Origin of the sequence: Terribacillus saccharophilus, assembly GCF_046592595.1 — a bacterium.
In the GTDB taxonomy this organism is placed as follows: domain Bacteria; phylum Bacillota; class Bacilli; order Bacillales; family Amphibacillaceae; genus Terribacillus; species Terribacillus saccharophilus_C.
In genome coordinates this window covers 1-44322 of sequence record NZ_JAWVPF010000014.1, presented here as the reverse complement: position 1 = coordinate 44322, position 44322 = coordinate 1, and the positions used below count along the sequence as shown (strand labels likewise).

Sequence of the window (44322 nt, the reverse complement as noted above, 5' to 3'; positions counted from 1 at the left end):
ATGCTCTCACGTTTTTTTTATCTGCTGCGACTGCCTTTTTTAAGGACTGTGTCCACCTCAGCGGCTGCTTTATCTAATGCAGCTTTTGGATCTTCACCTTGGTATAGACTCTCCATACCAGTCACTATCTGCTGTCGTGCCTCCGGGAAGATAGAAATCAAAGAACCTTGTGTTGCTGAACTTGGCACTGTATCGTGCAGCTGGTCGACTGTTACTTTTAATTGTGGGTACTTTTCCCATTCCTGTTTTACGATATCCTCATCATAAGCAGCTGGGTTTGTCGCAAAATAACCAGATTCTACATGCCATTTTGCCTGAACTTCTGCTGTTGACAAGTATTTCATGAAGTCCCAGGCAGCTTGCTGCTGATCCTCATCGATATCCTTCGCCATCCAGAGGGATGCACCGCCGATGATGACGCCTTGCGGATCAACATCATCCGGATGCGGCAGATAAGCGACGCCAACCTCGAAATCGGCATTATCGACGAGCCCTTTGATACCGGCTGAGGAATCAAGCATCATTGCCATTGTGCCAGTCTGGAAGGATGCCCGCATATCATCCCAGTTTTGACCGCTGTTATAGAAAGTACCAGCTTCATGCATGTCACTGATCAGCTCGAATACTTTATGACCTTTTTCATCGTTGAATGTAGCTTTTGTTGCTTCACCAGCACGACCATTTTCATTATCGACAAACATGCCGCCCTGTGTTGCAAGCAATTCCTCAAAGAACCAGCCATAGTTCAAGATGGAAAGACCATATTGTGACGTCTTATCTCCTTCTTTGATTGTCAGTTTCTCGGCAGCTTCCTTCAGCTCGCTGTATGTGCGCGGTGCTTGCTCAGGATCAAGGCCAGCTTCTTTGAATGCATCTTTGTTATAAACAAGCACAGGAGTGGAGGAGTTGAATGGCATGGAATACTGCTCGCCATCCACTTGATAATAGGAGGAAATATTCTCTTCCCATTGCGAAGTATCGTAGTTTTCCTCATCAATGAATTTCTGTACAGGCTGGATATTTCCGCTATCTATCATTTGCTTTGTGCCCGCCTCAAAGATTTGTGTAACCGCCGGGGCATCTGCGGTACCTGCAACAGTATTCAATTTTGTCAAAGACTCCTCATATGAACCTTGAAATACGGGGTTTACAGTATATTTGTCTTGTGAGCTGTTGTATTCATCCACGATTTCATTGACACTTGCTTCTAATTCTCCGCCCATGGCATGCCAGAAGATGATTTCAGTCTTGCCATCCTCGGTTGTACCGCTCGCAGAATCCGTACTGGAACAAGCAGTAAGGAACAGTGCAAATAAAACAGATAAACCAGCTAATAGTCTTTTCATCATATAACCTCTTTCGATTTTATTTGATTGCACCTTGCGTGAGACCTTTTTGCAGTTTTTTCTGTCCGGCGAATAACAGCAGCAGCGTAGGCAGGATGACAATGACAACACCGGCCATGACGATACCCCAATCGGACGCGATTTCTTGTGTTTGCAGCTGTTTAAGCCCTATTTGGACGGTTCTTGCTGATTCTGTGTTTGTGATTAACAATGGCCAGAGATACATATTCCAATTGGTCAGGAAGCTGTAAATACCTAAGGTAATTAAACTCGATCTGCTCACAGGCAGGATGACATTCCAGAAGAATCGGAACCTGGAGATACCAGCTACCTGGGATGCTTCATAGAGTTCCTGAGGTATTGTCTTGAAGTGCTGGCGTAATAGGAAAGTTCCGAATGCTAAAGCAAAAAACGGGATTGTCAGCCCGAGATAGCTGTTAGTCCAGCCTAGGCTTTGTATGGTCATGAAATTAGGTACCATCGTTGCTTCCCAAGGTATCATCATGGTGGAAATAAATAGGAAGAAGACGAAGTCCCTGCCTTTGAATTTCATAAAGACGAAAGCAAAGGCAGCCAAACTGCTGACCAGCAGCTGTCCTATCATGACGATGGCTGATGTGACAAAACTGTTGAGCAAATAGGTGAGCAGCGGCACCTTTTGAAATACTTCTAAGTAGTTATTCAATGATAGGCTGCTAGGAAGAAGCTGGCCGCCCATCACTTCCCCGCCATCCATAAAAGAGATACTGAAAGCATAAAAAATTGGAAACATCATGATAATGGCACAGAGGATCAGGACCGCATAAAGGCTGATGCGCTTTGCAAGTATCACTGATAATGCACCTTCCTTTCGCCAAGCTTAAACTGCAAAGCTGTCAGCAGCAAGACACAAAAGAACAGGATGACTGCCTGTGCACTCGCAGATCCAACATCATTATTGATAAAGGCATCCTTATAAATGGAATAAACGATCACATTTGTTGATTCTACCGGTCCGCCCTTGGTCAGGATGTCGATTTGTCCGAATGTCTGGAAGGCATTGATGAAAGATACGGTTACGATAAAGAACAATGTGGGCGACAGCATAGGCAGTGTGATGCGGCGAAGCTGATAAAAGTAGCTTACACCCGCTACTTTTGCATTCTCGTATAGGTGTGTATCGATGTTTTGTAATCCGCCTAGTATGATCAGATAAGCAAAGCCTGCATTCATCCACACTGTGGATAAAGAGACTGCAAGCAAGGCGTAATCGGGATCCTGCAGCCATTGGATTGCTGGAAATCCCAGCCACTCCGCAATCCTGCTGAATACACCGATTGAAGGATTATACATAAACATCCAAATGACACTCGATGCTGCAACGCTCATCCCCATTGTGGAAGAAAACAATGTCCGGAAAATACCGATTCCCTTGATTTTTTCATTTGTCAGCAACGCCAGGAAAAGAGCAAGCAGAATGCCGGCAGGTACTGTGAACAGTACAAAAAGGATGGTAGCTTTGACGCTGCTCTGAAAACTGTCAGAGCTTAGGATATACTGATAGTTTTCCACTCCGACAAATTCGAATGGACCCATTTGGTCAGCTAGAAAAAAACTCAAGTATATGGTTCGGAACATAGGGTAAAAAACGAACACGCCGAACAGGATGATAGAAGGCAGTAAATAGAGCCAGCCCTCCAGGAAAGAAAATAAATTCCGCTTTGGGCGGCGGCTTTCCTGGGATGGAACAGGCTGCATGTCCCGGGCGGCATTCATCTGAGCACCTCTCTGGCTGTCTGGTTTGGCTGTCCGTCATTGGCTGCCCATAAAATCCGTCCATTGTCTTTTGAAAATAGATGAATAGCTTCCAAGTCGAAACGGATCGGTATCCGGTCTCCAACAGAGAATTGCCATTGTCCGTTCCATCGTGCAATCCATTGCTCATTGCCATTATCCAGGATAAAACTGATGAGCGTCTCTGTACCTAGTATCTCTGTATTTACGACCTCCACCACAGCATCTGCTTGCTCCGGAGCGGAGAACAAGATATGCTCTGGCCTTATACCGACCTGCACATGTTTGCTTGCTGCTTTTGCATTGCCCTTCATAGGGTTAGGCAATGTGCAGTTAGGTGAGAGAACGATACCGCTCGGCGAAACGTCAGCTTCCATTACATTCATGGCGGGTGATCCGATAAATGACGCCACGAATGTATTGGCGGGGTTATTATAAATATCAAGCGGTTTGCCGATTTGCATCGCTTCGCCTTCATGAAGGATCATCATCCTGTCTGCCATCGTCATCGCTTCAGTCTGATCATGTGTCACATAGATCATCGTAATTCCGAGCTTGCGCTGTATCTGCCGGATTTCCGAACGCATCCGGGTCCGCAGTTTCGCATCCAGATTGGATAATGGCTCGTCCATCAAGCAAAGAGGAGCTTGTGTCACAATGGCGCGGGCCAGGGCGACCCGCTGTCTCTGACCGCCGGATAACTCACGTGGTTTGCGTTTTAAATAATCAGCTAAGCCGAGCATGTCGGCTGCTTCCAGAGCACGGCGTCTTTGTTCCTCACGTGAAATTTTCTTTGTATGTAAGCCGAAGGTGATATTTTGTTCCACATTCAAATGCGGATACAATGCATAATTCTGAAACACCATGGATAAATCCCGTTTATTCGGTGGTACATCATTCATCTTCTTGCCATTCACAAACAATTCCCCGTCCGTTATCGGTTCCAGACCAGCTATCATGCGGAGAATAGTGCTTTTCCCACAACCTGATGGACCGACAAGCACGAAGAACTCGCCTTGCTGCAGCTGCAGGTCCACTTGCTCAATCACGTTTTTCTTGCTATCGTAAGACTTTTTCAAACCAGCCAAGATTACATGTGTCATAATCTGCTCCTTTCTGCGAATTCATCTATACTATAACGAGTGAAAATTGAGTTAACGTGAAGAGTGGGTGAAAAAGCGTTTACAGAGAAAAGGGGAATGGCTGTTTATTTTACAAAGCTCATACAATCCCGGCACAAAAAAAGGACTTGCAGGCAATATTGCCTGCAAGTCCTTTTATGCTCTATTACTTTCTGCGCATTTTGCGTAAGATTAGGCTTATTACAAATACGAAGATGATGGCACCGATCAAAGCAGGGATGATTGCTATACCTGCAAGGTCAGGGCCGAAGTCTCCGAAGATAAGTCCGCCAAGCCATGCACCGATAATACCTGCAATGATATTACCAATGATACCACCTGGAACATCACGTCCAAGGATCAAGCCTGCCAGCCAGCCGATAATACCACCAACAATTAGATATAAGATGAAACTCATAATACCTACCTCCAAACAAATGATGTAATTTAATGTGTTGTGATAATAGCATTCCCCAACTTACAAGATTGCAAACGTCTAACGTTCTGCTGTATGTTTACACGTTCTTAAGATAAGCTGCATCATTCTACACAGCAGCTCAACATCCCCTTAATAAAAGGTCGTTATATTGAAAGTACAAGAACAAAGATCACCGTCCAATTCTTGTACTTTTCTTAGTACAAAAATACATTCCAGATAACTACAGGGAGATGATCCGAATGATGAATCAGATTAATCCATCGTACGAGTCCGTTACTACAAGGTCGCTTGATAGTCAGTACGTGCAAAATGGTATCCTGCCTGTCGTCGCTCATCGCGGTGCTTCCGGTTTTGCACCTGAAAACACAATCGCTGCTTTTGATTTAGCTGTGGAGATGCAGGCCGATTTCATCGAGCTTGATGTGCAAATGACAAAGGATGGTCAGCTTGTCGTCATACATGATACGTCAATCAACCGTACAGCAGCCGATGCACCAGAAGAAACCGTGTATGTGAAGGATCTCGCTTTTGCCGCCTTGCAGTCTTATGATGTGGGTGCTGGATATGATTCTGTATATGAAGGTCAGCGTGTCCCGTTGTTAGAGGATGTAATGAAAAGATATAAAGGTAAAACAAAGTTCCTTATCGAATTAAAGTCGCCAGAACTTTATGATGGGATAGAAGAAGCAGTAGCTGAGCTGTTGGAAAAGTATGAACTGGCCAATGTTCTGTATGAGGAAGTGATTCTGCAATCCTTCAATTTTGGATCCATTGCGTATCTTTCCCAGCTGTTGCCGCATGTTCCTCTTGGTGTATTGACGTCAAGAACCTCAGACCTCACGAATCGTAAACTTGATAAATTATCTACTTATGCAGATTATGTAAATGCACATTTTACCAACGTTACACAGGATGAGACACTGGTTGGCAGAATCCACACACGCGGAATGCGAATAATGCCGTGGACAATTCGTGCACCGGGCGAAGTCCAGCCGCTAATCCGTGCTGGTGTGGATGGAATCATTACTGATTATCCGAATTATGTGAAATAAAAAGGAGACCTTTTTACAGGTCTCCTTTTTCACGTTATCTATTCTGAACGAGTCGAAGCAGTTCGAATGCCCGATCTCCTGCAAGTGCTGCAAGATCCTCCCAGCATTCATCGCGCTTCAGATCGAGTTCCACAATCTGTTTGGCTAAATCAAGGGCTTCCTGATCAAATGCCACGTGCTTGACGCTCCTTTCTGTTTTCCCTTTTTGCTGTTACGCTCAGTATACTTATAGCCGAATAACTTTGCATCAAACATGTCAACGATGCTGACGAACAATTTTGTTGTTTGTTAGGTTTCCTAACACAACACTAGGATGAATGGATAAATACGGTATAATGTGGAGTAACAGCACATGGTGATGAGGTGAACAGATGAGTAACGAGCCTTCTTACAAGAACAGAAAGGTGATCACAATAGGCATTGTGAGCGAACTGACTGGTCTGACCGAACGCAAAATTCGTTATTACGAGGAACGCAAGCTCATTTTTCCTGAACGTTCTGCGAAGGGAAATCGCAAGTACTCTTTTTCGGATGTAGAGCAATTGATCGAGATCGCCAACAAAAGGGAAGAGGGTGTGCAAACCTTCGAAATTCGTCAGCAGATGCTTAGAGACAAGAGGAAAGAAGCGGAACGAGAAAGCCGCCAGCAGATGCTGCGTGGGCAGATCAACGCCCGCTTTGGTATACAGAGAGAGTAAGAATGTGTACGTATGTGTTGGGAGGCCTTGTACACAGGAAAGCCGGATGGTCCATCATCCGGCTTTTTATTATGTCAAAAATTAAATTACGTGTTTAATTTCTATTGCGTATTTTGGGTCGTAGACTGAGGTTTGAAGAGTTTTGCATGATTTTATTAAGAATCAGTAGACCCGAAGAAAGATGTCCAGATTACATACAGATTAACTGTAAACTCGTCATAGTACACTTATGAAGAAACATTATTGAAGTGATTTTAAAAGGCATGGTGCGGAATTCTGTCGGCTATTGCAGCTTGGTCAATCGCTTGATTTAAAATGTATGTACATATGTTCCGCATATTTTTAAATGATTCATTCTGCGCCCTGTTGAATAAAGAAAATCAGATTGATTTTTCTATAAATTTTAAAATTATATTGACAATAACTAGATTGGAAGGTAAAGTAACAAACAGATCAACAACAAAAGTATAATGAAATTCTTATCAAGAGCGGCGGAGGAACAGGTCCTATGAAGCCCGGCAACCAGATCGATGATCTAGGTGCTAATTCCTGCAGACGGCGAACGCCGTACTGAGAGATAAGAGAATGAGTGCATACGTATACCATGCGCCTCTCTTAATCTAGAGAGGCGCTTTTTTATTGTAGTTGATAACAGCGAAGAAAAAAGGGGAGAGCAACATGAAAAAAATCTTAAGCTTTGGACTTATCGGATTATTAGCATTATTTTTAGCGGCATGCGGCAATGATAAATCTGCTGCACTAGCAAATGACAAAATATTGGTCGGTGTCAGCGGCGGACCGCATGAGCAAGTGATGGAGAAAGTAAAAGAACTCGCAGCTGATGAAGGTATCGATGTCGAAATCAAAACATTCAATGATTACAATACACCAAACAGTGCATTGGATGATGGAAGCCTGGATGCAAACAGCTATCAGACACTTCCTTTCCTGGAAGATCAAGTAAAGAACCAGGGTTATGAATTGAAAGAAGTATTTAAGACTCTAACGTTCCCAATGGGTATTTATACAGATAAGATCTCTGATATTTCCGAATTGAAGGAAGGCGACAAAATCGCTGTACCAAATGATCCTGCCAATGAGTATCGCGCATTGAAACTTTTTGAGACCGCAGGAGTATTGAAAGTAGATCCAGAAGCAGAGAACTCCGCAACAGCTAAAGATGTTGTGGAAAATCCACTAAATCTTGAAATCGTTGAATTGGATGCTTCCCAGCTGCCAGCTCAGCTTCCGGAAGTAGCAGCAGCAGCAATCAACACGAACTTCGCGATGGGTGCTGATTTGAATATCAATGATGATGCTATCTTTGCAGAGGAATCAGAGAACAATCCATGGTCCAACTACTTTGTTGTAAGATCAGCAAACACGGATGATGAAGTTGTGAAGAAGCTTCAGGAAATCTATCAATCTGATGAAGTAAAACAATTTGTGGAAGATGAATTCCAAGGATCCGTTGTTCCAAGCTGGTAAGGGGGAAGCAGTATGATTGAACTGAAAAATGTATCGAAGACCTTTACCACTGGAAAGAAAAAAGTGGAGGCGTTGAAAGACGTTTCCTTGAAAATCAATAAAGGTGAAATCTATGGCGTAATCGGATTCAGCGGAGCAGGGAAAAGTACCCTGATCCGCTGTGCCAATTTACTGGAACGTCCTACTGAAGGGGAAGTATTCATCGACGGTGTAGATCTTACGAAGCTTAAGAAATGGCAGCTTCGTAAAGCAAGAGGGAAAATCGGCATGATATTCCAGCATTTTAATCTGCTGACGACAGCAACTGTGTATGAGAACATTGCAAGACCGCTGAAGCTGAGTAAAGTGCCGAAGCAGGAAATCAAGGAACGCGTTGATAAATATCTGAAGATTGTAGGCCTGGAAGAAAAGAAAAACGTCTATCCAGCTCAATTATCAGGTGGTCAGAAGCAGCGCGTCGCTATCGCAAGGGCGCTTGCTCAAGAACCAGAAGTACTGTTAAGTGATGAAGCAACAAGCGCATTGGACCCCAATACGACGTCTTCCATTCTCGAACTGCTGCTTCGAGTGAACAAGGAGCTTGGCATTACTATCTTTTTGATTACCCATGAATTGGATGTTATCCAGCGTATATGTGACCGTGTAGGTGTTATGCACCATGGAGAGCTGGTAGAAGAAGGATCGGTTATCGACGTATTCACCAAACCGCAGCATCCGCAAACGCGGAAATTTGTCTTTGATGACGCGAATTTCCAGGTTCCGGACAGCGTCAAAAAAGGACTTTCTGCTACAGGGCGTCTTGTTTCACTGACGTTCATCGGCGAAGCTTCGAATGAGCCATTCCTTGCAGCGATTACAAAGAAATTCGATGTTGTTCCAAGCATTCTGGCAGGTGGAATCGATCAGCTGAAAGAGAGCTCCGTCGGCAAATTGCTTATCCACTTGCAAGGTGATCCAGCTGAAGTTGAGAAGGCAATTTCATATTTGGAGTCTCAGCAAGTAACGGTTGAGGAGGTGGCGTCATGATTGAGTTCTGGACAGAATGGGGTACAGACATCACCGAGGCGTTTTGGCAGACGCTTCTGATGACAGGCATTTCGTTAGCTATTTCAATCGTGATCGGACTGCCGTTAGGTATTTTACTGGTCATGACAAGAAAAGGCGGCCAAGCAGAGAATAGAGTATTTTATTCCATTGTGAATACAATCATTAACGTTATCCGTTCTATTCCTTTCATCATTCTGTTATTCTTGCTGCTGCCTCTGACAAGAGCCTTGGTCGGAACGACAATTGGTGTTGAAGGGGTTATCCTTCCACTCGTTGTTTATACAGCACCTTATATTGCTCGGTTAATGGAATCAGCATTATTGGAAGTAAATAAAGGAGTCATCGAGGCTTATGAATCAATGGGAATTTCCACAACTAAGATCATTTGGAGCGTCATCATCAGGGAAGCACGTTCTACAATGATTTTAGGTTTAACGATTGCAACGATTGGTTTGATTGGGGCTACAGCTATGGCTGGTCTTGTCGGCGCTGGTGGTCTTGGGGATTTGGCATATCAATATGGACACTTGCGTTTCGAGCCAGTTGTTATGTATGTCGTTATCGTCATCTTGATCATACTTGTACAAGCAATGCAGACATTAGGAAATGTATTGGCAAGACGCCTTCGAAAAGATTAAAAAAGCACGCTTGGTTCATTCCAAGCGTGCTTTTCCTTATATTTAGAAGAAAATATTTAAGATGTAATAGATCAAGCCGCCTAGAGTGGCTGTGATCGGCAGGGTAATGAACCATGTGATGACCATGCGTTTTGCAGTACCCCAGTTAACACCTTTGCGTCGGTGAGCTGCACCAACCCCCATGATAGAGGAAGAAATAACGTGCGTTGTACTTACCGGTAAGTGAATATAAGTAGCACCGAAAATGATGAACGCTCCAGTCAAATCGGCTGCAACACCGTTCACTGGACGAATCTTCATGATCTTACCACCAACAGTTTTGATGATTTTCCAACCGCCAATTGACGTACCAAGACCCATCGCAGTCGCACAGGCTGCTTGTACCCAGAATGGAATGTCAGATGTTGTATGCAGACCAGCTGTGATCAATGCCATAGTAATAATCCCCATTGCTTTTTGGGCATCATTTGTACCATGGGTGAAGGATTGCAGTGCTGCAGTCAAGATCTGTACGCGGCGGAAATTCTTGTTCGTCTTCGGCAAGTTCTTTTCCCGGAATATTAACTTGATGATGTTATATAAAATAAAACCTACAACAAAAGCCAAAATCGGAGAAATGATTAATGCTTGCAGTATTTTCAGGAATCCGTCTACATTGAGGATAGCAAATCCGCTTGATGCAATGACTGCACCTGCAAGAGATCCGATGATCGCATGGGAAGAACTGCTTGGGATACCGTAGTACCACGTAATCAAGTTCCATGCAATCCCTGCAATCAGTGCCGCTAGGATAACGACAGATCCGTTGACGATGTCATTCGGATTAGCGATATCGCTTGTAATTGTCTTTGCCACTCCAGTAAAAGTCATGGCACCAACAAAGTTCATGACTGCTGCCAAAATGATAGCGTGTCTTGGTTTCAATGCTTTTGTTGATACAGATGTTGCAATAGCATTGGCAGTATCATGGAATCCATTGATAAAGTCGAATGCAAGGGCGAAAATGACTGTTAAAATGGTTAGTACTAATAATACATCCATTGTTTACGCCTCACGAATTCTTCATGATGATTGTTTCAAGATTGTTCGCAACAGATTGGCAGCTGTCAGCAATTTCTTCCAGGATGTAGTACAACTCTTTGTACTGAATGACCTTGATCGGGTCTTTCTCGTTCTGGAAGAGCTGTTTCAAGGATTTACGGAAGATCGTGTCGCAGTTTTGCTCGTGCTCCTTGATTTTGATTGCATGTTCTTGAATTTCTTTTAGCTTGTTGTGAGAAAGTAAATCAATTGTAATCTTAATTTCTTTTGCACAAGAGCGGATTTCTTCTGTAAATTGATCGATAAAGCTATCGGAAGAATAGATGCCGTATGTATCCATCATCCCGGAGAATTCTTCTATTCCATCTAATACATCGTCCAAGCTGTTTGTCAGCTGAAGAATGTCTTCGCGTTCGATCGGTGTGATGAAGGCATGGTTCAATTCCTTGATGATCGTATGTACAAGCTGATCACCTTTTGTTTCAAATTCCTTCAATTTATTGGAGAACTCGGATAAAGTCGCTGCATCTTTCACTTTATAGGTAACAAAAAAGTCAGCAGTCTCATCAATATTCTTTGCTATATCGGCTAAAAGCAAAGAGAATTTGTCTTGTTTCTTCTTGAACATTACAAAACCTCCGAATGGTGTTTGAATAGGCTTGTTCCTGGGAACATATAATGATAATTTTTTGTAAACTATCCTCTAGAGATTGTAAACTTTTTATTAATAATTATCAATGTTTTCGTTTGATTTTTGTCGAATGAGGTACACTTTGTCACTATTTGTTATAGTTGTATAGAAGGGGTGAAATTATGCAGATCTCCATTACAAAGCCGGCATCAAACTGGTTTGTCCAAGAAATGGACCTTGAACCGGGCAGTGCTGTGCGTTTTTATGTCCGTTATGGCGGAATGGGCGGCATTAAAGAAGGATTTTCACTTGGTATTTCCGCGGAACAGCCAAATGATCCCATTGTGAGCGAGGAAGTACAAGGAATCACATTCTTCGTCGAACGTTCAGATGCATGGTATTTTGAAGGGGTAGACTTGAGCGTGAAATATTCTCGTAAATGGGACGATATCCAATACGAATATCCTCCGCATAATTGAAAAAAGTGAGCAAGAGCCGTCAAAGGCTCTTGCTCATTTTTTAATTTTGGACAGGAAGCAGCGGAGCGACAGCATCCTTTATACCGACCATTCCAAGCAGGGCAAGCAGAATTCGCTGCGGTCCGTAAAATGCATCAGTCGGATCGAAGAATTCCTCCAGTGTATGGTGTCCGCCGCTGTTCCCGCCACCGCCGAGTGTGAGGGCAGGTATACCAAGGCTGATTGGAACGTTTGCATCCGTACTAAGCGGTTCTTCCCGTTCGACCTCAATTCCAAGAACTTCAGCCGCCTTCAATGCAATATGACGAATCGGAGCATCTTTTGGCTGGCTGCCTGCAGGTCTGTCTCCAACCAATTCTGTCGTAACTGAGATGCTGCCCGGCTGCTGCCGTGCCTCACCTTCAGCCTGTGCCGCTTCTTCGATCAATGCAAGTGCATTGGACTCCAGCTCTGCCAGGGCCTCACTGGATACAGAGCGTAAATCCAGCTGGAAGCCTGCGTGTTGGGCAATCGTATTGATGGATGTTCCGCCATGGATCGTGCCGACATTATATGTTGTCTTCGGATCCTTAGGAACGGTCAAGTCCGCTAACGAAGCGATAGCGCGTCCAGCTGCATGGATGGCACTGGAAGTACCGAAGTCCCCAAAGCTGTGACCGCCTTTTCCTTTGAAAGTTACATTATAACGCTTGCTGCCGACGCCACAGTAAATCAAATCACCAGGTGAACCTGGCTCCACAGAGATAAAGCCATCAACATATGTATTGTCACGGAAATATGCTTTCATACCGCGCAAGTCACCGAGACCCTCTTCGCCGACATCAGCCAGGAAGACAATATCACCTTCTGTTTCAATCTTATTAGCTTCCAAAGTACGTAACAAAGTCAGTAATACGGCTAAGCCGCGCCCGTCATCTCCGATTCCTGGTGCATAAACGATCCCATCTTCAATTTTTGCTTTTACATTTGTACCAGCAGGGAAGACGGTATCCAAATGGGCTGCAATAACAACCGTAGGCCCGCTGCCGCTGCCTTTTCGTATGCCGTATACATTTCCTTCGTCATCAGTTTTCAAGTCATCCAAGCCGAATGCCGCCAGTTTCTCTTTGAAATAGGCTGCACGGGTTTCTTCTTTGAATGGAGGTGCTTCCACTTCTGTTACTTCTATCTGGTCCTTTGTTGTCTGTTCATTATCCTGCTTGAGAAAATAGAGTGCATCACGTACTTGCTGCAGATCCAAAAGCTGCTCGAATTCTTTTGCGAATACTTTACTGGTGGATGTCATATATTCCCCTGCTTTCCTATGGTATACGTGTACTGTAACACAAAATCGCAATATACTGACAATTTAAAATGCGTAAATAGTCGAAAAGTAACGATTTGTTCTATTTTTATATTTACAAGGCATAGGATGTTATGTAAAATAAATGCACCGGAATGAATAATTATAGATTTTATTGCAAGTTTACAATAAAGATAGAAAAGGGAGATTGACTATGAAAACGGTAAAAAAGCTCATGGCAGCAGCTGGACTTGTTAGTGTTTTATTTTTAAGTGCTTGTATATCCAATAACGAATCGAGCGGTTCCGGCGAGGAAAAACTCACTATTGGAACAGAAGCGACCTTTGCTCCTTTCGAGTCTATGGAAGGTGATAAAATTGTTGGGTTCGATGCAGATTTGTTAGATGCGATCATGAAAGAAGCAGGTATTGATTATGAATACCAAAATACTGGCTGGGACCCAATGCTTGTCGGGGTAGAAGATGAAACGCTTCAAGCCGGGATGGCTGGTATCACAATAACGGATGAAAGAAAAGAAACATATGATTTCTCTGTGCCTTACTTCGAGGCTACACAAGTTATCGCTGTACCGGAGGGAACCGATATCCAATCTGCTGAAGATATCAAAGGGATGAAGGTCGGCGTGCAGAACGGTACGACTGGTGACGAAGCCGCTCAGAAACTTGTTGGAGAAAATAGCAGTGATCTTTCCAAGTATGATTCATCTGCAGCAACGATGATGGCTTTGCAAAATGGTGACGTAGAGGCTGTAGTGACTGATATCGCAGTAGCGCAGCATTACGTAAAAAATAATCCTGATGCAAACCTTACTTTAGTGGAAGATGATGAGAACTTTGAAGCGGAATACTATGGTATGCTGCTTCCGAAGGACAGTGAGTATAAGGAACAAATAGATGAAGCTCTTCAAACGATCATGGAAAATGGAACATATGAAGAAATTTATCAGGAATGGTTTGAAGGCACACCGGATATCGAAGCACTGGAAAGCGCACAGCCATAAGGAGAATCATATAGCGTAACGATACTTACCGTTACGCTATATTTACGTTTTGATTTATCAGCTATACTGAGGTGAGAGATATGGATTTTAGATGGGAAATTATTAGTGAATATTTGCCTTTCTTTATGAGAGGTTTAGGTTATACAATCCTGGCATCTTTGATAGGATTCCTCATTGGCGCTTTGATTGGATTGGTTATCGGAATGGGGAAAAGTCTCTCCAATCCGATATTACGGCTGCCGTTCATTTGGTATGTGAATATTTTCAGAGGTACCCCGCTGTTAGTACAGATCTTTTTGATTCACTTTGCAGTAATGCCGATTTTCATTAAACCGCCGGAACCGCTTATATCATTGATTGTTGCATTGGCGTTGAATTCTGCAGCTTACATTGCGGAAATCTTTCGTGCAGGTATCAACTCAATCGATAAGGGGCAGCGGGAGGCTGCGTACAGTCTTGGAATGAATCATGCACAAGTGCTGCGGCATGTCGTTCTGCCGCAGGCATTCAAGCGGATGATTCCGCCGCTTGGCAATGAATTCATTGTGCTGGTGAAGGATTCCTCACTAGGAGCTGTCATTGCCGCACCAGAACTGTTTTACTGGGGAAGGGTAGCTGTTGGAGCATATTCCAGAGTCTGGGAGCCATATTTGGCAGTTGCCGTTTTATATTTTGTCGTTTGTTTAGTATTATCATATGTACAGAGCTTTTTAGAAAGGAAGTATGCGACAGATGATCAGCGTAAAAAACCTAAAAAAGTCGTTCGGCGATCTCGAGGTGCTGCGGGACATTAACGTCGAAATAGAGGAAAAGGAAGTGGTCGTCGTCATCGGCCCTTCAGGTTCCGGCAAGTCCACTTTCATTCGGTGCCTTAACCGGATCGAGGATATTACGGGTGGTCATGTTTATATAGAAGGAACAGATATCTCACAGAGAAAAGTGAACATCAATAAAGTGCGCACAGATGTGGGTATGGTTTTCCAGCAGTTCAACCTGTTCCCTCATAAGACAGTATTGGAAAATATCATGCTTTCTCCGATGGTCGTTCGCAAGTGGAAGAAGAAGGACGCGGAAGACAAGGCGCTTTCCCTGCTTCGAAAAGTCGGCTTGGAGGACAAAGCGGGTGTATATCCGGAATCGCTTTCCGGCGGGCAGAAGCAGCGTGTAGCTATTGCGCGTGCTTTATGCATGGAGCCGAAGGTGATGCTGTTTGATGAACCAACATCTGCACTTGATCCGGAAATGGTCGGAGAGGTGCTTGAGGTCATGAAGCAGCTTGCGAATGAAGGCATGACAATGATTGTGGTGACACATGAAATGGGCTTTGCACGTGAAGTAGGTGATCGAGTGCTGTTCATGGATGGCGGTTATATCGTAGAGGAAGCGAAACCGGAGGAGATTTTCGGTAATCCGAAGGAAGAACGGACAAAGGCTTTCTTAAGTAAAGTATTATGACAGTACAGCCAGTGCATCTATGCACTGGCTGTTTCTTTGTAAAAAAGGGCGTCATATTTTCTGACAAGATTGCTGTCATCCTATATTCCCTATGCTAAAGTAAGGGTAAGATTTTCGGGTAACAAACGAACTGTAACCAATAGGCAACATTCGTCATGTTCTCGGTTAATCCCTCTCATTTGCAAGCAGAATGCATTGTTCGGCTTGTCTTTACAGCTTGTACAGGTGATATGTTGCGTGGCATATCCGACTGTGCAGGCTGTTTTTTTGTGCTTTTTGCTGAAATAAGGAAAATTGTGCTGGACATGCTATGAATTTGTAATCATTTAGCACGCTCCTGCGTATGATGGGTCTATAGAAATGACAGGAGTGGCGCAATGTATAAATTAAAAGTCGTAGATGCTAGCAAGATATTCAGACGCGACGGACAGGAAGTTGTTGCATTGCAGGAGACAACAATGCAAATACCTGCTGGACGCTTTGTCAGTATTATTGGCCCCAGTGGCTGCGGCAAGTCGACACTCTTTAATATGATTGCCGGGCTTATCAAACCGACTACTGGAAAGATCCTTTTGGATGGGCAGAATATTGTCGGTAAGAGTGGTTATGTCGGTTATATGCTTCAAAAGGATTTGCTGCTGCCATGGAGGACAATCTTGGATAATGTGATTCTCGGCTTGGAGATCAAAGGTGTTTCGAAGCAGGAGGCTAGGAAGAGGGCGCAGCCATTACTGGAGAGATATGGGTTGCAAGGCTTTGAAAACAATTATCCGCCAGAGCTATCAGGCGGTATGAGACAGCGGGCAGCATTGTTGCGGACATTGCTGTATGACCAGGATGTGATCCTGCTTGATGAGCCATTTGGGGCACTGGATGCACAGACCAGACTGCAAATGCAAGGGTGGCTGCTGCGCATATGGGAGGATTTTCAGAAGACGATTCTTTTTGTCACACACGATATTGATGAAGCAATTTACTTATCGGATGATATTTATGTCCTATCCCATCGCCCTGGCAAGCTGAAGGCAAAGATCCACGTGGAATTGGAGCGTCCACGCGGGGAAGATACCTTACTGTCGGAAAATTTCTTATCACTAAAGCAAACATTGCTGGATTTGCTTAGAGAGGAACCGAAAGACAATGGCACAACCTGAAAAAAAACGCTATATCGAAGATGAGAAAAAACGCCAGCAGCGAATGAAGCGGATTGTATTTGGCGGTCAGATAGGCCTTGGTATTTTGGTGATTGTATTATGGGAGGTACTGACACGATACGAAGTGATGGATCCTTATTATTGGAGCAGTCCGAGCACAATCTATGAAACTGCAAAAGTCGCCTTTTTGGAGGGTGCACTTTGGGATGATTTGGTCTATACATCACTTGCGACGCTTGCTGGTTTTGCAGCTGGAACTTTATTTGGGTCCTTAATCGGTCTGTCTTTTTGGTGGTCTGCTTACTACTCGAGAATATCTGAGCCATATTTGATTGCATTCAATGCCATTCCAAAGCTTGCGCTTGGTCCGGTCATTGTTATTCTATTCGGCATTGGATTCTTTTCCAAGGTGATGTTGGCATTCCTGATGACAGTGATTGTCACAGCACTTGCAGCCCATAGCGGCATCAAAGCAATCGATAAGGATTTGGAAAAGCTGCTTTATTCCCTGGGAGCGAAACGCAGACATGTATTTACGAAAGTAGTTGTCCCGACAACGATGCCTTGGATTGTCAGCAGCTTGCGAATCAATATCGCTTTGGCACTTGCGGGGACAATCGTTGGTGAATTTATCAGTTCCCGTCAAGGTATCGGCAGGATGATTCTTTATGCGGGACAGATTTTAGATATTGATCTCGTTTGGGTAGGGGTTGTTGTACTGTCATTATTGTCTTTGCTCATGTACGCAGGGACAGTCAGCTTGGAGAAGTTATTGCTTCGCGGTCAAGAGCCGAAACAATAGGAGGTGTCCAATGACTAAAGCACGGTTGTTTGGTGTGATTTGTTTGGCGGTTTTGCTTGGTATCCTGGCTGGATGTACAGGAGGCAGTGAGGAAGAGAAATTGAAGAAAATTACGATTGCAGAACCAGTGCATTTGACAGGCTACCTGCCGCTCTATGCAGCAATTCATGAAGGCTATTTTGAGGAAGAAGAACTGGATGTGGAAGTAGTAACCGCAACTGGCGGAGCGCATGTGACCACCGTTGTAAGCGGAGATGCCTGGGGTAATATTGCCGGTCCGGATTCAAATGCGCTTGCCAATATTGATTCCAATGATCCAATTGTTTCTGTCGTGAACGTTGTGAACCGTGCGAATGTTTACTTGATGGCGGGCGGGGATACACCTCCGGCAGGAGCATCAGAGGAAGAATTAGCAGCGTACCTGGAAGGAAAGACAATTGCAGCAGGACGTTTTGGCGGCAGCCCGAACTTGCTGACACGTTATTTGATCATGGAGCTAGGTTTGGAGCCAGGCAAGGATGTGCTGCTTGAGGAGCCTGCTGATGCAAGTGCAGTTGTGTCATTAGTGGAGAATGGTCAGGCGGATATTGCCAATGGAGCCGAACCACAGATCTTTGATGGTATCGAAAAAGGAGTATGGAATGAACCTTTCTACGGATTTCCCAGTTTGGGAGATTATCCGTATAGCGTTATCAGTGTGAAGCAATCCACTATCGATGAAGATCCTGAAACGGTACAAAAATTCGTTAATGCTATTGCCAAAGCATTAAAAGCAGTAGATGAGGATGAAGAACTGGCAATGCGGGTATTAAAGAAGGAGTTCCCGACAACTGATGAAGCGAGTTTGCAAGCATCATTGGATCGGGCGTATGCAGATGAACTATGGAGCATAGACGGCTATATAACGGAGGAAGCAACGGATAAGACGATGGATGTCGTGACGAAGACAGGTGTATATAAGGGAGATTACAAATACGAAGAGCTGGTAAACATGGAATTCGTCGAGGCATTGGAATAAGTAGAGGCTGGCGATCATTGCCGGCCTTTTTCTTGGAAACATAGGCGGGTGATTCACATATAGTAAGAGAAGATAGGTTTCTGCTGTTTAAAAGTTGCCAATGGGAAACTTTATTGTTATAGTGCATCATAAGAGAAAATAAATTGTTAAAAATGAGGAGGGCAATAAATGGACGGAAATGTATTACTAGCTTTAGGGTTAACTTTAATGGCGGGCCTTGCAACAGGTATAGGAAGTTTAATGGCGTTTTTCACTTCTACAACAAATACAAAATTCCTATCACTTAGCCTGGGTTTTTCTGCTGGAGTGATGATATATGTTTCAATGGTGGAAATCTTCGTCAAGGCAAAGGATTCTTTGACAGGTGCCATGGGTATCCAGGCTGGTAACTGGGCAACTGTAGGTGGATTTTTCGGCGGTATGCTTCTTATTGCACTAATTGATAAAGTGATACCAAAACAATCCAACCCGCATGAAGGCAAGAAGCTGGAAGAGATGGATAATCCAGCTCAGAATCAAGCCTTGCTCAAAATGGGTACGTTTACTGCACTAGCTATTGCTATCCACAACTTTCCGGAAGGTATTGCCACCTTTACGTCTGCCTTGCAGGATCCTTCTCTGGGAATAGCAATAGCCGTAGCCATTGCGATCCATAATATACCGGAGGGTATCGCTGTGGCGGTGCCAGTGTACTTTGCGACGGGAAATAAGAGAAAAGCTTTTCGTCTTTCGTTCTTATCCGGTTTATCCGAACCAGTAGGTGCGATTCTTGCTTTTCTAGTTCTGATGCCATTTTTAAACGATATCATGTTCGGAATTATCTTTGCTGCTGTAGCAGGTATCATGGTCTTTATCTCACTTGACGGGCTCTTGCCAGCTGCTAAGAAATACGATGAAGGTCATACCTCTATTTACGGATTGATCAGCGGTATGATGGTGATGGCTCTAAGTTTGCTTCTATTCATCTAAATGGAGAACCGTCTGCTTAAGCAGATGGTTTCTTTGTGTATAATAGGAAGAAACAGGAGGGATATCCCATGGGAAGCAAATTAGTGGAGAATAGCAGGAATGTATTGAGCAGCAGTTTGGCGCTGAAAAAAGAAGAAACGTTGCTTATTGTGACAGATGACAGTAAGAAAGAGCTTGCGGAAGCCCTCTATGCAGCTGGCAGATTAATCGGATCGGAAACACTGCTGCTGGTTATGCAAGACAGGGAGAAATCCGGTCAGGAACCACCGAGCAGCGTGGCAGAAGCAATGAAGCATTGTGATGTGGCAGTTTGTATTACTGAACATTCCTTGACGCATACACAAGCCAAAAAAGAAGCTGTGGCTGCTGGAGTTCGTGTTGCGACGATGCCTGGCATTACATATGATATGTTTTTGGAAGGTGCAATAAGTGCAGATTACGATACAGTTGAAAAAATGACATTTGAAGTAACGGAAAAATTGAGCCAATCGAAGCAAGTCCTGGTCAGAAAAGATGGTGAAGAGTTAAGCTTCTCCATCCAAGGACGCAGCGGTGTACCAAGTACCGGTATTTACCGGGAAAAAGGACAATCCGGAAACCTGCCTTCTGGCGAGGCATTCATCGCTCCTTTGGAAGGTACAGCTTCGGGACGCATATGGATCGATGGCTCGATTTCCGGTTTAGGCAAGCTGGAAGAACCGATTCTATTAACAATTGAAGAAGGGCGTCTAACAGCAGCCACCGGTCGGCAGGGAGAAATGCTTTTACAAATGCTTGGGAGCGGTGATGGCCGTAATGTAGCAGAATTTGGTGTTGGTACGAATGACAAAGCCAGAATAACCGGGAATGTCCTGGAGGATGAGAAAGTATATGGGACGATTCATGTTGCTTTCGGCAGCAACAACACATTCGGAGGTACAGTTGCTGCTGGTGTCCACATAGATTGCGTCGTGAAAGCACCGACAGTCCTTTTGGATGAAGCGATTCTCTTGGAAGAAGGAAACATGAAGCGCAGCTAAAACTGCGCTTCTTAGCATATCGCACAATAAAAGCGCTTACATTTTGTGCAAGTGACAAATGGAAATTACATCCGAAACAAGGTAAAGTAAAGGTATACAAAAGGAGGCGCTTACATGGCTAAGATACAGTTGAAGAATATCCAGAAAGTCTATGATAAGAACGTTACGGCAGTTGAAGATTTCAACTTAGAGATAGATGACAAAGAATTCATCGTTTTCGTTGGTCCCTCCGGCTGCGGGAAATCAACAACTTTACGTATGATTGCTGGTCTGGAGGAAATTTCAGGCGGCGACTTCTATATGGACGGAGAACGAATGAACGATATCCCTCCAAAGGACCGGGACATTGCAATGGTATTCCAAAACTATGCGCTTTATCCGCATATGAACGTATACAATAATATGGCATTTGGTTTGAAGCTTCGTAAATTCAAAAAGGATGAGATCGACAAGCGTGTCCAGGAAGCCAGTCGTATTCTTGGTTTGACAGATTACTTAAACCGGAAGCCAAAAGCCCTTTCCGGCGGTCAGCGACAGCGTGTGGCGCTTGGTCGTGCGATTGTCCGTGATGCGAAAGTATTCCTCATGGATGAGCCGCTTTCCAACTTGGATGCAAAACTGCGTGTGCAGATGCGTGCGGAAATCCAAAAGCTTCACCAGCGTTTGCAGACGACTACAATTTATGTAACACATGACCAAACAGAAGCAATGACGATGGCTAGCCGACTTGTTGTCATGAAAGACGGTATCATCCAGCAAGTAGGTGCGCCGAAGGATGTGTATGATAATCCGAATAACATGTTCGTAGGCGGCTTTATCGGATCCCCATCAATGAACTTCCTTAACGTAACTATCCAGGATGGCAAAGCAAAGCTTGGCAACGTTACATTCCAGCTTCCGCCAGCAAAACGGAAAATGCTGCAGGAGGCAGGCTACGGCAGCGGTGAGGTCGTAATGGGAATCAGACCGGAGCATATCCACGATGCCGATTATGAAGAAAGCTTGGCGCACGCTCATGAAGTAGAAGCGACAATTGATGTTGTTGAATTGATGGGTGCTGAAAGCTTCCTTTATGCGGATATGGCTGGCCAGGAATTCGTTGCCCGTGTTGATGCTCGTTCGGATATCAAGGGCAAGGATAAACGCACGCTATTGTTCGATATGGATCAAGTTCATTTCTTCGATAAAGAAACAGAAGCGCGGATTACAGAAGCAAACGCTGCTTCACAAGTATCCTAAAATAAGAGACTGTACCCAATGGGTGCAGTCTTTTTTGTGGTAATATTATCTAAATTAAGTGAAGGAGGGTTTTGATGGACAGTAAATATCCAATTGGCCAGTTTCAGCAAGAAGGTCCTATAGCGGAAGAGCAAATAAAGCAATGGATAGAAGAGATAGATTTGCTGCCAGAGCAAGTGTCGTCTCTAGTCGAGGAACTGTCAGAGTCGGAACTTCTGCATACATATCGGGAGGGTGGCTGGAATATCAAACAGCTTGTGCATCATATGGCTGACAGCCACCTCAATTCCTTTATCCGGTTCAAATTAGCGCTGACAGAAGACAATCCAACTATTAAGCCATACGAAGAAGCGGAATGGGCTAAGCTGCCAGACTATGACATGCCACCTCAATCTGCTTTGAATTTGCTTACATCGATTCACCGTAAATGGGTCGTTCTGCTCCGTTCACTAAGTGCTGAACAGCTGGAGCGGACATTCCAGCATCCGGAGTCTGGGGAAGTAAGCTTAAAGGAAAATATCGGAATTTATGCTTGGCATGGTAAACATCATTTGGCTCATATTCGCTTGGCACTGAAAAAACAAGAATAACAGTAATGCAGTATTGGAGTATCCGCAGCGGATGCTCTTTTTTAATTGTACGGGTTTTACTTCGCGCTTAGTAAGGAAATAACTAGTAGACAGATAAGGAGTGGATGACTGGATGGACGCATCATTGAATGGAAAAGTAGCAGTTGTGACAGGAGCTGGATCTGGTATCGGAAAGGCAGCTGCTATTATGCTAGCTGAAAAGGGTGTCCGGGTCGGGCTCTTTGATATGGACACTTCAGCACTAGAGAAGACTGCCGCTGAAATCGAGACTGCTGGAGGTACGACGGTAACCGCTAAAGTCGACGTTGCCGATAGCAGTCAGCTGCAGCAGGCATATAAGCAAGTACTGGAAAAGTTCGGACAGCTGGACATCGTCTTTGCTAATGCAGGTATCAATGGCACACTTTCTCCTATTGAACATTTGCCTGAAGAGGATTGGGATAAGACACTCGGAACGAATGCGAAGGGGACTTTTCTGACGGTCAAGTTTGCCATTCCTTACATGAAAAGCAATGGCGGGAGTGTCATCATCACCAGTTCAATAAATGGCAATCGTACGTTTTCTGGCTTTGGAATGAGCGCGTATAGTGCTTCTAAAGCAGCAGAAACTGCTTTCGGTAAAATGGCTGCATTGGAGTTATCAGCATACCGTATCCGGGTGAATGTCATTTGCCCAGGAGGAATCGAAACGAATATTGAAAAACGGACGAAAAAGGATGAAGAGCATTTGGCAGAAGTGACGATTCCTAAAGTCTTTCCGAAAGGGCAGCACCCATTAAAAGGGAAGCCTGGAAAGCCGGAAGATGTAGCTTCTATTGTTTGCTTTCTAGCATCCGATGCTTCCGGTCATATGTCGGGGAGCGTACTCTATGCAGATGGGGCTGAAACTTTGCTATAGATCGTGCAATATAGATTATAGGAGGCAAGTAAATGTATGATGTAATTATTATTGGCGGCGGAATTGCGGGTGTTCAGGCTGCTATCCAGTTTGGCAGATATAAGCGGGACGTACTGGTTCTGGATAAAAGGAACGACGGCAGATCACATTGGTGCAAAAGCTATCATAATTTGATTGGCTGGCCAGATGGTGTTTCAGGAAATCACTTGCTGGAGCTTGGACGTAAACAGATGGATTCGTATGGCTGCATCACAGTCGAACAGCAGGAAGCAGTGGAAGTGGAGAAGTGGAAGGAAGGTTTCACTGTTAAGACAGCTGACGGTAACACTCATGATGCAACGCTGCTGCTTTTCTCCACAGGAATAACGGATCGAATTCCAATCAAGGAGCTGTATCCACTGCTTGGTACAGATGTGTATGTGTGTCCTGATTGTGATGGATATGAGATCAGCGGCAAGCGTACTGTTGTTGCAGGTACAGGAGAAGCAGGAGCTCATTTAGCCATTATGCTTGCCTATTGGTCGGATGATATCGTCTTTGTCAATCACGAGCAGGAACCGTTATCCGAGGAGACCTTCGAGAAATTGAAAAAGCTCTCGATTGAATACTATGACCAGCCGATTCAGGAAGTCGTACTGGACGAAGAGGATCATTTGGAAGGCTTCATAGTGGAAGGTGAAAAGCTGTGGGCAGAGAAAGCTTTTGTCGCCTTCGGTAAAAATCGAGTAAACAGCATGCTGGCGGAATCATTAGGTGTGGAGCTCCATAAGAACAAGCATATCGAAAATAACCCCCGTACGAAGGAAACAAGCGTAGAAGGTGTCTGGGCCGCTGGGGATGTTACAGTGCATTCTGAGCAGGTCAGCATCGCAATGGGGGATGGGATGCAAGCAGCTATCTGGATGCAAAAGCGTCTGCTGAAAACCTAATGAAAAAGACAGAGCAGCTTTATGCTCTGTCTTTTTGTTGGTCATATTTTTCAATTGCTTTTGTAACCAGCTCGCTGTCTTTAGGCTGTCCGCAAATATGTGACAATGCGGAAGCAGCTCCTTCAGACTTGATGCGCTCCTGTAATTCTTTCGCTTCATCATCGCCTTCTGGATCGAATTCCAATGCATATGCGATCGTCGTAAGCAGCGCATCAGCCGATTTGCCTTGCTCCAGCAATGCTTGTGCTGGATAGACCAATCTATCCTTCGGACCAAGCTTACGGATTGGACCGCGGCCTACGCGTGTGACCATATCAGAAATGTACGGATTCTGGTAACGCTGAAGGATTTTTGCGATATAGTGGGACAGATCATCTTCCTCAAAGCCCCATTTTTCCTGCAATAAGGAGCTGGTTTCTTCCAATGCCTGCTTAGCCAGATTCAGAATCTCTTCATCTTCAATAGCATCAATGATGGTGTCGTAGCCTTTGGCATATCCGGCATAAGCAATAGCGGCATGACCAGTATTGACTGTCAGAAGCTTTCTTTCAATATAAGGCTCCAGATTATCAACAAACGTAATCGCTTTGATATCTGGAAGATCGCCCTGCCAGTTTTTCTTTTCCACAACCCATTCGAAATAAGGCTCTACCTGGACAGTCAGCAAATCTTGTTGTTCCTGAATTGGAACAATCCTATCGACTGCTGCATCGCAGAATGCTGTATAGCTCTCTACATTCTCCATATCCTGCTCATCGATATGAGAGATGACGAACTCACGCAGCTGGCTTGATCCTCGAATCATATTTTCGCATGCAATGACATGGACTGGTTTAGGGTGTTTGGCACGCTGGACAAGTCCTTTGGCGATGACAGGTGCAACATGCGGCAGGATAGATGGACCTACTGCAGTCGTGACCAGATCAGCTTCTGCAATTGCTTTTATTACAGCTTCTGCTTCTGTGGCGCTATTCAAACCTGTAACACCGGTTATCGTTTCAGAGTGTGCTTCTTCCTGTGCATAAACAACCTCATATTGCTGCTTATCCTTTAAAGCAGAAATGATATCGCTGTTCACATCAGCAAAAGTAACATGTACATCGGCGTGAGAGAGAAGGGCGCCGATAAATCCTCTGCCGATATTGCCGGCACCAATGTGTACGCTTTTCATTACGCATCCACCTCAGAGAACATATCGATGATCTCTTGCTTGCTTGTTGCATTCACAAGCTTTTCAATGTTTTCCTCCTCTGAGCAAACGATAGCAATTTGAGAAAGGATATCCAAATGTTCGTTGTTTTTTCCGGCAATACCGAACACGAGCTTCACTTCATTGCCATCGAATGTAACGCCTTCAGGTGCCTGGATGATGGAGATACCGGAAGCGATGACCTCACCCTTTGCATCTTCTGTACCGTGCGGGATAGCTACGAAATTGCCCATATAAGTTGACGTCAATGCTTCCCGTTCGATCATTTTATCCACATAACTTGCGTTAACATAGCCATTATCCACAAGAATTTGGCCGGCTTTCCGGATAGCATCTTCCTGATTGTCCAATGCCGTGTTCATTAAAATATTTGCTTCTTGTAATACTTCCATGATTACCCTCCTAGATGGTCTGTGAATTGTTGGATGTGGGCAGTGAGCAGCTGCGCCAATTCCTTGCTGAGTGCTTCTTGATCCCCAGAGCGGATCAAAGACTGAATATGCTCTTCTAAAATAAGGATACTGATCTTGCTGAACAGCTCGTAACAGCTCAAAGGCAAATTGTCCGGTGCAGCAAGGATGAAGAGGCGGTCAGCCTCCATCACTTGATTGTCCATCCCCTTGATCATGATAGGGGAGGATAGCGCCATCATCCAAAATGCAGGCTGTTCGATTTCTGTGCTGCGGCTGTGATACAATGCCATTTTTGTATCCGGTATACCCATTCCTCCGAGCTCATCCCTTTGCCGGAGGAGGGAAGCAAGCGTTCCGTGTTCCGTGATGACCGCGTGTTCTGCGGCATGTTGATCAATATGGGAGAACAGATCTGTCCGCAATTGATATGTCCAATCGATCATAAAGTTATTCCATACAGTTCGGCTTACTGCTGATAATGTCTGTAATTCTTCTAACTTTGAATCGAATGCCGAGACTGTTGAAAATGCTGCCGGTGTTTCTTTTGCAGGAGCAACCTGCTTTCTTTTCTTATAGATAGTCGGGAGTTCTTGCTGGATAAAAGCATCTACTCGTTTGACATCCGGTCCAGGCAGCAGTGGATTTACAAGGAGATAGTGCCGATGGAACTGATCAAGGCTTATAGTTGAGATAAGCAAATCAAAGCTTTCCAATTCCATATCCTTGAGTTCAAGGAAGGATGACAATGATACCTGTGTGATTTCGGGAAATTCATTCTGCAGCCTGCTCGCTAGCATTTTGGAAGTACCGATGCCGCTTGCGCAAACGACTAAGGCATGTAGTCGCTGTCTGCTGCGCTGTCTTTCTCTTGCGGAAGCAAAATGCAGAGCCAGGAAAGCAACCTCACCTTGCCCGAATCGAAAAGTGGGAAACACCGTTTCGAGTGCTTCTCGGACTGCCGCGACAACTTCCTGATAATCTTGTTCAATCTTCTCTGTCAGCGGATTGTACGTTTGAATTCCTTCCCTCGCTCGGCTGATTGCAGGTTCGATATGTGCAAGCAATCCTGCGGTAAATGTCTCATCCTTTTCCAGCTGCGGCAGCTGTATAGCAGCAGCAACCAACTGGATGAAAGCTTGTACCTGCAGCTCGAATAGCGGATCGGAGCGATGTATCGTTTCATTACGCTTCGCCCCTTGGATCTGAACGGCAATATAACCGATCTCAGAGGCAGAAAACGTAATAGAGAAGGTATTTTCCAATTCCCTGCTGAGAGCTGCGGCAATCGTATATTCTTCCGTTTTTTGTAAAGATTCCAAAAGCGGCGGTGAAAGAATGACAAACCTAGCCTGCCGTATCCTTTGGATCGTAATACTTATATACGTTATAAGTGCAACATAGGCATTATCCGCAATGGAATAAGATAGCTTGGCCAAATGATCCATCACATATTTTTCGACCATTGTCATACGCTGGTCCTTAATGATGTTTTGAAGGAACTGATGCAAATTCTGTTCTTCGTGATCATTGGTAAACGTATAAATAGATGCTTGGTCCAGCTGCTCCATCATGAGCTGGACGAGTACTTTTCTTTTTTCGTTCTCGTCTCCATCCAGCTCAACTCCAACACCGCGGCGCCTTATGATGGACAGCGAATAATCGGATAGCCTGGCTTCCAAAGCATCCAAATAAACGGATAAGGCCGTCTTCGATAATTGCACTTCATTTGCCAGATAAGCCACTTTAACAGGTTCGGGGGCTTCAACCAGTAAATAAAGCAAATGAAGCAGCCGCTCTTCCTGGGTCGTATCCACCTCGACCGCATCACGCAGCTGCTCTTGCAATGCTTCCATCTGTTCCCTTTCTCCTTCAATCCGAATACCGGATCCAGTAACACGCAGCAGGGACAGCTTATTCTCAGCAAGTGTCCGTTCCACTTGCTTCAATTCCCGGTGAATAGTTCGAGAGCTGACATGTAATAGCTCTGCCAGCTCTCGAATGGAGATGAATTGGTTTCTGGAACGCAGCAATTGTAAGATTATTCTTCTTTCTCTGCTGCTGACCATTTCCAAATCAATCACTCCTTACTTATTGGTGCTTCTTAAGGTTCTCGATCAGTTCTGCGTACTTCGGACTGTTCAAGAAGTTTTCTACTGAGATATGCTCAGCGTCCGGACGTTTGTTCCGGGCGCGGTCCGTCAGATTTTTCTGTGTGATGACGATGTCGGCGTCATTCTGGATGTTGGAGATGGCTGCATTATCAACCTTGATTTCAGTCAAGCCAGCATCCTTCATCTTCTTGCGCAGAAGGGAGGCGCCCATCGCGCTGGATCCCATACCTGCATCACATGCGAACGTAATTTTGTTTACATTGCTGTAGTCGAAGGAAGTGCTGCTATTTTCTGTGTGCTGTGCGTTTGTATCAAGAGTGTCTACCGCTTCATCTGTTGCACCAGCGGATTGGTTGATACCGACTGCAGCTGCAGGTTTTGTACCTTTCATTTCTTTAGACTTCGCAGTTGCTTCCTCAATATTCGTGTCTGCTGCAACAGGACTGCGCTTCAATACGACAGCTGAGATGACGAAGGAAACTGCTGTTGCACCGATGATACCGATAGCCAAGCCAAGGTAATCGCTAGGGTTGCCCATTGCGAAGATAGCGATGACACTACCTGGTGAAGCTGGTGAGCGTAGACCAACATCCAATAGAGAGAATAAAAGTGTTCCTGTTACACCGCCGCCAATTGCAGCAACGATAAGGAAAGGCTTCATCAAGATATACGGGAAGTAGATTTCGTGAATACCCCCGAAGAAATGGATGATAGCCGCACCTGGTGAAGATGCTTTTGCGCTTCCTGTACCAAAGAACATGAAGGCAAGCAGGATTCCAAGACCAGGACCTGGGTTTGCTTCCAAAAGGAACAGGATAGATTTACCTGCTTCTGCAGCTTGATCCAGACCAAGCGGTGTGAAGATACTATGGTTGATTGCGTTGTTCAGGAATAATACTTTGGCTGGTTCGATCAAGATGTTGACAAGCGGCAGAAGACCAAGTCCCACAAGCCAGTCAACACCAGAGGCCAATACGTTTGTCAATCCTTCAAGAAGCGGACCTACGAAATAGATGGCACCGATAGCAAGTGCACCGCCGATGATACCAGCGGAGAAGTTATTAACAAGCATTTCGAAACCGGAACGTACTTTAGATCCGATATACTGGTCAAACAATTTAATGGCATATCCGCCGAGCGGCCCCATTGCCATTGCTCCTAAGAACATTGGAGTGTCCGGAGAACCGACAATGGCCCCCATGGTGACGATCGCACCTACGACACCGCCTCGGATATCGTGAACGAGACGTCCCCCAGTGAAACCAATCAATAATGGCAGTAAATAAGTGATGGATGGACTAACGATAGCTGCGATCGTTTCATTTGGAAAGTAACCATCTGGAATGAATAAAGCGGTAATAAGACCCCAAGCAATAAATGCACCGATGTTTGGCATAACCATGCTGCTTAAATAAGAGCCGAACTTTTGAACACGAGCGCGGACACTGGCTTTTTCCTGTGCCATGCTTTTTCCCCCTTTTATATGTGAAAAAATAATGAATTAAAGTAGTGCTTGCTTCTATCTTACGTGCCATGTATGCGATTTCACAACAGAAACAAACACCACCTTTGTCACGTGTCTTCCTGCCAACTGTGTCTAATGTATTGTTTTTAGCTTAGGTAAAAGGCCGCAGACTATACTGTCGAATATAATTATGACACTTTTGTTACTGATAACCTTCTCTGTAGGAAAAGAAACGTAAAGTTTATTAAAAAGCTTACAGATTTTAAAATTGCAACCGATATTAAAGGTAATCAAACTTTTTTAGGAGACTGGAAAATATGGATAAATCATCAATCATTGGTGTTATATTGGGCTTAGTCGCCGTCGGAGTCGGTATGGTACTGAAGGGTGTAAGTCCTGCAGCACTTATTAACCCTGCTGCCATTCTGATCATCATTGTAGGTACAGCAGCTTCTGTTGTACTAGCGTTCCCGGGAAATGAATTGAAACGATTTCCTAAGCTGCTTGGTGTGGTATTTAAGAATAAACAGGAATTCGATACAAAGGAGCTTGTTCGTATGTTCTCGGAATGGTCGCAGATCAGCCGGAAAGAAGGACTGCTGGCATTGGAGAACAGTGCTCGTGATGTAGAAGATGATTTTCTTCGCAACGGATTAAGCATGGCTGTTGATGGAGAATCACCTGAATATATCCGCAATGTCTTGAATGAAGAAGTTGATGCGTTGGAAGATCGGCATGCGATTGGTGCTTCCATTTTCACGCAGGCAGGAACTTATGCACCGTCGCTCGGGGTTTTGGGAGCTGTTATCGGTCTTATTGCAGCGCTTGGTGACATTTCCGATATCGATAAATTAAGTCACGCGATTGCTGCAGCCTTTGTTGCTACATTGATGGGGATTTTCACAGGCTATGTTATCTGCCACCCGATTGCCAACAAATTAAAACGGAAAACACAGCAGGAAGTACAGCACAAGCTTTTAATGGTGGAAGGTATTCTTTCCATATTAGAAGGTGAGACTCCGCGTATGCTTGAACAGAAGCTGCTTGCTTACTTGCCAAGTAAGGAGAAAGCTGAGTTTGCTGAGGCTGAGGAAGAGGAAGTGGCAGTATGAGTCGGAAGCGCAAGCACAAAAAGCATGAAGAACACGTGGACGAATCCTGGCTGCTTCCGTATGCCGATCTTCTGACCCTGCTGCTGGCGCTTTTCATTGTCTTGTTCGCCACCAGCTCTATCGATGCGCAGAAGTTCGCTAAAATATCTGACTCTTTCAGCAGTATATTGCATGGCGGAGAAGGATTATTGGAATCCAATACAAGCATGACACCAGGAAACGATACTAGTTCAACTGTTATTGATCAGAATAATGAGGAAGAAAAGAAAGAAGAGTCAGTTGCAACCGAAGAGGCTGATAAAGAGAAAGCCAATGATGCTGATTTGGAAGCGGCAGAACAGGAAGAGCTTAAGAAAATCCAAGAGAAAATTGAGACATATATCAAGGATGAAGATCTTAGTGATAAATTTTCTACCGACCTGACTGATGAAGGCTTGCTGCTGACAATCAATGATAATGTCTTATTCCATTCAGGAAGCAGTGAGGTCAGTGTCAGTGATGAGGAGATTGCAAGGGAGATCTCGGACTTGCTTGTAATGGACCCGCCGAGGGAAGTAATCATCAGTGGTCATACCGATGATGTGCCGATCAGTACATCAACATACAATTCCAACTGGGAGCTCAGTGTAATGCGTTCCGTCAATTTCATGAAGGTTGTATTGGAAAACGATAAGCTTGATCCGCGCTGGTTCAGTGCAAAAGGGTACGGAGAATACAAGCCTATCGCTTCAAACGATACAGCAGAAGGCAGGGAAAAGAACCGCCGAGTGGAAGTATTGATTTTGCCTCGAGAAGCTGAAACAGAATAACAGTCCTTTAGGGGCTGTTATTTTTCGTATGAAATGAAAATGCTTACATAATAATAGGGAAATAAGGTAGGATTGAGTTAGGTAAATTTGTGAAATACTAGATATAGTCAGGACAGAACGGAGGAATTCGGATGATTACGAAAGAGTCGTTACCGCAGCAGGTGAGTGAAGCGGCCGAGCGCAATCGGAAGCAGGATGATGAACGTATGGATGTATGTCCTGCTGTCTGCAAGGATAATAACATACCAGTGCACTATTATTTTACATTTATGCCAAGCAATGAACGGCTTCTCATTGCAGAGGACGGCAGGGTACCTGCACAGCATGAAGTGGAGGATCTGGCTGCCCGTTATTATAGTTATATGACCAGTGTGCAGATGATTCGGAGGTTGACCTCAGATGATGGAGTAAAACTGACCGACACGCGCTATCATTCTTTTCGTCAGCTGCTTGAGGCTGTGGAGAAGAATGTTATGCGTCTTGCTACCGACATCATCCAGCAGGCATTTTCCAGATTTTTTGATCTGTTGGATACAATTCGGCAGGAGCAGCAGGCCATATTGAACCATACAGCAGAAGCCGAGAAACTGATGAACGATACAATCAGCAAGGGAACATTCACACTTGCTGAACAGGAAGTGATGGAAGAGCACCTGAATAAGATCGTACAGGCACAATATACGATCGCACAGAAGAAAGAGGAGACAACAGCAAGTCAGGCCGAAGTATTTGAGTTCTTCAAAGAAGAAATGTGGCTTGATCTGAAGCTGATGACGTATTATGTAAGACTGCGGGTGCTCAGGAAAGAATTATGGAGTGAAGAAGAATCCTATATGCAAAATCCTGACAACCCAGCATTGGTGCCGGACCGTCAGGATGAGCAATTTAAAGCTTTCATCAAGCAGAAGCTACGTAATGAAAAGAAAGTATTAGCTTAAAGGTAAAGGCACAGCTCGGGGTTCGCGTTTATCAAATTGGCAGATATGAGTGAATCCGCATTGTCTGGCAATTTGTGCTGCCTCTTTTATACCTGCTCCGACAGTATCCGCTTTATGGGAATCAGAGCCAAGCGTCAAGACCTTACCGCCAAGATCATGGTAAAGAGAAACAATCTGCGGTGTGGGCAAAGCCTCATTCAAAGAGCTCCGCAATCCGGATGTGTTTATTTCGATACCGATTCCACGCTGTATAGCTTTCTCTAAAATCGCGGCAATTTGATCTTTATGTTGTTCAAATGGATAAACGTCATGTCCTTCTTGGACTGCATATCGCTTCATCAAATCGATGTGAGCAAGTACGTCGATATCGGCATCCGATACGAGCTTGTACATTTCTGCGAAATAGTCATTGTAAAAAGTGTCTTCATTCTCACGAAGATGAAGACGGAGCTTCTGGTTGCCGATATTATGAACAGATCCCATGATGAAATCAAATGGAATGGAGCTGAGCTCTGATTGATACACATCCATCATAAGATGCGGTTCGCAGAGCTCAATTCCCATTTTGATCGTCAGCTGGTTACCATAAGAATCCTGAGAGTCTTTGATATCCTGCTGATATTTGGCGAAATCCATATGACCATATGTTGGCGCAGATGGATTTACGGAAAAATGCTCGGTGAAACAGATTTCTTTGATTCCTTTGCTGATCGCTTCTTCGCACACGTCCTGCATAACAGCTTTGGAATCGATTGAGTTATTCGTGTGATGATGGTAATCCATATACATAATCTCTAATCTGCCTTCTTTCCGTTCGTACGTATTAGGTTATCCACATGTGGATAACAACCCCGGAATAGTATAACAAATTTATTGTATATATGCGATACCAATTATATGAAACTACGGTGTATTATGCTTTCATCAAAGACAGGATGTAGGAGAAGAAAGCATCATGATCCACATCATGAACCAATTGAATTTCTTTCCCGTTTTTATCCTCGTATGTACGGCCTTGTGATGGTCCATCAGCTTCTACACTGACATGAACAGACTGTTTTTTTACTAAGGAACTATTGCCCACAGAAGCTGTTGTAAGTACATCCCACAGATAATAAGTCGAATTCGTTTCGAAGTGTACGAGCGGCGGTACTGCAGCATAGCTCTGACCTACAAAATCCACACCTTCATACTTACGGTTGCGTGCCCATTCCTCGCGGATATCCACAGTCAAAGGAACTTGATTTGTACTTTCCAACGCTACCATATCAATTAGTATGTCACTTTTCCATACAGTGTCCATCGCTTCTGGATCCCAGAAGGCATTCCATTCAGCTGTACCATCGTGTTCTGGTTCTTCCACATTCCCTGTTGGAAGCAATGTGCCGCCCATCCATACAAGCTTCTCGATATGCTGTTCAATAGACGGATCCATTTCCAATGCTCGTGCCAAATCAGTCAGTGGTCCGATGAAAATGAGAGTCGTTTTCTCTTCCTGAGCTTTCAATTTATCAATGATATCCAAGTGGGCAGGTTTTTCGGCAACCTTTGTGCGCACAGGGAGATGTTCATTCAAAATTGGCAAAGCATCAACAAAAAAGGCATGCATGCGCCAGTCTTTCGGGAACGGATTTTTACCTCGGGAAGTGGAAGCAGCAATTTCGAGTACGTCCGGATTGCCGAAGCGATCATTGATTTTCCGGCTTGCTGACAGTGCAGGTTCCAAATAGCAATCTGCTGGAATGACGGAACAGCCGATAAGGCGCACATTCTCCATTTTCAGTAAAAGATATAGCGAAATCAGATCATCGACACCGCCATCATGATTCAAATAAACGTTTTTCATTTTATGACTCCCTTTCTTCTATGCTGTCTGACTTTCTTACTATATCATAGAAAGAGAGAGTCAATTTTGAGTATTCGCAAAAAGGAGAGGGTTTGGATGAAGCTAGTAGCTTATAAAGTTGGCAGAGACCTTAATCCGTATCGAATCGGAAGCAGAGTGGAAGGGCGTATCATCGATTTGCAAGAAGCGTACCGGCATTACTTGCTGTCAGAAAGCGAGATAGATTTGGCGATGACAGTCGAAAGTTTGCTCCCTGCCGATCCGAATGCTTTCTACAGTATGGGGCCGCAAGCAATGAAGCGTGCATTCCGAGCGGAGGCATTTGCGCTTGCAGAAGGGCTGGAGGAGGTTCAGTTTAGAGCAGAAGAGATCATACTTGGAGCCCCTGTGCCGAAACCCGGTAAAATAATTTGTGTTGGATTGAACTATAAAGACCATATTGAAGAAATGGGACGGGACCTGCCGGATTATCCGGTTCTTTTCGGTAAATTTGCCAATGCTGTATGTGCGCATGACCAAGGTGTATATCATTCCAAGCTGACGGAGAAGTTGGACTATGAAGGAGAATTGGCTGTTGTAATCGGGAGAAGGGCGCAAGAGGTAACAGAAAGCGAGGCAATGGACTACATAGCTGGGTATACTATTGCCAATGATGTGTCTGCACGCGATTTGCAGCGCCGGACTCCGCAATTCCTTCAAGGAAAGACACTAGATCGCAGTGCCCCGATGGGTCCGCATCTTGTCACCACGGAAGAAATCGAGGACGTATCCAATCTTTCGATCCGAACGTTTGTGAATGGAGAAAAACGACAGGATTCCAGTACAAAACATCTGATTTTCTCAGTACCACATTTGGTTTCTTTCATCTCAGGCATCATGACATTGGAACCAGGGGATGTCATCATGACAGGAACGCCAAATGGTGTTGGATTCGCGATGGATCCGCCGCAGTTCCTAAAAAATGGAGATGTTGTTGAGATTGAGATTGAAGGTATTGGTCAACTTCGGAACAAAATCATTCCGAAGCCATCACGAATCCAATAGAAAAGACAGCTTCGGATTCCGAAGCTGTCTTTTTATTTGTTGCTGATTTCAACGGGCAAGCCATTACTTAGGAATACATCCCGCATTGCTTTCTTCGCCTCTTCAGCGTCCTCACCATATATCTCCAAGCGGAAGAAATCAGATGTCAGTACACTGTTGGAAAGTCCAAGCATACTTTTAGCATCTACCACTTTGTTATCCATTACTAATACGATACTTGATTTGTACTGGTTTGCAGTCTGATTGATATCTACTGCAGCATGGATGAGTGTTTTCTTTGATCGCATAATCATTCTCCTTTGTCTGGAAGTTTGCCACACCAAATTTTACAGCAGTAGCAGAAAAGTGCAAGATTAACTTATTGGTAGCGCTTACAACATTACTTGATTGCAGTATAACATATTGTACAGCTAGTGCAATGATTTTGATAAAAGAGTATCACCGCGAATACAGCTGTCTTTTCGTATCCTTAATACCAGATCACTGTAAATAGTCTGGTATTAAGACTTTTATATTCACATGTTCCCATCCTGTGAATAAATAATATAAGCACACAAAGGTAAGGAATATAATCCTGAAAAGTCATTGTATATATACTTATGAGCGTGGGGAGGAGAGAGAGTGCAGCAAGTTTATAATTTTCAGCTTACCTATTGAATAAAAATACACAATGAAGTATAATTACTAACTAATTCGTACTTGTTTATAGGAGGTTACTTTTGTGAAAGTCGCAATAATAGGCGGTACAGGTTATGGAGCGGTAGAATTACTAAGACTTTTGCATATACATCCATATGCAGAAGTGAAAGCAATTATCTCTCATTCAAATGCAGGGAATTCATTGACTGCATTATATCCGCATACAGATGGGTTTGTGGAAGGAACAATGGAGACTTTTGATATTGAAGTATTGAGGGAAAAAGTGGACTTCGCATTTTTTGCTGCTCCGCCCGGGGTGAGCAGGGATTTTCTTCCTGAGCTTGTGGAAGCAGGGATCCGCTGTGTCGATTTAGCAGGTGATTTCCGTTTGAAGGATCCAGCAGTATATAAGGAATGGTATAAGCTGGACGCGGCTTCAGCTGACCAGTTGGAAAAAGCGGTCTACGGACTGCCTGAGCTGAATGGGGAAGAGATTGCAGGAGCAGCTTTTGTGGCTAATCCTGGCTGTTATCCGACTGCCTCTTTGCTTGGTTTGCTGCCGGCGGTACATAATGGTCTGATTGATCCATCTTCCATCATCATTGATGCCAAATCAGGACTATCCGGAGCGGGTAAGTCACTGAGCTCTGTTACGCATTATAGTGAGATAAATGAAAACATGAAAGCCTATAAATTAGGTGCACACAAGCACATCCCAGAGATAGAGCAGGTTTTGGCAGGAGTCGGCGGTGCGCAGCAGCCGGTCACCTTTTCCACACAGCTCGTGCCGATGACAAGGGGAATCCTTGCTACCATTTATACAGATGTTAAAACAGACTTATCAGAAGCTGAATTATTGCAATCATATGAAAATTATTATAAATCCCACCCATTTGTACGAATCAGACCGCAAGGAGAATGGCCGGCAACAAAAGAAGTAGCCACAAGCAATTTCTGTGATATCGGGTTGCATCTGGATAAGCGGACAAACAGGCTGACGATTGTATCGGTTATCGACAATCTGGTAAAAGGAGCGGCAGGCCAAGCCATCCAGAATATGAATATCATGCAAGGCTGGGAGCAGACTGCAGGTCTGTGGATGCTGCCGGTTTATCCATAAAGGAGAGGGAACAAATGATAAAGACAGAACAGGCGATATATACAGTTATTGAAAATGGCAATATCACCAGTCCGAGTGGATTCCAGGCCGGTGGAGCTCCTATCGGTATCCGCAAGCATAACAAACTTGATCTGGGATGGGTCTATTCAGAAGTTCCTGCCTCTGCTGCAGGCGTTTATACGTTGAATGCCTTCCGAGCTGCACCGCTTCTTGTAACAGAAGAGAGCATCCTGGAAGACGGAAAGCTGCAAGGGCTCCTTGTGAATAGCGGTATCGCGAATGCTTGCACAGGCAAGGAAGGTTTGGTAAATGCATATACGATGCGCCAAGCGTTTGCGGAACAAGTCGGTATTTCAGTCAAGCATGCAGCAATAGCATCAACTGGGCTGATTGGCGTGCAGCTTCCGATGGATAAAGTGATGACAGGTATTCAAGCAATCGAAACAGATGGCGAAGCGGATGATTTCGCTCAAGCTATCCTCACGACAGATACATGTACAAAGCAGCTTGCCGTCAGTGTAGAAATTGATGGTATACCGATCACGATTGGCGGGGCTGCCAAAGGATCTGGCATGATTCATCCGAATATGGCTACAATGCTTGCCTTCGTGACAACAGACGCAGTCATTCCGGCTGATGTTTTGCAGCAGCAGCTGAAGACAACGACGGATCAGTCTTATAATATGATCACAGTAGATGGAGACACGAGCACAAATGATATGGTGCTTGTTCTGGCAAACGGAAAAGCAGGCAATAAGGAACTGAATCCAAAGCATCCGGAATGGAAGAAATTCTGCGCGGCATTCCAATATGTATCACAGGAGCTGGCCAAGAAAATCGCACGTGACGGAGAAGGTGCGACAAAGCTTGTTGAAATCCGTGTCCAGCAAGCGCAATCAGCAGAAGAGGCAAGGAAAATCGGAAAGTCGGTAGTCGCTTCCAGTCTGGTAAAAGCAGCAGTTTATGGAGCGGATCCAAACTGGGGCCGAATCATTACAGCAGCCGGTTATAGCGGTGCAACCTTCTCTCCTGATAAAATCTCCGTTTGGCTAGGGGATGTATTGGTCGTACAGGAAGGAACGCCCGTATCATTCGATGAGGTGGAAGCTAGCGAAAACTTGAAGCAGGACACTGTCGTGATCACGATCGATCTGCAGGAAGGTAACGCGGAAGCGACTGCCTGGGGCTGTGATTTGTCTTACGATTACGTCAAAATCAACGCTTCTTACCGGACATAAAGGGGGCGGCGAAATGAATTTTCTAATTATAAAATGCGGCGGCAGTATCATCGACCAACTGCCGGATAACTTCTATGATAATATTGCTGCCATTCAAAAGCAGGGTGATTGGAAGCCTGTCATCGTCCATGGTGGAGGCAAGCTGATCAATGAGCTGCTGGAGCAGACAGGGGTGAAGACGGAATTCGTCGATGGATTGCGCGTGACGACCGAAGAGGTGCTTGATGTTGTCGAGATGGCGCTTAGCGGGGCTGTGAATAAGTTTCTCGTACGGAAGCTGATGAGCAGAACGGATGCATATGGTGTCAGCGGTCTGGACGGTAAGCTGCTTTATGCGGAGCCAGTTGCAAATGCGGATAAACTCGGACTTGTTGGTAATGTAACAGAAGTAAATACTGCGCTCATCGAGCAGATTGTCTTACAGGATAATATTCCCGTTATTTCTCCGCTTGCTGGCGGGGAGGGCAATTCACGCTTCAATATAAATGCTGACCTGGCTGCCTCGGCCATTGCTAGAGCTTTGAATGCAGAGCTGTGTTTTATAAGTGACATCCCTGGCATTTATCGACAAGTGAATGGGCAGAAGCAGATGCTCACGAATGTAACCGACAGTGAATTGAAGCAAATGATGGCTGAAGGGCTGATTAAGGACGGGATGATCCCGAAAGTACGGGCAGCACTCGAAGCATTGGAGCATGGTGCCGGAAAAGTCACGATTGTCAACGGACTGTCTGATGACAGCTTGCTGCAATTAGTCGAAGGCAAAGTTACAGGCACTACCATAACATTATCGGAGGAGGCCCATCATGTCTGAAACAAATACAGCAATATCTTCTGTCATGCCTACTTACAGCAGATTCCCAGTCTCTATCGCAAAAGGAGAAGGAAGCTATGTCTGGGATACTGACGGCAAGCAATACCTCGATTATACTGCGGGAATCGCTACATGCAATTTAGGTCATGCCCCCGGAACAGTCAAAGAAGCTGTCAAAGAACAGCTGGATACCATTTGGCATTGTTCCAACCTATATCGGATACCGGTTCAAGAGCAATTAGCGGAACTTTTGACCGCCCACACATTTGCAGATCAAGTATTCTTCGCCAACAGTGGTGCGGAAGCAAATGAAGCGGCAATCAAACTGGCACGAAGCTATGCCCAGAAGGTAAAAGGAACTTCAGCTTATGAGGTGGTCACCTTCAGTCAGTCGTTCCACGGCCGGACATTGGCGACATTGGCTGCAACTGGTCAGGAGAAGATCCAAAAGTATTTTGCCCCGCTGGCAAAAGGATTCCGTCATCTTCCTTATAATGATATGGAAGCACTTGATGAGCTGATTGGTCCGGATACATGCGGCGTATTATTGGAGCTTGTCCAAGGAGAAGGCGGCGTCATCCCGGCTGAGCCTGCTTGGGTAAAGGAAGTGGAGCGACTTTGTAAGGAGAACGATGTACTGTTTATGCTGGATGAAGTACAAACTGGAGTTGGTCGTACCGGTACGCTTTATGCTTATGAGCAGTACGAGCTGGAGCCAGATGTGCTGACTACGGCAAAAGGACTTGCTTCCGGTATTCCAATCGGGGCTATGCTGGCAACGGGCAAAGCAGCAGCGGCATTTGAAGCCGGCAGTCATGGCAGCACATTCGGAGGCAACCCGGTTGCAGCAGCAGCCGGCAAGTCGACTTTGGAAGTAATTACAGATCCTCAATTTCTTATTGAAGTACAAGAGACTGCTGACTACTTCCGCAGTGAACTGGAGAAAATCGCAGCTGGTTCACGTGCATTTACAGATGTACGCGGAAAAGGGCTGCTGCTAGGTCTTGGTACGACAGGGAAAGCAATTGAACTAGTCAATCAGGCTAGGGATCTCGGTTTGCTCGTGATGGTAGCTGGAGAGCATGTACTTCGGATATTGCCGCCGCTCAATACAAATAAAGCGGAAGTTGATTTCTGTATTGAAACACTGAAACAGATTGCAGGTGAATAAAGCTTCTCTCTGCTCATACAATACATACGATTCCAATCATTTGGAATCGTATTTTTTTGTCGGAATTCCTGTTGTAGAAACAAGATACAATCGTTAAGATAGAAGAATATTAGGAGGTTAGTCATGGCCGTACATTATGAAAAAATCAAAGCTTTCCAGCAGCAGAATGAAAACAGATATCGGATCGTCATTTCCTGTCCTGATCAGCCGGGGATTGTGGCTGCAGTCTCCGAGTTTCTGTATAAACAGCAAGCAAATATCATGGAATCAAACCAATATACAACAGATCCTGATGGAGGGAGCTTCTTCCTTAGGATTGAATTCGAGTGCCAGCAAGATGGTGACACACAGCATCAGCTGGAGCATGGATTCCAGCAAATAGCGAACTATTTTCAAATGGAATGGCAGCTTGTGCGCGTTCGTGATCTGAAGAAACTAGCACTCTTTGTCTCAAAAGAGCTGCATTGCCTGCAGGAGATTCTTTGGGAATATCAAAGCGGAAATCTCATGGCTGATCTTGCGGTTATTGTCAGCAATCATGAAGACGCGAAGGAACTGGCAGAAGCGCACAATATTCCTTTCCATCACATTCCGGCTAACAAAGATATCCGCCAGCAAGCCGAGAACCAGCAGCTTGAGCTATTGGCACAATATAATATCGATACCGTCATCCTCGCGAGGTACATGCAGATCCTGACGCCTCGATTCCTGGAGAATTATAAGAATAAAATCATTAATATTCATCATAGCTTCCTGCCAGCCTTCATTGGTGCAAAACCGTATGAGCGTGCCTTTGATCGCGGCGTGAAGCTGATCGGTGCAACAAGCCATTATGTAACTTCTGATTTGGATGAAGGTCCGATCATCGAACAAGACATCCATCGGGTCAATCACAAGGATAAAGCAGAAGATCTGAAACGTGTCGGACGTCTAGTTGAGCGCAGCGTGCTTATGCGTGCGATTAAATGGCATATAGATGATCGGGTAATTGTCTTCGGCAATAAAACAATCGTATTTTAAAGGGGGACTAGCTATGTCGCAGCAGCCGAGAATAACGATAATCGGCAGTCTCAATATGGATTTGACAGCTACTTCAGCTAAACGCCCGGCAGCAGGGGAAACGGTACTTGGGGAGCGTTTCGAGACCTTTCCTGGCGGCAAGGGAGCTAATCAAGCCGTAGCTGCAGCACGGCTTGGAGCAGATGTTGCGATGATCGGCATGGTCGGCCAGGATCCTTTTGGAGATGAATTGACGCAGGTTCTCCGGCGGGAAGGTGTAGACACCGAGCATATTGGAAGAGCCGACACATCAACTGGTGTGGCTGTCATTCAAGTAGTGGATGGAGATAACAGTATTACTGTCATTCCTGGTGCCAACTTCCAGCTAACGCCAGATTATATAGAGGCGAAAGGGGATGTCATCCAAAACAGTGATATCGTCCTTATCCAGCTGGAGATTCCGTTAGAAACAGTAGCAGCAGCTGCAGCGTGCTGTAAAGAAGCTAGCGTACCTTACATACTTAATCCAGCTCCAGCACAGCCGCTTCCTGATGACATTATTAATCAAGCTGCTTTCATTACGCCGAATGAATCTGAAGCAGCAATCCTATTTGAGGATACGAAAGAGGCGTTAAAGAAATTTCCTGATAAACTTGTCATTACAAAAGGGGAGGAAGGCGTTTTGTACAGTGGCGGACAAGTGGCGGCATTCCCTGTCGCAGCAGTCGACACAACAGGTGCAGGTGACACTTTCAATGCGGCACTGGCCCTGAAGCTTGCTAGTGGCAGACCGCTGGCAGAAGCTTGCAGCTATGCAAATGCAGCCGCTGCCTTGCAAATAGGATCACACGGCGCACAGGCCGGAATGCCAACTGATGCTGAGGTCATTGCCTTTATGAGACAAAACAGAGAAAATCCTTTATAATAAGAAACGCTTGTGTAAAAAGGAGCAAGGAGGAATACAAAATGGCAGGAAGAAATCCTGAAGAAATGACAGACGTAACATTGCTTGGCAACCAAAACAATGTGTACGATTTCGATTACAAACCTGAGGTTCTCGAAACCTTTGATAATAAACACACTTACCGTGATTATTTCGTGAAATTCAACTGCCCGGAATTCACGACGCTATGTCCGATCACAAACCAGCCTGACTTCGGTACGGTATACATCAGCTATATCCCGGACGAAAAGATGGTGGAAAGCAAATCGCTTAAGCTGTATCTATTCAGCTTCCGTAACCATGGTGATTTCCATGAAGACTGCATCAACATCATCCTGAACGACCTGAAAGAACTGATGAACCCACGCTACATCGAAGTATGGGGCAAGTTCACACCACGCGGCGGAATCTCCATCGATCCATACGTCAACTACGGCCGTCCAGGCACGAAGTATGAGCAAATGGCTGATCATCGCATGATGAACCATGATATGTATCCGGAGAAAGTGGATAATAGATAAGTGTTTTAAAAGGGAGTGCCAGATATGACACTCCCTTTTTTTGTTTAATGAAATACTAGTTTATTCTATTGAGATAATTTATTGTACATCATACCTACCAAATTTTAGAAAAAACTGAATATAGCTGCTCACTTCTGCTGTCTATTGCTTCCTTGTTCCATGTGTGATTTTCAGCAATGGTTTTATTTTGGGATATATTGCTCTCTTTATATTTTTCTTTTTTAACATCAAAATCAGCATTACCAGCACTGCTATTCTTAGTGCCTAGTAATAAAGTGAGATTACCGATGTAAGTAGTATAAATTGACCTTACGTCTTCATCAGGAAAAGTAAGAGACCATGCACTATTCTCATCAGGTTGTTGAGGAAGTATATGCTCTAAGTTGACATGTTGAGCATTATCAAAGATAACTACCTCATTGCTATTCTCAAAGTTGTAAATTGTTCTTAGTATATATCGAATAATTTTTTTCTCTTTTTCGGAGTTTATACTTCTTGTCAGGAACTTTTGTTTCAGCATTGAATCAGAAATAGTCATACTATTTATTTCGTTTTGTATAGAATCTAAATCTAAATTTAATGTATATATATCTTTAGCAAGAGCTGGATAGAAATGCTCTAGGCTATTGGGAGGTTCTTGAGATATAAAGATATTTCTTATATGAAGATTTAATATTTTTTCTAATACTATATTTATATCATGAAGGCTAAATTTATTGAGTTCCATTGCTAATATTACAGGTTTATACTGGTTAGTAGATAAGGTTGTTAAGGTTTCAACAAGATATTCGAATCTTGCTAAAGACGTTGTATCACTGGATTGTCTTATGCGAGGTGACTGTAGATATAGATACCTTTCGGCAGCAATCCTTAACTCGGCCAAAGTCTTTAGAGCAGTTTCCTTATCTGCTACCTTTTTCGATTTTTCTATTGCCTTGAAAACACCGCTTTCAGACGTTTTTCCATTGAATACAGAAACATAGGCTGTTAAGAATTTGTTTTTGCTAATCCCGTCAAGGTTATTTTCTATAGAATCCCAATCTCTCACCATATTATTTTCGCCTAAAATACGTACCAATTGATTTTTAAGAACATAAAAATCAGCAATTTTCTTGCCTGTATTATTTAATGTTTCAAACATTTGGTTAGCGATGTCTTCACTTGATGTCTCTAAAACAATGACATGAACTTTGTCTAGGATAGCATTAATTAGATTTATTAGGTGATTCTCTAAATTAATTTTCCCGAGTGATTTGCTAATTAGATTTTCTATCTCAAGGTAATTTGATTTTAACGATTTCTCTTGATCCGTGAGTATCAGATCATTAGGAATTATGTCACCAGATATTACGTATTTCCTGAAAAAATCATTTGTAGAATTCTTTTCAAACGTTAGTTTATATTGTATCTCTTTTGTTCTAAAATTCTTCTTAACAATGTAACTACTTTCGATACCTTTGATAAACTCCAAATCTGCATCAGGTATATCTTTTAATTTATTTAGAAGCGCACATAATATTATATATATGGAAACAGTTCTTTGCTGTCCATCGAATATATTTATATTACCTTTTTCCTTATAAAGAGTTATGAAGTTTAGTATATGTTGATCTACTTTGTTTTCATATACATTGCAAAAGTCGTAGAATAACCTTGATATCTGAACTTTACTCCATTCGTATGGTCTTTGAGTATACGGGATTTTCATTAATCCATATGAAATATCTAGGTATTTATCTAATGTTAACCCTCTGGCTTCTAGGAATTTATCCAATTAAATTCTCCTCTTTATTTATGACT

The 44322-nt window shown here is 44.2% G+C and carries 46 protein-coding genes and 1 riboswitch; of the genes, 29 read left to right on the top strand and 17 right to left on the bottom strand.

Going from position 1 to position 44322, the window contains the following annotated elements; genetic code table 11:
- Window positions 1–17: 17 nt before the first annotated feature.
- The 5 genes from SFC25_RS17955 to SFC25_RS17935 form a co-directional block, all read right to left on the bottom strand.
- On the bottom strand, window positions 18–1346 hold the full coding sequence (locus SFC25_RS17955) for an ABC transporter substrate-binding protein (RefSeq protein WP_411216575.1): 1329 nt from the start codon (window positions 1344–1346) through the stop codon (window positions 18–20).
- 19 nt (window positions 1347–1365) lie between these two features.
- Window positions 1366–2121, bottom strand: a complete 756-nt coding sequence (locus SFC25_RS17950) for a carbohydrate ABC transporter permease (protein WP_411216577.1) — start codon at window positions 2119–2121, stop codon at window positions 1366–1368.
- A gap of 53 nt (window positions 2122–2174) precedes the next feature.
- Window positions 2175–3101 (bottom strand): carbohydrate ABC transporter permease, encoded by a 927-nt coding sequence (locus SFC25_RS17945; protein WP_411216574.1) that lies wholly within the window; start codon window positions 3099–3101, stop codon window positions 2175–2177.
- Window positions 3098–4222: an ABC transporter ATP-binding protein gene (locus tag SFC25_RS17940; RefSeq protein WP_411216573.1), complete on the bottom strand. Its 1125-nt coding sequence runs from the start codon at window positions 4220–4222 to the stop codon at window positions 3098–3100. The genes SFC25_RS17945 and SFC25_RS17940 overlap by 4 nt, the downstream gene beginning before the upstream one ends.
- A 184-nt stretch (window positions 4223–4406) precedes the next feature.
- The gene (locus SFC25_RS17935) at window positions 4407–4658 is read right to left on the bottom strand and encodes a GlsB/YeaQ/YmgE family stress response membrane protein (protein ID WP_095221222.1); all 252 of its coding nucleotides are present in this window, start codon (window positions 4656–4658) and stop codon (window positions 4407–4409) included.
- A gap of 260 nt (window positions 4659–4918) precedes the next feature.
- Here SFC25_RS17935 and SFC25_RS17930 point away from each other — a divergent pair, with 260 nt between their 5' ends.
- Window positions 4919–5731, top strand: coding sequence for a glycerophosphodiester phosphodiesterase (locus SFC25_RS17930; protein WP_411216572.1), 813 nt, complete (start codon window positions 4919–4921; stop codon window positions 5729–5731).
- A 34-nt stretch (window positions 5732–5765) separates the two neighbouring features.
- On the opposite strand, the gene SFC25_RS17925 is transcribed toward SFC25_RS17930, so the two are convergent.
- On the bottom strand, window positions 5766–5906 hold the full coding sequence (locus tag SFC25_RS17925; RefSeq protein WP_411216571.1) for a hypothetical protein: 141 nt from the start codon (window positions 5904–5906) through the stop codon (window positions 5766–5768).
- A gap of 196 nt (window positions 5907–6102) precedes the next feature.
- Here SFC25_RS17925 and SFC25_RS17920 point away from each other — a divergent pair, with 196 nt between their 5' ends.
- From SFC25_RS17920 to SFC25_RS17905, 4 genes are all read left to right on the top strand, one after another.
- Window positions 6103–6429 carry a MerR family transcriptional regulator gene (locus SFC25_RS17920; protein ID WP_038563668.1) on the top strand — a complete coding sequence of 109 codons (327 nt, stop codon included), beginning with the start codon at window positions 6103–6105 and terminating at the stop codon, window positions 6427–6429.
- Window positions 6430–6905: 476 nt separating this feature from the next.
- Window positions 6906–7013, top strand: a riboswitch (SAM riboswitch).
- Between the two features lie 94 nt (window positions 7014–7107).
- Complete coding sequence (locus SFC25_RS17915) at window positions 7108–7917, top strand: MetQ/NlpA family ABC transporter substrate-binding protein (RefSeq protein ID WP_411216570.1); 810 nt, start codon at window positions 7108–7110, stop codon at window positions 7915–7917.
- A gap of 12 nt (window positions 7918–7929) precedes the next feature.
- Window positions 7930–8943 (top strand): methionine ABC transporter ATP-binding protein, encoded by a 1014-nt coding sequence (locus SFC25_RS17910; RefSeq protein ID WP_411216569.1) that lies wholly within the window; start codon window positions 7930–7932, stop codon window positions 8941–8943.
- A complete protein-coding gene (locus SFC25_RS17905) occupies window positions 8940–9602 on the top strand; it encodes a methionine ABC transporter permease (RefSeq protein ID WP_411216568.1) in 663 nt (220 codons plus the stop codon). The genes SFC25_RS17910 and SFC25_RS17905 overlap by 4 nt, the downstream gene beginning before the upstream one ends.
- A gap of 42 nt (window positions 9603–9644) precedes the next feature.
- Here the strand turns inward: SFC25_RS17905 and SFC25_RS17900 are convergent, their stop codons facing one another.
- A complete protein-coding gene (locus SFC25_RS17900; protein ID WP_411216567.1) occupies window positions 9645–10643 on the bottom strand; it encodes an inorganic phosphate transporter in 999 nt (332 codons plus the stop codon).
- A 10-nt stretch (window positions 10644–10653) separates the two neighbouring features.
- Window positions 10654–11271, bottom strand: coding sequence for a DUF47 domain-containing protein (locus tag SFC25_RS17895; RefSeq protein WP_411216566.1), 618 nt, complete (start codon window positions 11269–11271; stop codon window positions 10654–10656).
- 185 nt (window positions 11272–11456) lie between these two features.
- Here SFC25_RS17895 and SFC25_RS17890 point away from each other — a divergent pair, with 185 nt between their 5' ends.
- The gene (locus SFC25_RS17890) at window positions 11457–11753 is read left to right on the top strand and encodes a HesB/YadR/YfhF family protein (RefSeq protein WP_411216565.1); all 297 of its coding nucleotides are present in this window, start codon (window positions 11457–11459) and stop codon (window positions 11751–11753) included.
- A gap of 40 nt (window positions 11754–11793) precedes the next feature.
- Here the strand turns inward: SFC25_RS17890 and SFC25_RS17885 are convergent, their stop codons facing one another.
- Window positions 11794–13038, bottom strand: coding sequence for a M20/M25/M40 family metallo-hydrolase (locus tag SFC25_RS17885; RefSeq protein ID WP_411216564.1), 1245 nt, complete (start codon window positions 13036–13038; stop codon window positions 11794–11796).
- Between the two features lie 211 nt (window positions 13039–13249).
- On the opposite strand from SFC25_RS17885, the gene SFC25_RS17880 reads away from it, so the two are divergent.
- The 12 genes from SFC25_RS17880 to SFC25_RS17825 all read left to right on the top strand — a co-directional run bounded on the left by SFC25_RS17880 (window position 13250) and on the right by SFC25_RS17825 (window position 24129).
- Window positions 13250–14056, top strand: a complete 807-nt coding sequence (locus tag SFC25_RS17880) for a basic amino acid ABC transporter substrate-binding protein (protein WP_411216563.1) — start codon at window positions 13250–13252, stop codon at window positions 14054–14056.
- Between the two features lie 80 nt (window positions 14057–14136).
- On the top strand, window positions 14137–14850 hold the full coding sequence (locus SFC25_RS17875) for an amino acid ABC transporter permease (RefSeq protein ID WP_411216562.1): 714 nt from the start codon (window positions 14137–14139) through the stop codon (window positions 14848–14850).
- Entirely contained in the window at window positions 14789–15511 is a 723-nt protein-coding gene (locus SFC25_RS17870; RefSeq protein WP_411216561.1) for an amino acid ABC transporter ATP-binding protein, read from the top strand. Before SFC25_RS17875 ends, SFC25_RS17870 begins: the two co-directional genes overlap by 62 nt.
- Before the next feature lie 377 nt (window positions 15512–15888).
- Window positions 15889–16665, top strand: a complete 777-nt coding sequence (locus tag SFC25_RS17865) for an ABC transporter ATP-binding protein (protein WP_411216560.1) — start codon at window positions 15889–15891, stop codon at window positions 16663–16665.
- On the top strand, window positions 16652–17467 hold the full coding sequence (locus SFC25_RS17860) for an ABC transporter permease (RefSeq protein ID WP_411216559.1): 816 nt from the start codon (window positions 16652–16654) through the stop codon (window positions 17465–17467). The genes SFC25_RS17865 and SFC25_RS17860 overlap by 14 nt, the downstream gene beginning before the upstream one ends.
- A 10-nt stretch (window positions 17468–17477) precedes the next feature.
- Window positions 17478–18485 carry an ABC transporter substrate-binding protein gene (locus SFC25_RS17855; RefSeq protein ID WP_411216558.1) on the top strand — a complete coding sequence of 336 codons (1008 nt, stop codon included), beginning with the start codon at window positions 17478–17480 and terminating at the stop codon, window positions 18483–18485.
- A gap of 168 nt (window positions 18486–18653) precedes the next feature.
- On the top strand, window positions 18654–19454 hold the full coding sequence (gene zupT, locus SFC25_RS17850; protein ID WP_411216557.1) for a zinc transporter ZupT: 801 nt from the start codon (window positions 18654–18656) through the stop codon (window positions 19452–19454).
- 68 nt (window positions 19455–19522) lie between these two features.
- On the top strand, window positions 19523–20473 hold the full coding sequence (locus SFC25_RS17845; RefSeq protein ID WP_411216556.1) for an aminopeptidase: 951 nt from the start codon (window positions 19523–19525) through the stop codon (window positions 20471–20473).
- Between the two features lie 114 nt (window positions 20474–20587).
- Entirely contained in the window at window positions 20588–21712 is a 1125-nt protein-coding gene (locus tag SFC25_RS17840) for an ABC transporter ATP-binding protein (protein ID WP_411216555.1), read from the top strand.
- A gap of 71 nt (window positions 21713–21783) precedes the next feature.
- A complete protein-coding gene (locus SFC25_RS17835; protein ID WP_411216554.1) occupies window positions 21784–22302 on the top strand; it encodes a YfiT family bacillithiol transferase in 519 nt (172 codons plus the stop codon).
- Between the two features lie 112 nt (window positions 22303–22414).
- The gene (locus SFC25_RS17830; RefSeq protein WP_411216553.1) at window positions 22415–23200 is read left to right on the top strand and encodes an SDR family oxidoreductase; all 786 of its coding nucleotides are present in this window, start codon (window positions 22415–22417) and stop codon (window positions 23198–23200) included.
- Window positions 23201–23232: 32 nt separating this feature from the next.
- A complete protein-coding gene (locus SFC25_RS17825) occupies window positions 23233–24129 on the top strand; it encodes an NAD(P)/FAD-dependent oxidoreductase (RefSeq protein ID WP_411216552.1) in 897 nt (298 codons plus the stop codon).
- Between the two features lie 19 nt (window positions 24130–24148).
- Here the strand turns inward: SFC25_RS17825 and SFC25_RS17820 are convergent, their stop codons facing one another.
- From SFC25_RS17820 to SFC25_RS17805, 4 genes are read right to left on the bottom strand one after another with little or no spacing between them, the layout of a single operon-like run.
- A complete protein-coding gene (locus SFC25_RS17820) occupies window positions 24149–25300 on the bottom strand; it encodes a mannitol-1-phosphate 5-dehydrogenase (protein WP_411216551.1) in 1152 nt (383 codons plus the stop codon).
- Window positions 25300–25731 carry a PTS mannitol transporter subunit IIA gene (locus tag SFC25_RS17815; protein WP_411216550.1) on the bottom strand — a complete coding sequence of 144 codons (432 nt, stop codon included), beginning with the start codon at window positions 25729–25731 and terminating at the stop codon, window positions 25300–25302. The genes SFC25_RS17820 and SFC25_RS17815 overlap by 1 nt, the downstream gene beginning before the upstream one ends.
- A gap of 2 nt (window positions 25732–25733) precedes the next feature.
- Window positions 25734–27818 (bottom strand): BglG family transcription antiterminator, encoded by a 2085-nt coding sequence (locus tag SFC25_RS17810; RefSeq protein ID WP_411216576.1) that lies wholly within the window; start codon window positions 27816–27818, stop codon window positions 25734–25736.
- Window positions 27819–27840: 22 nt separating this feature from the next.
- Window positions 27841–29328, bottom strand: a complete 1488-nt coding sequence (locus SFC25_RS17805; protein ID WP_411216549.1) for a PTS mannitol transporter subunit IIBC — start codon at window positions 29326–29328, stop codon at window positions 27841–27843.
- Window positions 29329–29645: 317 nt separating this feature from the next.
- On the opposite strand from SFC25_RS17805, the gene motA reads away from it, so the two are divergent.
- The 3 genes from motA (at window position 29646) to SFC25_RS17790 (ending at window position 32187) form a co-directional block, all read left to right on the top strand.
- Entirely contained in the window at window positions 29646–30440 is a 795-nt protein-coding gene (gene motA, locus SFC25_RS17800; protein ID WP_095219186.1) for a flagellar motor stator protein MotA, read from the top strand.
- The gene (motB, locus tag SFC25_RS17795) at window positions 30437–31249 is read left to right on the top strand and encodes a flagellar motor protein MotB (protein WP_411216548.1); all 813 of its coding nucleotides are present in this window, start codon (window positions 30437–30439) and stop codon (window positions 31247–31249) included. The genes motA and motB overlap by 4 nt, the downstream gene beginning before the upstream one ends.
- 131 nt (window positions 31250–31380) lie before the next feature.
- Window positions 31381–32187 (top strand): hypothetical protein, encoded by an 807-nt coding sequence (locus SFC25_RS17790; protein WP_411216547.1) that lies wholly within the window; start codon window positions 31381–31383, stop codon window positions 32185–32187.
- Here SFC25_RS17790 and SFC25_RS17785 read toward each other — a convergent pair.
- Both SFC25_RS17785 and SFC25_RS17780 read right to left on the bottom strand, forming a co-directional pair.
- On the bottom strand, window positions 32179–32970 hold the full coding sequence (locus tag SFC25_RS17785; protein ID WP_411216546.1) for a histidinol-phosphatase HisJ family protein: 792 nt from the start codon (window positions 32968–32970) through the stop codon (window positions 32179–32181). The genes SFC25_RS17790 and SFC25_RS17785 overlap by 9 nt on opposite strands.
- 130 nt (window positions 32971–33100) lie before the next feature.
- Window positions 33101–34033: a nucleoside hydrolase gene (locus SFC25_RS17780; RefSeq protein WP_095221170.1), complete on the bottom strand. Its 933-nt coding sequence runs from the start codon at window positions 34031–34033 to the stop codon at window positions 33101–33103.
- A gap of 96 nt (window positions 34034–34129) precedes the next feature.
- On the opposite strand from SFC25_RS17780, the gene SFC25_RS17775 reads away from it, so the two are divergent.
- Window positions 34130–35077 (top strand): fumarylacetoacetate hydrolase family protein, encoded by a 948-nt coding sequence (locus SFC25_RS17775; protein ID WP_411216545.1) that lies wholly within the window; start codon window positions 34130–34132, stop codon window positions 35075–35077.
- A 32-nt stretch (window positions 35078–35109) separates the two neighbouring features.
- Here SFC25_RS17775 and SFC25_RS17770 read toward each other — a convergent pair whose 3' ends face one another.
- Window positions 35110–35364 (bottom strand): HPr family phosphocarrier protein, encoded by a 255-nt coding sequence (locus SFC25_RS17770; RefSeq protein ID WP_411216544.1) that lies wholly within the window; start codon window positions 35362–35364, stop codon window positions 35110–35112.
- A 434-nt stretch (window positions 35365–35798) separates the two neighbouring features.
- Here SFC25_RS17770 and argC point away from each other — a divergent pair, with 434 nt between their 5' ends.
- From argC to queF, 7 genes are all read left to right on the top strand, one after another.
- Window positions 35799–36836 carry an N-acetyl-gamma-glutamyl-phosphate reductase gene (gene argC / locus SFC25_RS17765; RefSeq protein ID WP_411216543.1) on the top strand — a complete coding sequence of 346 codons (1038 nt, stop codon included), beginning with the start codon at window positions 35799–35801 and terminating at the stop codon, window positions 36834–36836.
- A gap of 14 nt (window positions 36837–36850) precedes the next feature.
- Window positions 36851–38074 (top strand): bifunctional glutamate N-acetyltransferase/amino-acid acetyltransferase ArgJ, encoded by a 1224-nt coding sequence (gene argJ / locus SFC25_RS17760; RefSeq protein ID WP_411216542.1) that lies wholly within the window; start codon window positions 36851–36853, stop codon window positions 38072–38074.
- A 13-nt stretch (window positions 38075–38087) separates the two neighbouring features.
- Complete coding sequence (argB, locus tag SFC25_RS17755) at window positions 38088–38888, top strand: acetylglutamate kinase (protein ID WP_411216541.1); 801 nt, start codon at window positions 38088–38090, stop codon at window positions 38886–38888.
- Window positions 38881–40059, top strand: a complete 1179-nt coding sequence (gene argD, locus SFC25_RS17750) for an acetylornithine transaminase (RefSeq protein WP_411216540.1) — start codon at window positions 38881–38883, stop codon at window positions 40057–40059. Before argB ends, argD begins: the two co-directional genes overlap by 8 nt.
- Window positions 40060–40182: 123 nt before the next feature.
- Window positions 40183–41079, top strand: a complete 897-nt coding sequence (gene purU / locus SFC25_RS17745; RefSeq protein WP_411216539.1) for a formyltetrahydrofolate deformylase — start codon at window positions 40183–40185, stop codon at window positions 41077–41079.
- Between the two features lie 13 nt (window positions 41080–41092).
- Entirely contained in the window at window positions 41093–41983 is an 891-nt protein-coding gene (gene rbsK / locus SFC25_RS17740) for a ribokinase (RefSeq protein ID WP_411216538.1), read from the top strand.
- A gap of 41 nt (window positions 41984–42024) precedes the next feature.
- Window positions 42025–42522, top strand: coding sequence for a preQ(1) synthase (gene queF / locus SFC25_RS17735; RefSeq protein WP_095221154.1), 498 nt, complete (start codon window positions 42025–42027; stop codon window positions 42520–42522).
- A gap of 94 nt (window positions 42523–42616) precedes the next feature.
- On the opposite strand, the gene SFC25_RS17730 is transcribed toward queF, so the two are convergent.
- Window positions 42617–44296 (bottom strand): DUF262 domain-containing protein, encoded by a 1680-nt coding sequence (locus tag SFC25_RS17730; RefSeq protein WP_411216537.1) that lies wholly within the window; start codon window positions 44294–44296, stop codon window positions 42617–42619.
- Window positions 44297–44322 lie beyond the last annotated feature (26 nt).

Excerpts from the sequence above, each read along its gene's own strand:
- SFC25_RS17955 (WP_411216575.1), bottom strand. The coding sequence starts at position 1,346 with ATGAAAAGACTATTAGCTGGTTTATCTGTTTTATTTGCACTGTTCCTT.
- SFC25_RS17950 (WP_411216577.1), bottom strand. The coding sequence starts at position 2,121 with ATGATGTTTCCAATTTTTTATGCTTTCAGTATCTCTTTTATGGATGGC.
- SFC25_RS17945 (WP_411216574.1), bottom strand. The coding sequence starts at position 3,101 with ATGAATGCCGCCCGGGACATGCAGCCTGTTCCATCCCAGGAAAGCCGC.
- SFC25_RS17940 (WP_411216573.1), bottom strand. The coding sequence starts at position 4,222 with ATGACACATGTAATCTTGGCTGGTTTGAAAAAGTCTTACGATAGCAAG.
- SFC25_RS17935 (WP_095221222.1), bottom strand. The coding sequence starts at position 4,658 with ATGAGTTTCATCTTATATCTAATTGTTGGTGGTATTATCGGCTGGCTG.
- SFC25_RS17930 (WP_411216572.1), top strand. The coding sequence starts at position 4,919 with ATGATGAATCAGATTAATCCATCGTACGAGTCCGTTACTACAAGGTCG.
- SFC25_RS17920 (WP_038563668.1), top strand. The coding sequence starts at position 6,103 with ATGAGTAACGAGCCTTCTTACAAGAACAGAAAGGTGATCACAATAGGC.
- SFC25_RS17915 (WP_411216570.1), top strand. The coding sequence starts at position 7,108 with ATGAAAAAAATCTTAAGCTTTGGACTTATCGGATTATTAGCATTATTT.
- SFC25_RS17910 (WP_411216569.1), top strand. The coding sequence starts at position 7,930 with ATGATTGAACTGAAAAATGTATCGAAGACCTTTACCACTGGAAAGAAA.
- SFC25_RS17905 (WP_411216568.1), top strand. The coding sequence starts at position 8,940 with ATGATTGAGTTCTGGACAGAATGGGGTACAGACATCACCGAGGCGTTT.
- SFC25_RS17900 (WP_411216567.1), bottom strand. The coding sequence starts at position 10,643 with ATGGATGTATTATTAGTACTAACCATTTTAACAGTCATTTTCGCCCTT.
- SFC25_RS17895 (WP_411216566.1), bottom strand. The coding sequence starts at position 11,271 with ATGTTCAAGAAGAAACAAGACAAATTCTCTTTGCTTTTAGCCGATATA.
- SFC25_RS17890 (WP_411216565.1), top strand. The coding sequence starts at position 11,457 with ATGCAGATCTCCATTACAAAGCCGGCATCAAACTGGTTTGTCCAAGAA.
- SFC25_RS17885 (WP_411216564.1), bottom strand. The coding sequence starts at position 13,038 with ATGACATCCACCAGTAAAGTATTCGCAAAAGAATTCGAGCAGCTTTTG.
- SFC25_RS17880 (WP_411216563.1), top strand. The coding sequence starts at position 13,250 with ATGAAAACGGTAAAAAAGCTCATGGCAGCAGCTGGACTTGTTAGTGTT.
- SFC25_RS17875 (WP_411216562.1), top strand. The coding sequence starts at position 14,137 with ATGGATTTTAGATGGGAAATTATTAGTGAATATTTGCCTTTCTTTATG.
- SFC25_RS17870 (WP_411216561.1), top strand. The coding sequence starts at position 14,789 with ATGATCAGCGTAAAAAACCTAAAAAAGTCGTTCGGCGATCTCGAGGTG.
- SFC25_RS17865 (WP_411216560.1), top strand. The coding sequence starts at position 15,889 with ATGTATAAATTAAAAGTCGTAGATGCTAGCAAGATATTCAGACGCGAC.
- SFC25_RS17860 (WP_411216559.1), top strand. The coding sequence starts at position 16,652 with ATGGCACAACCTGAAAAAAAACGCTATATCGAAGATGAGAAAAAACGC.
- SFC25_RS17855 (WP_411216558.1), top strand. The coding sequence starts at position 17,478 with ATGACTAAAGCACGGTTGTTTGGTGTGATTTGTTTGGCGGTTTTGCTT.
- zupT (WP_411216557.1), top strand. The coding sequence starts at position 18,654 with ATGGACGGAAATGTATTACTAGCTTTAGGGTTAACTTTAATGGCGGGC.
- SFC25_RS17845 (WP_411216556.1), top strand. The coding sequence starts at position 19,523 with ATGGGAAGCAAATTAGTGGAGAATAGCAGGAATGTATTGAGCAGCAGT.
- SFC25_RS17840 (WP_411216555.1), top strand. The coding sequence starts at position 20,588 with ATGGCTAAGATACAGTTGAAGAATATCCAGAAAGTCTATGATAAGAAC.
- SFC25_RS17830 (WP_411216553.1), top strand. The coding sequence starts at position 22,415 with ATGGACGCATCATTGAATGGAAAAGTAGCAGTTGTGACAGGAGCTGGA.
- SFC25_RS17825 (WP_411216552.1), top strand. The coding sequence starts at position 23,233 with ATGTATGATGTAATTATTATTGGCGGCGGAATTGCGGGTGTTCAGGCT.
- SFC25_RS17820 (WP_411216551.1), bottom strand. The coding sequence starts at position 25,300 with ATGAAAAGCGTACACATTGGTGCCGGCAATATCGGCAGAGGATTTATC.
- SFC25_RS17815 (WP_411216550.1), bottom strand. The coding sequence starts at position 25,731 with ATGGAAGTATTACAAGAAGCAAATATTTTAATGAACACGGCATTGGAC.
- SFC25_RS17810 (WP_411216576.1), bottom strand. The coding sequence starts at position 27,818 with ATGGTCAGCAGCAGAGAAAGAAGAATAATCTTACAATTGCTGCGTTCC.
- SFC25_RS17805 (WP_411216549.1), bottom strand. The coding sequence starts at position 29,328 with ATGGCACAGGAAAAAGCCAGTGTCCGCGCTCGTGTTCAAAAGTTCGGC.
- motA (WP_095219186.1), top strand. The coding sequence starts at position 29,646 with ATGGATAAATCATCAATCATTGGTGTTATATTGGGCTTAGTCGCCGTC.
- motB (WP_411216548.1), top strand. The coding sequence starts at position 30,437 with ATGAGTCGGAAGCGCAAGCACAAAAAGCATGAAGAACACGTGGACGAA.
- SFC25_RS17790 (WP_411216547.1), top strand. The coding sequence starts at position 31,381 with ATGATTACGAAAGAGTCGTTACCGCAGCAGGTGAGTGAAGCGGCCGAG.
- SFC25_RS17785 (WP_411216546.1), bottom strand. The coding sequence starts at position 32,970 with ATGGATTACCATCATCACACGAATAACTCAATCGATTCCAAAGCTGTT.
- SFC25_RS17780 (WP_095221170.1), bottom strand. The coding sequence starts at position 34,033 with ATGAAAAACGTTTATTTGAATCATGATGGCGGTGTCGATGATCTGATT.
- SFC25_RS17775 (WP_411216545.1), top strand. The coding sequence starts at position 34,130 with ATGAAGCTAGTAGCTTATAAAGTTGGCAGAGACCTTAATCCGTATCGA.
- SFC25_RS17770 (WP_411216544.1), bottom strand. The coding sequence starts at position 35,364 with ATGCGATCAAAGAAAACACTCATCCATGCTGCAGTAGATATCAATCAG.
- argJ (WP_411216542.1), top strand. The coding sequence starts at position 36,851 with ATGATAAAGACAGAACAGGCGATATATACAGTTATTGAAAATGGCAAT.
- argB (WP_411216541.1), top strand. The coding sequence starts at position 38,088 with ATGAATTTTCTAATTATAAAATGCGGCGGCAGTATCATCGACCAACTG.
- argD (WP_411216540.1), top strand. The coding sequence starts at position 38,881 with ATGTCTGAAACAAATACAGCAATATCTTCTGTCATGCCTACTTACAGC.
- purU (WP_411216539.1), top strand. The coding sequence starts at position 40,183 with ATGGCCGTACATTATGAAAAAATCAAAGCTTTCCAGCAGCAGAATGAA.
- rbsK (WP_411216538.1), top strand. The coding sequence starts at position 41,093 with ATGTCGCAGCAGCCGAGAATAACGATAATCGGCAGTCTCAATATGGAT.
- queF (WP_095221154.1), top strand. The coding sequence starts at position 42,025 with ATGGCAGGAAGAAATCCTGAAGAAATGACAGACGTAACATTGCTTGGC.